The organism is Flavobacterium sp. ZT3R18 (assembly GCF_007097385.1).
In the GTDB taxonomy this organism is placed as follows: Bacteria; Bacteroidota; Bacteroidia; order Flavobacteriales; family Flavobacteriaceae; genus Flavobacterium.
Genome location: NZ_VJZS01000010.1, coordinates 1 through 42,959, shown reverse-complemented (window position 1 = coordinate 42,959; position 42,959 = coordinate 1). Strand labels below are relative to the sequence as shown.

The window sequence follows — 42,959 nt, the reverse complement described above, 5'->3', positions numbered from 1 at the left end:
GTCTTGTGAAGGCAGAAGGATTCGAACCTTCGACCGCCTGCTTAGAAGGCAGGTGCTCTATCCAGCTGAGCTATGCCTCCATTGCTCTTGAATAATATTGTCGGGGTGGCAGGATTCGAACCTGCGGCCTCCTGCTCCCAAAGCAGGCGCGATAACCGAGCTACGCTACACCCCGAAAATTCAATCTTACTTATTCACTTTATGAAAACACCTTTCGGCATTTGAATCTTGCTAGAATTCTTAACATAAAAGAAATATGCGGAGAGACAGGGACTCGAACCCTGGCACCGATCACTCGATGACAGTTTAGCAAACTGCTCCATTACCACTCTGGCACCTCTCCAAAACTCTTAGGAAACGTGTCCTGTTTTGCGGTTGCAAATTTAAGACATCTTTAGAGTTCTCACAAGTATTTTGAAGTTTTTTTTCAATAATTTTTCGTCTTTTCACAAAATCACTTCACTATCAAATATATAGCTAAGAATAAAAATCAAACAAATATCCTAAAACATAATCGTGCATCATAATTTGAAATCATTTAAATAAAGTTTAAATTTGCTACACAAATCAACATATAGTAAACATGAACAAAAGAGTTGTTATCGTTTCTGCAGTTAGAACACCTATCGGCAGTTTTATGGGGGGATTATCTAGCATTACTGCTCCAAGACTAGGAGCAATCGCTATAAAAGGCGCTTTAGATAAAATAAATTTAGATCCAAATTTAGTCGACGAAGTATTTATGGGAAATGTGGTTCAAGCTGGCGTAGGTCAAGCTCCCGCACGCCAAGCTGCAATTTACGCTGGTCTTTCTAATTCTGTTGCCTGCACAACCATCAACAAAGTTTGTGCTTCGGGCATGAAATCAGTGATGTTAGGCGCACAAGCCATACAATGCGGCGACGCCGAAATTGTAATTGCAGGTGGTATGGAAAACATGAGTTTGATTCCACACTACATGCATTTAAGAAACGGGACAAAATTTGGCCCGAGTACTATGGTCGATGGTTTACAAAAAGACGGCCTTACAGATGCCTATGACAATAATGCTATGGGAGTTTGTGCTGACTTATGCGCCACTGAATACAACTTTACCAGAGAAGACCAAGATAACTTCGCAATTCAATCGTATGAGCGTTCTGCCAAAGCTTGGAACACTGGTAAATTTGACAATGAAATAGTTCCTGTACCTGTTCCTCAAAGAAAGGGAGATCCTATTATTATTTCAAAAGACGAAGAATACACAAATGTTTCATTAGACCGAATTCCATCTTTAAATGCTGTTTTCACAAAAGACGGAACTGTAACTGCCGCTAATGCTTCTACCATTAATGATGGAGCCGCAGCGATTGTATTAATGAGCGAAGAAAAAGCAATTTCTTTAGGATTAAAACCTCTAGCTTACATAAAAGGATATGCCGATGCTGCTCAAGAACCAAAATGGTTCACAACAAGCCCTGCAAAAGCAATCCCGAAAGCTTTAGAAAAAGCTGGATTATCAATTGACAATGTTGATTATTTCGAATTCAACGAAGCTTTTTCTGTAGTTGGTTTAGCCAATGCAAAAATTCTTGGATTAGACAATGCCAAAATCAATGTAAATGGAGGTGCTGTATCTTTAGGACACCCATTAGGTTGTTCAGGAGCACGAATCATTGTTACTTTATTAAATGTTTTAGAACAAAATAACGGTAAAATAGGCGCAGCAGCAATTTGCAATGGTGGCGGTGGAGCATCAGCAATTGTTATCGAAAGAATATAATTAAAACAACAAATAAAAGGTCTAAGGTTACTATCCAAATAATTGAAGACCTTTTATTTATAATTTAAAACAATGTAAATGTTTGGAATTTGTAATTTAGCCATAATACCCCTTCGAGCTGAAGCCAGTGATAAAAGTGAAATTGTTTCTCAAATTTTATTTGGAGAACATTTTGAAATTTTAGAGCAATTAAAACAGTGGTCCCGCATTAAAATGCAATATGACGACTATGAAGGTTGGATTGACACTAAACAGTTTCAAGAAATTACGGAATCTAATTTCAAACAACTATCAACAGATGCAATAATTCTAAATGCTGATTTAATAGAATACATTACAGCCCCTTCAAATTTATTAATCCCTATTCCGCTCGGATCATCATTATCGTTTTTGAACTATAGCGAAATAAACACTGCCAATTTTGATTTTGAAGGCACCAAAACAAGCGGTATTAAACCGAAAAATCTTTTATTAAACTCGGCTTTTATGTATTTAAACGCTCCTTATCTTTGGGGAGGAAAAACACCATTTGGCATTGATTGTTCTGGATTTACTCAAATGGTTTACAAACTCAATGGCTATAAATTATTACGAGACGCCTCTCAGCAGGCAACACAAGGGGAATCTTTAAGTTTTATTGAAGAAAGTGAACCCGGCGATTTAGCATTTTTTGACAATGAAGAAGGCAGCATCATTCACGTAGGTATAATTATGGAAAACAATTATATTATTCACGCTAGCGGTAAAGTAAGAATTGACCGATTAGACCATTTAGGTATTTATAATTCTGATTCAAATAAACATACACATAAACTTCGAGTAATAAAAAAAATAATTTAAAAAAGGGGGGCAAAATTAAATTTTACCCCCTTTTTTTTAGAAAAAAACCAGTTAAATTCTAGCTTTTAGCTCATCATACTCTGCCGTCATGTCTAACGCTCTATAAACACCCAAAAGAGATTTAGCTACATCTTGATTTTTAGGTTCTATCAATAGCGCTTTTTTAAGATAAGGAATTGCACTACGAACTATTTCGTCTTTTTTAATCTTCAATTGATCATAAAGCTCCATTTCTTTCGGAGAATTCCCCAGACTATTCATCTGGTCCACTAAATCTTTTTTAGAACCCAGTTTCACATACGCTATGTTAATATAAGCGTCAATACAATTAGGATCTAACTCTAAAACCTTATTATAACGCATTTCAGTTTTTACAGCGTCATTCTTTTCTAAATATATGAATGCCAGATTCTTATTTATCTCTAATTTCTTTGAAGCAGAAACTTCATTTCTTGGCTTTTCATGAGTTCCCACATTAACACTCAAAGCTCTGACACTAGCCGAAACAAAAGACTCTTCAGCTTTCGTATTTTTATTAACGGCATAAAAAACAGTTCCTTTACCTGAATAATTTATCCGAATCAATTCTTCGTAGTATTTTACCGCATTGTCGTAATTTTTAATTGATATTGAAGTCGAAGCCGCATTATATAAGTTTACAGTATCCTTTTTGTCTAGTAAATACACATTGTAGCTTTTCTCTGCACTTTCATTAAACTTACCTGCTTTAAAATCTCCAACAGCAGCATTAGTCAAAGTAGATTTCATTTCTCTAAGAGCTATATTAGCCTGCAAGGTATATTTAAATTTACCGGATTCATTTTCAGCTTTTATTAATTCTTGATACGCAGCAGCTGCCGCAGCCAAATTATTTACAAAATCAATATTTTTAGCAGCCATTGCTTTTAAAACATTCCCTTTCAAAAAATAAAACTCAGATTTATCTTCATCCGTAGAATTAAAAATAAGATATTCCGAAGATTTTAAAATACCATAAGCATCTTGGTATCTACCATTTTGATACTCTATTTGAGCACCTTTAATTTGATCTTTTTGAGCATACACTCCAACATTTATCAATAATACTATTGATAGCATTACAAATTTTCTTTTCATTTGGTTAGGTTTAATGATTAAAATAAGATTTTGGGGTTCGTTTTTAAATACCGCTTAAAAAAACTACGTTTAAACAGCAAGCGCTAAAAATTAATTAGGATTTAAAAATTAGGATATACAAAATCATGTACAATTTCAGAGATCAAAAGATTACCATCTTAATGCTACTGATTTTATTAGATTCAAGAGAATTGCTCTTTAAAACAGCAGAGCCGCTGCAACAATAAAGTACTTTTTTTTCATAAATTGGATATTTGTTGGTTTAAAAATTACATTTCTAAAAAAAAGCAATGAATTCAACAATAGTTACAATTTTAACAACTTTTAAATTACATCGTTTTTTTTATTCAATTAATATTTCATTAATCAAACATTTTTTTGTCTAAAATAGAACTAAATTTTGATTAGACAAATAAAATTCAAAAAAAATTAAAATAAACATAACGTATTTTTTTTAATTAAGAAAAGACTACGTTTTTCAGCATACAAAACTCAGTTATTATTCTCAAAAAGGTAAGCAAAAAAAATCCTGCTCAGAATAATTCCGAGCAGGATTTTTGAAATAATAGTTAAAAACTAACTACATCTTTGCTTTCAAAGCTTTATATTCGGCAGTCATTTCTAATGCGCTATAAACATTCAATAACGTTTTAGAAACATCTACATTTTTAGGATCTAACACTACTGCTTTTTCAAGATAAGGGATAGTACTCTTAAACAAATCTTCTCTTTTCTTCTTTAATGCATTGTAACGCTTCATATCATCAGCAGAAGTGCCTAATTTATTCATTGCATCAATGATAACTTTTTCGTTCTCCAATTTCAATGCAGCCATATTAATATAAGCATTGATGTATTTAGGATCTAATTCTATAACTCTGTTATAAAACTTTTCTGCTTCGGCATTATTCTTAGCTCCCGCATTTACAACACCCAAATTAAAAATTAAATCTACATCATTTGGATTTTTCTCTAATGCTTCAGCAATTAACTTCTTATAGGTTTCCATATCTTTCGCCTCAAGATACAAATTTGCTTCTGTCAAGATCAATGAAGTATCCTCTGGATTTGCTTTTCTTGCATCAGAAACCGCTTTTTTAGCTTCATCTGCTTTTCCTTGCTGCACATAAATTAAAGCTATATTTTTATATATCTCTCCTCTTTTTGAAGGAACAGCTTCATTTCTTGGCTTTTCATGAGTTCCCATTTTTACTAACCGATCTCTATCTGCTGCCGTATTGAAAAAATCTTCTTGATTATTCACTTTATTAACAGCGTAAAAATAATTAGCCTTTCCAGAATAATTTAAAATCTTTAACTCTTCATATAGTTTAAGTGCACTATCATAATCTTTAGCACTTACATAAGTAGATGCCGCGTAATACAGATTAATAGTATCCTTTTTCTCTAACAAATACGCCTCGTACAATTTTTTTGCACCTTCGGCATTTTTATCAACTTTAGTATCAGCAATTGCAGCATTGATCAATTTCCCTTTTATTTCAGTAATTGAAGCTGTTGCTTGAACAGAATACTTATTTTTTTCAGAAACTTTTTCAACCTCCATTAATTCTTGATACGCTTTTGCAGCAAGACTTAAATTCTTATCTGCATCTACATTTTTATTAGCTAAATCTAAATACGCATTTCCTTTAACAAAATAATATTGTGCTTTATCCGCATCAGGAGCGTTAACAACCATATGTTCTACTCCTGTTAAAATGGTTATTGCTTCATCTGACTTTCCTGATTTAATCGCTTTTTCAGCGGCTTTTATTTCGTTTTTTTGAGCAAAACTTGCTACTGATAAAAATAATGCTGACGCTATTATTACATACCTACTTTTCATATTAATCTATTTTTATATTTATTATTCTATTATTTACCCCTCGCTCGGAGGGGTTAAGAGAGGTTTTATGCCTCATCATCAGAATCGTCTTCATCAGACTCCTCTTCTTCTTCGGCTTCGGCTTCGGCTTCGGCTTCTTCGTCCTCATCTTCATCAGCTACAGCTTCATCTTCAAGAACCTCTAAAACAGGTTTTACTCTTTCGATTTCAACCTCAATTTCGTTTCCATCCTCATCAAGTACCACCTCTTTCTCGTCATCTTTCATCACTTTTGTAACAGCAGCAATAGAATCTTTTCCTTTCAGGTTAATCAATTTAACACCTTGAGTAGCACGTCCCATTACACGTAAATCTTCAATAGCCATTCTAATTGTTAATCCAGATTTATTTATAATCATCAAATCATCTGCATCAGTCACGGCATTTATAGAAATTAATTTACCTGTTTTATCGGTAATATTCAAAGTTTTAACACCTTTACCCCCTCGATTTGTAATTCTATAAACATCTTCACCATCTTCGTCAACTAATTTGGTACGTTTACCATATCCATTTTCAGTTACAACTAAAATTTGCGAATCGTTTATATCATTTTTATCAACAGTTACCATTCCAATTACTTCATCAGTATCATCTTTAAGGGTAATTCCGCGAACTCCAGAAGCAGTTCTTCCCATCGGACGTGTTTTTGTTTCTTCAAAACGAACTAATTTACCTGATTTAACAGCTAAAATAATTTGGCTTTCACCATTTGTCAATTTAGCTTCCAATAATTCATCACCTTCCTTAATTGTAATTGCAGCAACACCATTTACTCTAGGCTTAGAATATTTCTCTAAAGAAGTTTTCTTAACCTGCCCTTTTTTGGTCACCATAATTAGATTATGACTATTGATATAATCCTTATCTTTTAAATCTTGAGTACAGATAAAAGCTTTCACTTTATCATCACTTTCAATATTCACTAAATTTTGAATCGCTCTACCTTTGGCGGTTTTGCTTCCTTCTGGTATTTCATAAACACGCATCCAGAAACATTTACCTTTTTGGGTAAAGAACATCATGTATTGATGATTGGTTGCTACAAACATGTGCTCTAAGAAATCTTGATCTCTGGTACCAGCACTTTTTTGCCCAACTCCTCCTCTATTTTGTGTTTTATATTCCGTTAGGTTAGTACGTTTAATGTATCCTGCATGCGAAATAGTAATTACCACATTTTCATCGGCAATCAAATCTTCGATACTTACGTCTCCTCCAGAATATTCAATTTGAGAACGACGTGCATCCCCATATTTATCGCGAATCTCTGCTAATTCTTCTTTTATCAAAGCAATTCTCAAATTAACATCCGCTAATAAAGCTTTTAAATGCTCAATTAACTTCATGATCTCTTCATATTCCGCTCTCAACTTGTCTTGTTCCAGACCTGTTAATTGACGCAAACGCATTTCTACAATGGCACGAGATTGAATATCCGACAAATTGAATCTTTCGATTAATTTTTCTCTAGCTTCTTCCGTGCTTTTTGAAGCTTTGATTAAAGCGATTACTTCGTCAATATTATCAGAAGCGATAATCAAACCTTCTAGAATATGCGCTCTTGCTTCTGCTTTTTTCAATTCAAATTGCGTTCTGCGAGTCACTACATCATGACGGTGTTCCACAAAATAATGAATCAGATCTTTTAGATTCAGCATTTGCGGACGACCTTTTACAATTGCAATATTGTTTACAGAGAAAGAAGATTGCAATTGTGTAAACTTATAAAGCGTATTCAGAACCACGTTTGGCGTAGCATCACGTTTTAATATATAAACGATACGCATCCCGTTTCTATCCGATTCATCTCGGATATTAGCGATACCATCGATTTTCTTTTCATTCACTAAGTCGGCAGTACGTTTGATCATATCTGCCTTATTGACTTGATAAGGGATTTCTGTAACAATGATACACTCACGACCATCCACTTCTTCAAAACCAACTTTGGCACGCATTACTACTCTACCTCTACCGGTTTTGAAAGCTTCACGAACCCCTTCATAACCAAATATTATACCACCAGTAGGAAAATCTGGGGCTTTGATATGCGTCATCAACTCGTCAATTTCAATCTCATTATTATCCATGTAAGCCAACGTACCGTTGATTACTTCGGTTAAATTGTGTGGAGGCATATTAGTTGCCATACCCACTGCAATTCCTGTTGCCCCATTTATTAATAAGGTAGGAACACGAGTTGGCATAACTGTAGGCTCCTCTAAAGTATCATCAAAATTTAATTTAAAATCAACGGTTTCTTTATCTATATCCGCCAAAATTTCTTCCGAAATCTTACGCATTCTTGCCTCCGTATAACGCATCGCTGCAGGACTATCGCCATCTACAGAACCAAAGTTACCCTGACCGTCAATCAATAAATAACGCATACTCCATTCTTGTGCCATACGAACCATGGCATCATAAACAGAGGTATCTCCATGGGGGTGGTACTTTCCAAGAACTTCTCCGACAATTCTTGCGGACTTTTTGTGAGCAGATCTTGAGTTAACTCCCAAATCATGCATTCCATAAAGTACTCTTCGATGTACTGGTTTCAAGCCATCTCTAACATCTGGAAGTGCTCTGGATACAATTACCGACATCGAATAATCGATATAGGCAGTTTTCATTTCATCTTCAATGTTAATAGGAATTAACTTTTCTCCTTCAGACATAATATATTCTTAGATTAAAATTATTTTGTTTTAAAAAATCCCGCTAATATAACCTTTCTCGATAAAATTTAGACCATAATACGATGTAAATTTATTTGATTTATTAACAAATTAATGTTGGCTTTTAGTTAATAAATTTAAGTCTTCTTTAACTTTATTTTCATCCTTTTTTTGTCAATTAGCAAAAACAGTTATTAAAGGTATGGTTTTTGTTTTTCAAAAACTAATTCACTAAATTTACAATACCAATATATAGAAATTATGGATGATAATTTTTCACCAAGAGTAAAAGACGTGATTACCTACAGTAAAGAAGAGGCATTGCGTTTAGGACATGACTTTATAGGTACCGAACATTTGATGCTTGGTATTTTAAGAGACGGGAATGGAAAAGCAATCCATATTCTGAATAACCTTTCTGTAGATCTAGATCATCTGCGGAGAAAGGTCGAAATCCTTAGTCCTGCCAGTCCCAGCCATGAAATAAGTGTAGAAAAGAAAAATCTGCACCTTACTCGTCAAGCAGAACGCGCCTTGAAAACCACTTTTCTTGAAGCTAAAGTATTTCAAAGTTCTTCTATAAGTACAGCACATTTGTTACTGTGTATCTTAAGAAACGAAAACGATCCTACAACCAAGCTATTGAATAAACTTAAAATCGATTACGATATAGCTAAAGAACAATACATCAATATGACTCCAAACGAAGAAGAATTTTTAGAAAACTTGCCAAGAAATGAATCATACAATGATGATTCAGGACAAGATGACAGTCTTAAAGAAGGTAATTTCAACAACCCTGCCAATAAATCAAATAAAAAATCTAAAACTCCAGTTCTTGATAATTTTGGAAGAGATTTAACAGAGATGGCGGAAGAGGGCAAATTAGACCCTGTTGTTGGACGTGAAAAAGAAATTGAACGTGTATCTCAAATTTTGAGTCGTCGTAAAAAGAACAACCCTTTATTAATAGGAGAGCCAGGTGTTGGTAAATCTGCTATTGCCGAAGGACTCGCTTTACGAATCATTCAGAAAAAAGTATCTCGTATTTTATTCAACAAACGAGTAGTTACACTTGATTTAGCTAGCTTAGTTGCTGGCACCAAATACCGCGGTCAGTTTGAAGAACGCATGAAAGCGGTAATGAATGAGCTTGAAAAAAATGATGATATCATTCTTTTTATTGATGAAATTCACACTATAGTTGGTGCTGGTGGAGCTACAGGTTCGCTTGATGCCTCAAATATGTTTAAACCTGCTTTGTCAAGAGGCGAAATTCAATGTATTGGAGCCACAACATTAGACGAATACCGTCAATATATTGAGAAAGACGGAGCACTAGAAAGACGTTTCCAAAAAGTAATTGTTGAACCAACTTCAGTAGAGGAAACGATTACTATTTTGAATAACATAAAAGACAAATACGAAGATCACCATAACGTAACGTACACTCCTGAAGCTATCGAAGCCTGTGTCAAACTAACCAATCGTTATATGTCCGAGCGTTTTTTACCGGACAAAGCGATTGATGCTTTAGACGAAGCGGGTTCTCGCGTGCACATTACCAATATTGATGTTCCTAAACAAATTTTGGACTTGGAACGTCAATTGGAAGAAGTGCGTGAATTGAAAAATTTGGTTGTTAAAAAACAAAAATATGAAGAGGCAGCTAAACTTCGTGATGATGAAAAAAAGATAGAAAAAGATCTTGCAATAGCTCAAGAACAATGGGAAGAAGATTCTAAAAACAACAGAATATTAGTAACCGAAGACAATGTTGCCGATGTAGTTTCTATGATGACTGGAATTCCTGTAAATCGTATTGCACAAACAGAAAGCAACAAACTGGCAAAATTACCAGAACTTATTCAAAATAAAGTAATTGGACAAAATGAGGCTGTTTTAAAAATTGCCCGTTCTATCCAAAGAAATCGAGCAGGATTGAAAGATCCAAACCGACCTATTGGTTCTTTTATTTTCCTTGGACAAACTGGAGTTGGTAAAACGCAATTGGCCAAAGTTCTTGCCAAAGAATTATTTGATTCTGAGGATGCTTTAGTTCGAATTGACATGAGTGAATACATGGAAAAATTTGCGATTTCGAGATTAGTTGGAGCACCTCCAGGATACGTAGGATACGAAGAAGGTGGGCAATTAACTGAAAAAGTACGTAGAAAACCATATTGTGTAGTATTGCTTGATGAAATCGAGAAAGCACATCCTGATGTTTTTAATATGATGCTTCAAGTCCTTGATGATGGCTATTTAACCGATAGTTTAGGACGCAAAATTGATTTCAAGAACACGATTATCATTATGACCTCTAATGTTGGAGCGCGTCAGTTGAAAGATTTCGGACAAGGAGTTGGATTTGGAACTGCTGCCAAAATAGCCCAAGCTGATGACAATTCGAAAAGTATTATTGAAAACGCTTTGAAAAAAACATTTGCACCTGAGTTCTTGAATAGAATTGACGATGTAATTGTCTTTAACACTTTAGAGAAAGAAGACATCAATTTGATTATAGAAATTGAATTGAAAAAATTATACGATCGTATCAAGGAATTAGGCTATCAATTAACCTTGTCTGACAAAGCCAAAGCGTTTATTGCCGACAAAGGATTTGACAAACAATTTGGTGCGAGGCCTCTAAAAAGAGCCATTCAAAAATACGTAGAAGACACTCTTGCTGAAGAGATCATCACTTCAAAAATCACTACTGGCGATGAAATTTTCATGGATATCGAAGAAGGTTCACAAGAACTAACGGTTAATATTCATAAAGCGGGAGAGCCTACAAATCCATAAATTAAAATAATATAACTATTCAGCTAGTTTACAGTCACAGTATTCAGTATTCAGACCAAAAAGGGTATTCATTGTTAAAATAGCTCTTAAACAAACTCCTTTTTTTACAAATATTATTAAGAAAGCGAATTATATTATTTACGGACAACTCTGAAAACTGCGACTAAAAACTGTAACCTGAATAGATACACAATAATTTGTTTTATAACAAACCCGTTACGTTTTAATAACATAACGGGTTTGTACTTTATAGAGAATTTTCTTTGTTTTAAAAAACAAATATTTACATTTGATAATTCAAAAATAGACCAAAATAAAATTAATATATGTTACAAAATAAAGTTATACTGGGTAGCGAAGAATGGTGTTCTTTTCCTGAATTGGGAATCCCAACCATCAAAGCTCGTGTTGATTCTGGCGCCAAAACATCGGCTTTGCACGCCATCAATATTGCTCCATTTATAAAAAACGAAACTAATTGGGTAAAATTTGACATCAACCCTATTCAGAATAATATAAAAACAGTTATTCATTGTGAGGCTCCCTTAGTGGATAAACGTATTGTAAAAAGCTCCAGTGGTTTTAGAGAACATCGCTATGTAATTCAGACCAATCTTGCTATAGGCGATACTAAATGGCCTATCGAAATGACATTGACCAATAGAGATTCAATGGGTTTTAGAATGCTTTTGGGACGAGAAGCCATGAGCGGAAGGATTCTTGTTGATCCAGAACAAAAATATCTTTTAGGACAACCAACTACAGAAAGTCTCGCAGCATTATACGTAAACTCAGAAAAAGCCAGCTCAGGTCTAAGAATAGGGCTTTTGGCCAGTAACCCTGAATTGTACAGCAACAAAAGAATCATGGAAGCCGGAGAAATGCGAGGACATGAAATGCATTTCCTAAACATCAAGGAATGCTATATGAAACTGGATGCAAAAACTCCCGAAATTCACTATCGTGGCGGAAAAATATTAAATCAATTTGACGCCATCATTCCCAGAATCCGTCCGAGTATTACCTTTTACGGATGCGCTTTAACTAGGCAATTTGAAGCTTTAAAAGTATTTTGTTTAAACTCATCGACTGCTATCACGCAATCAAGAGATAAATTATTCTCTTTGCAATTATTACTGAATCACGGTGTTGACATTCCAACAACTGGTTTTGCCAATTCGCCATTGGATACCGATAATTTGATAAAAATGGTTGGTGGATCTCCCCTAATCGTAAAATTACTGGAAGGCACACAGGGAAAAGGAGTTGTTTTAGCCGAAACAAAAAAAGCTGCAGAGAGTGTTATCAATGCTTTTAAGAGCTTAAATGCTAATATACTAGTTCAAGAATTCATCAAAGAAGCCAATGGAAAAGACATTCGTTGTTTTGTAATTGACGGAAAAGTGGTTGCAGCAATTCAAAGAGAAGCGATGCCAGGCGAATTTAGAGCCAACATTCATCTAGGAGGAACAGCATCAATAATAAAAGTTACATCCGAAGAAAAAAAGATCGCTATAAAGGCCGCAAAAGCAATGGATCTAAAAGTAGCTGGTGTAGATATTATTCGCTCCGCAAAAGGGCCTTTATTGCTTGAAGTCAACTCTTCACCTGGTCTTGAAGGAATTGAAGGAGCTACTAATAAAGATATTGCTGGGGAAATGATTAAGGCTATTGAGAAGAACTTTAAAATTAAGTAGATTAAAGTAATCAGTGCTCAGTCGCAGTCGCAGTTTACAGTCTGCTATGTAACTGAAAACTGAGACTGAAAACTGAACACTAAATAAAATGAATCCATACCTAGACATCGTTATCCGAAGTGCAGCTGTATATTTATTTATGGTTATTGCTTTACGTGTATTTGGGAAGAAAGAATTATCCCAACTGAATACTGCCGACGTCATTTTGATTTTGCTAATCAGCAACTCCGTGCAAAATGCCATGGTTGGAAATAACACTACACTTTGGGGAGGTTTAGCAGCTGCAACGGTACTTTTTGCGATTAATTTTATATTGAAAAAATTAATGTTTAAGTATAAAACCTTTGGCGATTTTATGCTCGAAAAACCTGAAATTCTTATCCATAATGGGAATTTAGACTTCAATGCATTGAGTAAATTAAGTATTACCAACGATGAATTAAAAGAAGCCATGCGCGAACATGGAATTGAACATTTTGCAGATGTAAAACTAGCCATGCTTGAAATTGACGGAAATATTAGCATTATCACTGGGGACAAAAATTTAAAACAAACGCATTATAAACGCAGAAAAAACCATAAAAATTTAATTCAAGGGAATTCTTGATTCAATTAAGTTTTGGTTATTATTTCCCCTACTCTATTCAGTCAATTCTAATTTAAAAAGTCTATTTTTCGAAGTATTAAATTGCTTCCAACTTTACCTGAAGGAATGAAGTTAAAATGGCTTTAGCCAAAATCGCATCCTTTTTGGATAAAGCCATTTTAATATCTAATACTTTCCTTTTGACTAAAATTACAGGCAATTCAAAATCATCAATAGGATGAATAGCTACACTTTTTTAATAACTCCTTTTCATTATTAGTTTTTTTTTAAAGTTCATGATAGCACTAAATTTACTTGTTTAGCCCCGATGGAAGCAAGTATCCTTTTGTGCCGGTCCCGATAGCTATCGGGAGGCACAAAAGATACTGTGTACAGCGGGACTGATGTTCTTCATTAAGAAATGCTCTGCTCCAAAAAAAAATCAATTGAATTTACACTCTATTTGTTTTTAAAGCATAAAAAAACCATTCGTTTCCGAATGGTTTTTTTTGTATTTTTTTTAGGTAAAAATTACAAGAACAGACTAAGAATAAGGTAACACAAAGCAGCCAATAAAGCTGAAATTGGAATAGTTAACACCCAAGCCCAAATTAAACTTACCGTTACTCCCCAACGAACCGCAGATACACGCTTCGTTAAACCAACTCCGATAATAGATCCTGTAATAGTATGTGTAGTACTCACGGGCACTTTGAAATGCTCAGTAATATATAATGTCAATGCTCCAGCAGTTTCGGCTGCAACACCTTCAAAAGAGGTAACTTTAGTAATTTTGGAACCCATTGTTTTTACAATTTTCCAACCACCACTTAGTGTACCTACTGCAATTGCAGTATAACAAGCTAGTGGTATCCAACTTGGCATTGCTCCTTTTATACCTTTATCGTCATCAGGAAGAATTACTTGTAACCAATCCGGAAGACTTTCAATTGCTACACCACTGGTATGAATATAAACCGCAACTGCCGCTGCAATAATACCCATTACTTTTTGTGAATCGTTACCACCGTGTCCTAAACTAAAAGCAGCAGAAGAAAGTAATTGCATTTTTTTTAACCAAGCAGTTGCTTGATGAAGATTTAAACTGCTAAAAATCAAGCAAAACAAACTTACTGTAAGTATAATAAAAGCAACTAAAAACCATTTTATGTTATGCGATTCAAAAACTACACTCCAAAAATGAGAACCGAAACGCGGTTTTTCAATATCGGCGTAATACACCATTTGACCTTGTACAAACCAAATAGTCAAAGCCATTAAGACTAAAGTAAAAATCTTAGGATAGATACTCTTTCTAGAAGCATTTAAAAGCCAAATCGAAATCAAGTAGGAAATTAACGCTCCTAATAATGGGGCTAATACGATAAAAGCGATGATAATAAGTACTCCAGAAGGCATTCCACCATCTTTACTTGCTTTGTACCAACTAACAATATTATACCAATGGTGCGTTGCTCCATCTACAGTATAATCTGCAAATCCATGAACTGCAAAGGCATGTGCCAAAGCAGCTCCCGCAAATCCTCCAATTAAAGTATGCGAAGAACTAGAAGGAATTCCTTGCCACCATGTGATTAAATTCCAAATAATTGCTGCAATCACTCCAGCAAGAATAACAACTAAGTTAATCTCACTTGTTTGTGCCGTTTTTGCAACAGTATTTGCTACACCTAAACCAAAAACCCAATAGGCTAAAAAGTTAAAAAAAGCAGCCCAAACAACAGCTTGAAAAGGCGAAAGAACCTTTGTGGCAACAACAGTAGCAATAGCATTGGCTGCATCATGGAAACCATTGATGTAATCAAAAATTAATGCTAGTACTATAATAATTATTAGTAGCGTCATATCTATAACTTCAGAATGAGTAGAATTAAATTAAGAATGTTTTACTGTAATAGATTCCAAAACACTGGCAACACTCTTACATTTATCCGTTGCTGATTCTAAAACTGACAAAACTTCTTTGTATTTAATGATATTTTTGGCATCGGTTTCATTTTCGAAAATTTCAAAAACGGCTTTGTTATAAACCATGTCTGATTTATTTTCCAGCTTGTTGATTTTAGCACAAGCATTGGTGATGGTTTTCATATTTTTCAAGTTTTTCAACTCTTTTACAGCAGCATCAATATGCTGACAGGCCTCTAGATTGATTTCTGTCATCTTACGGATCGATTTTGTAATTTTATCTACTTGATACAAACGCATTCTACTGGCTGCCCCATGAAGGTAATCAGCAACGTTATCTATTGAAGTAATTAAAGAATAAATATCCTCTCTATCAAATGGAGTGATGAAATTTCTACTCAATTCCAAATTGGTTTGACGTGTAATATCTTCTCCTTTTTGTTCTAATTCATCAATTTTCAGAAAAAGAACTTCTCTTTCTTTCAAAGGAAGATTTACAGCTTCGTGCAAATTTGAAGCTAATTCGATTAAATTGCTAGATGCTTCTTCAAAAAGAGGAAAGAATTTTTTGTCTTTTGGGACTAAAAATTGAAAAATACTATTTAATGACATTTGTATATGTTTTAGTGCTGCAAAATTACTTCATTATTTTAAGTCAATGTTAAGCTATTGTTAACAAATCGTCTTCGATTTGAAAACTGTTTAGAAAAGAAACTGTTTTCTCAATGTCGTAATGTAAAATTCTATCTTCTTTAACCAAAGGAACTTCTTCTCTGTAAGATTTTAAAAACATTTCGATAAAATCACTTGACTGTAAAGGTCTTCTGTATTCGATAGCTTGTGAAGCATTCATCAATTCGATTGCCAAAATACGTTCCAGATTGTCCATCACACGCAAACATTTGGTAGCACCGTTGGCTCCCATGCTCACATGATCTTCCTGACCATTGCTTGAAACAATACTATCAATACTCGCAGGAGTAGCCAACTGTTTATTTTGACTTGCAATGCTTGCTGCAGTATATTGCGGAATCATAAATCCTGAATTCAATCCTGGATTATCAACCAAAAAAGCTGGAAGATTACGCAATCCTGAAATCAATTGATAGGTTCTGCGTTCGGATATACTTCCTAATTCTGCCAAAGCAATAGCCATAAAGTCTAATGCCAATGCCAAAGGTTGTCCATGAAAGTTCCCACCAGAAATAATCTGATCGCTTTCTACAAATATATTAGGATTATCGGTTACCGAGTTAATTTCGGTTTTGAATACTTTTTTTACGTAATCAAACGCATCTTTTGAGGCTCCGTGCACTTGTGGAATACAACGGAAAGAATATGGATCTTGAACATGCACTTTAGCTTGCTCAATAATTTCGCTGCCTTCCAGAAAATCTTTCACTCGTTTTGCAGTAGCAATTTGACCGTTATGAGGACGAATATAATGAATCAACTCATTAAAAGGTTCGATTCTACCGTCAAAACCTTCCAAAGAAATTGTTCCTATTAAATCGGCTAAATAAGAAAACTTATTCGCTTTCATCAAAATATGTGCACCATAAGCACTCATAAATTGGGTTCCGTTTAATAAAGCCAATCCTTCTTTTGATTTTAAAACGATAGGTTCCCAACCGAAATGTTTTAAAACTTCACTCGAATGTACTTTCTTGCCTTCAAACCAAACTTCTCCCTCTCCTAACAAAGGCAATGACAAATGCGCTAAAGGAGCTAAATCTCCAGATGCTCCTAGTGATCCTTGCGTATAGATTACAGGTAGAACATCATTATTATAAAAATCAACTAAACGTTCTACCGTTTGCAATTGAATTCCAGAGTGACCGTAACTCAAAGATTGAATTTTAAGTAACAACATTAATTTTACAATGTCGTTTGGTACTTCTTCCCCTGTACCACAAGAGTGTGATTTTACAAGGTTTTCTTGAAGTTTTGATAGGTTTTCATTTGAAATTTTTACATTACAAAGGGAACCAAAACCAGTATTGATACCATAAATAGGTTCTGAATGGGAAGCCATCTTGGCATCCAAGTATTCTCTACATTTTTGAATATTTGTTTTAGCTTCATCAGATAGTGAAATTGATTTATTATGGGATATGATCTCTTGCAATGCTTCAAAAGAAAGCAAATCTGTACTTATATAATGTGTATTCTCCATTTTGTTTGGTTTTAAGAGTTCAAAATTCTACAAATCAATATTAAAAAGCAATGTTTTTTGACGATTATTTAATATTTAAATCAAATAAACAGAACTATAAAACAAAAAATATAGACCAAAACAACAAAAGCAACCCGATTTGGATTGCTTTTGCCTTATTATGTAAACATTTAGAGCCACAATACGCAGCCCACAACATTACTTTTTTTATTAGTAAGTATAAGTAGTTGTACGAGATAGTTTTTCTGGTGCGTTACCTTCTTTACTAAAAGTTTTTTCTGTCAAGACATTTCCGTTTGCATCATAAGTAAACTCACTTCTCTCAGAATAAGTACTTGAAGAAGAGTCAGTAGAGATACTACTAATAATATTATTAACATTTGCTGCCGTTCCAAAAATATTAGATAAACCTAATACATATTTACTTGGATTATTTTTTGTATCAAAAACAAAAGTACTAGTTTCTGTAGAGTTATAATTAGTACTTGTATATGAGTTTACATCTTTAACTAAGTTTCCGTTTAAAAAAGTATAAACACTAGTATTCCCAGAAGGTGTTACTACTCCAGATACAGATGTAATATAGTCAGTACTAGACACTGTACCATCAGTATTATAAACATAAACAGACTTGGAAACATTCCCTTTACTATTTGTATAGGTACTAGAAGTCATTTTGTTTTTATCATTATATGTATATACAGTTGAATTCTTAACAACTCCTGCAACATCTAGAGATTCAGTTTTTGTTATTAAATTCCCTGTATAAGTATAAACTACTTTACGTTTAGACACAGTTGTATTCCCAGAATTAGAACTTGTCAAAGAAGCACTAGCCAATTTAGTAATATTTGCTGAATCATAAGTTGAAACTGACACGCTTTTATATATTGTTGTAGTTGTAACCCCATCAATTGTACTATAACTATAATCTTCAAAAGTTTCAGTTTTAGGAAGATCCAACACCACTTTTCCAGAAGCTAAACCTTTTGGACTCTCCAAACCAGATAAATTTACTGTAATAGTATACGTATAAGATCCTGTAGCTGTTAGAACATCAGTAAATTTAGCTTCCGTAAGTGGAGCCGTATTAATTTTTACTGGGTTATCATTTTTATAAACATTGTATGTAATACCTGTACCTGCAACTGCTGGCCAAGTTACTGCTACAGTAGGTCCATTCAGCACTGCTTGAGCAATAGGAGTCTTAGGTAGTGCGAACACAACTTTTTCAGAAGTTATCCCTTTTTCGCTTTCTATACCCGCTAAATTCACAGTAATGGTATAAGTGTATGAACCAACCGCTTTTAGAACATCTGTATATGTCGCCTCAGTAAGCGGTTCAGCATTAATTTTTACAGGATCATCATTTCTGTAAATATTATAAGTAATACCAGAACCCACAACTGCAGGCCAAGTTACTTTTACAGTAGCTCCATCTAACACGGCTTGAGTAGCAGTCGCTGGTGGTACTTTCACTGATTCGTCTTCACTACTACAAGACACAAGTGTAAAAAAAGAAACACATAAAAGGGTAATAATTTTTTTCATTTTTAATATTTTATAATTATTTCGGCAAAAATACTTAAAAAAAGAAGAGTACAGTCTGAAGTTACATGTTAAATTATACCAAGCACGAAAGAAATTGCTACAATTGAATAATTATAGCAATTCTATTTTCTTGCATCTCCAATTTCTAATACGAAACCCATACATTGAAATATAAATTATTAGCAAATTTTACTTCTATCGCAACATAAACAAAGGAAAACAACAGTAGTGCATCTCTTTGAGAAAGAGAATAAAAAAGAATAATCTCAATAATCAATAGAATAAATTGCGCAATATCGAATTTGAACCGCTATTGAATTTAATTATTGAAGTATTCGCAAAAAGAAACTCTAAAGCTTTGTTTTTTCATAAAAAACTGTACTTTTGAAAAATCAAAATGAAGAAATTTAACAGCACATATCATCCTTCGATAACAACTCAAAATTGGGTTTCGCTTGCTGTTACCACTACATCTATTACCTTTACTACAACTACCCCTTAGGGGTATACATTTTACATATAGACCAGTTTTTGTACTTTTTTCTTAAAGAAAGAAAGTCTTGGGTGCATAGAAAATAGTTGCATTTCAAAATAAAACAAAATCGCTTGATTTAGCAATGAAAAATTAGCGATCCTAATTTACATAATACAAATACAACCTTCACGTGAAATGAGCATAACTCAAATTTGGTCGTAAAAACCAATGATGCTATGTGAATTCCTCCCGATAGCTATCGGGAGACCAATAAAAAACAATAAATATTAGCATATGAAAATATTAAAATTTGGCGGAACTTCGGTAGCCAATGCAGAAAATATAAAATTAGTATTAGATATAGTTCTCCATAAAGCACAGGAAGAAAATCTTGTTGTAGTCGTTTCCGCTTTAAGCAAAGTAACCGATTTATTGCAATTGGCAGCTTCAAAAGCTGCTTCCAATGATGAAAGTTTCAAAGACATTGTTGCCGAAATTGAGAAAAAACACCTGGAAGCACTCAAGCAACTGATTCCGGTAAGCGAACAAAGTGGTTTGTTAAGTCATATCAAAAGAATCATCAATCACTTGGAAACATTACTTGACGGTTGTTTCCTCCTGGGAGAATTATCCCCAAGAACATCAGATACCATTCTAAGTTTTGGAGAATTATTGTCTTCTTATATCATTGCCGAGGCCTTAAAACAAAAATTAAAAAACAGCAGTTACAAAGACAGCCGTGAGTTGATAAAAACCAACAATCATTTTGGAAAAGCAGCCGTTAACTTTGAGGTTTCAAACCAACTGATTGTTGATTTTTTCGCATCGAATACTGCGCAAGTTGTTGTAATGCCTGGATTTATAGCTTCCTCTCTTGACGGAATCAACACTACTTTAGGTCGTGGCGGATCGGATTATACTGCCGCAATTATCGCTGGAGCTTTAAATGCAACCGATTTAGAAATATGGACTGATGTAAGTGGAATGTTTACTGCCAATCCAAAAATTGTAAAACAAGCACAACCAATTGCCACAATATCCTATCAAGAAGCAATGGAGCTGTCGCATTTTGGTGCCAAAGTATTGTATCCGCCAACAATTCAGCCTGTTTTAAGAAAAAACATTCCGATTTTTATCAAGAATACTTTCAAGCCTACAGCAGAGGGAACTTTGATTTCTAACAATCCTGCACCGCATGCTAACCCTGTAAAAGGAATTAGCCATATCGACAATATCACTTTAATTACTCTAGAAGGTTCCGGAATGATTGGAGTTGCAGGTTCGTCTAAGAGATTATTCGAGGTATTATCGAATGAGGGTATCAATGTGATTTTTATTACCCAAGCTTCATCGGAGCATTCTATTTGTATTGGAATTTTAAATTCGGATGCCGAAACTGCCGAGATTGCCATCAATAGAGCGTTTCAATTGGAGATTGCTCAAAACAAAATTGATCCTTGTATTGTAGAACAAAATCTATGCATTATTGCTTTGGTGGGTGAAAACATGAAAAACCATCAAGGTTTAAGCGGTAGAATGTTTAGCACTTTAGGAAAAAACAATGTCAACATTCGTGCGATTGCCCAAGGCGCTTCCGAAAGAAACATCTCGGTGGTTATCAATGAAAGAGACGTCAAAAAAGCGCTGAATACTTTACACGAAAACTTCTTTGAAGAAAACACCAAACAGTTAAACTTGTTTGTAATGGGGGTTGGAAATGTGGGTGTAAAATTCATCGAACAAATTCAGCAACAAAAGAAATTCCTAAAAGAAAATTTAAAAATAAACTTGAGAGTTATTGCCGTTTCGAATTCCCGAAAAATGTATTTTGACGAAGATGGAATTCCACTAAAAGAATGGCAATTACATTTGGAAAATGGTGAAGTGGCCAACAAGGAACAATTTATTGCTAACATAAAAGCACTCAATTTACGCAACAGTATTTTTGTGGATATCACTGCCAATGAAGAAGTATCAAAAACCTACGAGCAGTATTTAAAACAAAATGTTGCCGTAGTAACTTGTAATAAAATTGCCTGTTCATCTGCCTATGATAATTACAAAAATCTAAAAAGTCTATCGCGTCAATTCAATGCGCCTTTCCTTTTTGAAACTAATGTTGGAGCTGGATTACCAATCATTGATACGGTAAAAAACCTAATCGCTTCTGGTGATAAAGTTCATAAAATTCAAGCCGTTTTGTCAGGAAGTTTAAACTTTATCTTTAACAATTTTGATGAAAACAATACTTTTCATGAAGTAGTTAAAGAAGCTGGAATACAAGGATTTACAGAACCAGATCCAAAGATTGATTTAAGTGGAATTGACGTTGCCAGAAAGATCCTTATTTTGATTCGTGAGAGCGGATACAAAATGGAAATTGATGCCATCGGTAATGAATCTTTCATGCCTGCTGAGTGCCTTGCAACAACAACAAACGAAGCGTTCTTTGAATCGTTACAAAAACATGCAGCCCATTTTGAAGCCATTTACAAAGAAGCTTTAAACAGAGATTCCCGCTTGAAATATGTAGCTCAATTTGAAAATGGAAAAGCAAGTGTTGGTTTGCAATTCATTCCAAAAGACCATCCGTTTTACAATCTGGAAGGAAAAGATAATATCGTTTTATTCTATACTGATCGTTATGTAGATCAACCTTTATTGATAAAAGGTGCTGGTGCTGGTGCTGCGGTTACAGCCTCTGGAATTTTTGCAGATGTGATTAGAATAGGAAACATATAATTGTACAGACGCGATTTATCGCGTCTCTTTTTAGAACTGAGACGCGATAAATCGCGTCTGTACAATCAAAAATAAAAATAATGAAAGAAATAAAAATATTTTGCCCCGCCACTATCGCGAATCTTTCGTGCGGATTTGATGTACTCGGGCTTTGCTTAGCCACTGCGGGCGATGAAATGATCGTTCGGAAATCGGATGTGAAAGGAGTTCGAATTACCAAAATAGTCGGTGCAGATTTACCAATGGAAACCGAAAATAACGTTGCTGGCGTTGCTGCTTTGGCAATGTTAGAAGAAGTAGAAACCGAATTCGGGTTTGAGATCGAAATCTACAAACACATCAAGGCCGGAAGCGGTATCGGCAGTAGTGCGGCAAGTTCTGCAGGTGCTGTTTTTGGTATCAACGAATTATTGGGACGACCATTTACCCGAAAAGAGTTGGTCAAATTTGCTATGCAAGGCGAAAAATTAGCCAGTGGCAATGCCCATGCCGATAATGTTGCCCCTGCCCTTTTGGGAGGTTTTACCTTGGTAAGATGTTCGAATCCTTTGGATATCATTAAAATTGAAAGTCCATCCGAATTGTATGCCACGGTGGTACATCCTCAAATTGAGTTGAAAACATCGGATGCGCGTTCGGTATTGAAACAAACTGTATCCTTAAAAAGTGCCATTACCCAATGGGGAAATGTGGGCGGATTAGTAGCGGGATTGTACACTGAGGATTACGAATTGATCGGACGCTCTTTACACGATGAAATCATAGAACCTATTCGTAGCATGCTGATTCCTGGATTTGATTTAATCAAACAAACGGCTTATGAAAACGGAGCTCTTGGTTCAGGAATTTCGGGTTCTGGCCCTTCTATTTTTGCTTTAAGCAAAGGAAAGGAAAACGCCGATAAAATTGCCAAAGCGATGAGTGCCGTTTACGAAGAAATGAATTTGCCTTATGAAATTCACGTTTCCAAAGTGAATGACGAAGGGATGAAAATAATTTAAGAATTTTGATTAACGATTTTAGATTTTAGATGTAACTCATGTTGCGAAAAAAAATCAAAAATCAAAAATCGTTAATCCTCAATCAAAAATCACAATGAAATATTACAGTTTAAACCATAATGCACCCAACGTTTCTTTTCAAGAAGCGGTAATACAAGGATTAGCAACCGATAAAGGATTGTATTTTCCGGAAACCATTACACCATTAGCACCAAGCTTTTTTGATGCTATCGAAAGTTTATCGCATGAAGAAATTGCCTTCGAAGCGATCAAACAATTTGTTGGAGACGAAATCCCTGCCGAAACTTTAAAAGAAATTATTGCAGAAACATTGTGTTTTGATTTCCCTTTGGTAGAAGTAGAAAACGGAATCTATTCCCTTGAATTGTTTCACGGTCCAACCATGGCTTTCAAGGATGTAGGAGCGAGATTTATGTCCCGTTGTCTGGCTTATTTCAATAAAGACAACAAAAATAATAAAAATACAGTTCTTGTAGCCACTTCTGGGGATACGGGAGGTGCCGTTGCCAGTGGTTTCCTTGGCGTAAACGGTGTTGACGTCGTGATTCTTTATCCTTCGGGGAAAGTGAGTGATATTCAGGAAAAACAATTAACGACTTTGGGTCAGAATATAAAAGCCCTTGAAGTAGATGGCGTTTTTGATGATTGCCAAGACATGGTCAAAAAAGCGTTTTTGGATGAAAGTCTGAATCACATGCAGTTAACCTCTGCCAATTCGATTAATATAGCGCGTTGGTTGCCACAAATGTTTTACTTTTTCTTTGCTTACAAAGCATTGAAGAAACAAGGTAAACCTCTCGTATTCTCATGCCCAAGTGGGAACTTCGGGAATATTTGTGCCGGTATCATCGCCAAGAAAATGGGATTACCTATCGAACATTTTGTTGCCTCTACCAATGTAAATGATACAGTGCCGAGATTTTTGGAAAACGGAATTTACGATCCAAAACCATCTATCGCCACGATTTCTAACGCTATGGATGTTGGAAATCCAAGTAACTTTATTCGTATTCAAGAAATGTACCAAAATGATTTAGAGCAATTCAAAAAAGATTTTAGCTCTTATACGTTTACTGATGCAGAAACTTTGGTGGCTCTAAAATCCATTTATAACGAAAGAGGCTATATCGCAGAACCACACGGTGCAGTTGGGTATTTAGGATTAAAAAAAGAATTACAAAACATACCAAATGCCATTGGTGTTTTCTTAGAAACAGCACATCCTATCAAGTTCTTGGATGTGGTAGAACCAGCTTTGGAGGTTACTTTGCCTCTACCAAAACAAATAGAAAGCGTAATGAACAAAGAAAAAGTAAGTGTGAAAATTTCGAGTTATGAGGAATTGAAGGCTTTTTTGAATTCAAAGTAGTTTTTCCGAAAAAAAGGTTTTAAACCATATAAGTCATATAAGACCATTTAAGTTTTGCTAATCTTTAGTGAAACTTAAATGGTTTTTCTTTTAAAATAATCATTGCCAAATCTAAAGAACCGATTTATGACCATTTATTTCACTTAGAAATTGACTATATTTGTATATCCCTTATTCTCAAAGGATTTTCATGTTTTTTTTATTGTGAATTTGGAGTTAAAACAAAATACGAACAATCTTAAAAATACTGTATATGAAAACTGTATTAGTACAAATAAACAACGACAAAGCATATAAGCTCTTGGAAGATTTAGAAGACTTGAACATTCTAAAAGTTTTAAATAAAAACGTACAACCCAAACAGAAGCTCTCTGAAAAATATGCTGGTAAGTTGCCTTCTGACGTTGCCGATGAACTTCAAGATTATGTAACCCAAAGCCGTAACGAATGGAACAACCGCAGTATTTAATCGACACCAATGTTGTAATTGATTATCTCGGTCAAAAGATTCCTCTTTCTGGAATGAAATTTATGAATAACATTATAGATAACATTCCAAATGTATCTGTGATTACAAAAATTGAAGTACTAGGTTTTAATGCACCCGCAGAACATTATCAATTGCTTACTGATTTTATGAATGACGCAACGGTAATCGAATTAACCAATAAAGTGGTTGATGCAAGTATTGAAATTCGAAAGAACTATAAAACTAAATTACCCGATGCTGTTATCGCCGCAACCGCTTTAGTTTACGATTTGACTATCATTTCCCGTAATGTGTCCGATTTTAAAAACATACAAAACTTAAAAGTTATCAATCCACATAGTTTGTAACGCTGTTGGGTATTTGGGATTGAAAAAAGAATTGCAAAACATACCAAACGCTATTGGTGTTTTCTAGAAACCGCACATCCTATCAAGTTTTTGGATGTGGTAGAACCAGCTTTGGGAGTTACTTTACCGCTACCAACACAAATAGAAAGCGTGATGAACAAAGAAAAAGTAAGCGTGAAAATTTCTAGTTATGAGGAATTGAAAGCTTTTTTAGGACAACCCCTAACACTATCTACAAAAACACAAAACGACTGAGATTGACTTTTCAGTCGTTTTTTTATGAAAAAATACTAGATTTCTTTTTAATAATAAATTAGTTTTCTGTAAGTAAAAACACTACGTTTGATAGGAAATGAATAAGATGTATTTATAGTCCAAATCCAGTCAAATTATATATCCAACTTTATAGTATCAATACAAGAAAGTAAACATTTAAAAAATAAAAACATTACAGAGTAATCTTACTTAAATATTTTAAAATTTAATTACAACTGGTTAAAAGAGTTGAAAGGAAGATATTATTTTTTATTTAAAATTATTATTATTATTGGAAGAATTAAAATATTTCACATGAAATTATCCATTTTAGAAGCAGGAAAAGGAGATTGTTTTATCTTATCATGGGGAGAAAAAAATGATTTTCATATTGTTATAGACTCTGGTGTCTATGGAACTTATAGATTTATTAAAGAGAAATTAAGATCCATACCATCATTGGTTGGGATTATAGTAACACACGTTGATTACGATCATATTGGAGGTTTTTTTAAATTAATTCAAGATACCGAAGCACCAATAAAAATTAATTTTCCTGTTTTTATAAATACCCCTGAACTTATTTTATTTCCCGAAGACAATAATTTAGTTAATTACAATCATGGGGAAGAATTTAGTAAGATTCTTGAGGCTAATAATTTAGAAAAAAAAGGACTTTATATTGGAATGAACGATACAAATAAAATAAATATTGAAGGTTTAGAACTAACAATTATTTCCCCTTATAAAAAAGTCCTCGATGAATTATGCGTAAAATGGACTGCAAGCCTTATTCGAGATAATTATATTTCTGAATCAGCCAATTCTGACAAAGTAAGTACTGAAAATAAAGAATTAAAATCATCAGAAGAAATATTGAATGAGAAAGAAATTATTCATAAATGGGACGATGATCTTATAAATTCATCATCAATTGCTTTTATAGCTAATTATAATGGAAAAAAAATATTATTCCTTGCGGATGCAAACCCTGATTTAGTATGTGAAGAATTAGAAAAGATGGGACATACAGAAGCTTCTCCTTTAAAGGTTGAATCTGTAAAACTTGGACATCATGGAAGTAAATTTAATACCACGATAGATTTACTTAAAAGAATAAAAACTAACTCATTTATTATTTCAACTAATGGAACTGGGCCATATTATCATCCTAATCGCGAAACAATTGTCCGAATTGCTAAATATGGAAGAAAACTAAATGAAGCGATAAATATGGATATTTATACCAATTACGAGTTAAAGAAAGAAGATTTCATTACACCAGAAGAAGAAGTTTTATGGAAAATTAATATTACTTTTAAAAAAGAACTTGATATATAAAATGATGATATTTTCAGAAGAAATAAAAAAAACGACTGCATTGCTGAATCTTGATAGTAAATTTATCGGTTCGGGTGTTATTTTTTTAAATAAAGATAAATTATATTTTATAACTGCTGGTCATAATGTATATGGAAAAGAGTTTGATAAAACTTGGAAAAAGGAACAATTTAGTATTGTTATTAATGGAAGTATTCCTATTCCTATTAAAGAAATTTGTGGTGATGTTGAATTTGCAAAAAAAAATGACATTGTAATCTTAGAGCTAAAAAAAACACCATCGCATGATCTAAAACAATTTATTTCAATAAAGTTTGCAACAATCCCAAAAAATCCAGTTCACAATCTAATACTCCGAGGTAAATATAGCAACGTTAAAGATATAGTTAATAAAAGTAAAATTTATTATGACCAACTAAATGATCAAAACAACAATCAGTTTTTAGTAAATATACCTAAAGATCAATTAATTAACAGCTCATTTAGTTCAGGTTCAGAATGGTTGGGTGGGATGTCTGGATCAGGGCTGTTTTACGATAATTATTCAAAAATTATTTGCGCAGGAATTTTAATCGAAATTAAAGATAAAGGTGATAATGGCAAATTATTAATTGCAGGAATTTCATGTCTGAAAGAATTAGTTGACGACATTGATATAATAGATTCACATGATTTAGATTTAGATACGAAGTTTAGCTCTAGAATGTTATTGAAAATTATTGAAGATGTAGATGTTGAAGTAATTAGAGAATGGGAAGAAAAAGTTGAGAATAATCCTCAACTATATTTTATAAATAAAAAATTAGAGCAAATTTATCCTCCAAGTGAATTATTAAAAAATAAAATACGAGTGATTAAGACACTTATTTCTGGTATTAATTTTTTAGAGCTTGAGCTTAAAAACAACGAACAATTGTATAACAATTACTACTCTGCATATTCAGTTTACGATGTTAGCGAAGATAAAACTTCTTATGTAAACTCGAAGAAAGAAGCTAAGGAGTTCCTAGATAAAATGACTGATAAATATGAAAAATATTTAGAAGTACAATTGTCAGACAAAATTGACGTAAGCATAATAAAATTACTAACTAGTTACGGAATATCTAATTGGATTTCTAATTGTAGCCTTGATTTTTTGAAAGATGAATGAAAAAATAAAAATAACTTTCAACAAGAAAAAAATGCTAGATAGCATTGAAATAAATGAACAAGCAAATATTATAATATTATTGCTCATTTTGAAACATTCAATAATCGGTAATACTAAATCTGTCTCTTTAAGTAAATTAGCTTTTATTTATGATGCAATAAATAAGACTAAAACAATAAAAAAGAATAACGTATTACTGTCAAGTCCTTGGCATATCTCGAAAAACTTGCGAAAGCTCATTGTTATTGCTAACGAACAAAAATTAATAAAAATCAATGTGATTAGTTCTTCCGTAAAATTTTGTCTAAATGAAAAAGGTGAGACTATATTAACTACAATTGAAACTCAAGATTTGTTTGTTGATTTAGTTAATCAAATCAATGACATAACAACACAAGTAAAAGAATCTGATTTAGATAATCAACAATTAATTTGGTAGACAATGATAATTATTAATAAAATACAAGCTATAATTTTTGATAAAGAACAACACAAATATGGCTTTAGTTTTAAATTTGAAAAAGGCTTAAATATTATATCAGGTGAAAACTCGAGTGGTAAATCTACTACTCTTTCTTGCATATACTATTGCTTAGGAATGGAACAACTTCTTGGAAGTCTAAATGAAGAAGCTTTAGCTGATTGCTTAAAAGTTGAATTTAAATTTTCTAATAAAACATATCAAGTTTTTGAGTCATACGCCGAATTAGAAATTGAAAACAATTTGGGAGAAAAGGCACTAATTAAAAGGGTAATTAAATCAGCATATGGAGAAAAGACAAACAACATTGAAGTAAATATAAATGAAAAAGGTCCCGAAATAAAATTTATTCATTCAACTGGTGATTCGGACCAAGAGGAAGGTTTCTATAAATGGTTAGCAGATTTTGCATCAATTCAAATACCTGTATACTTGACTGAAGACAACAAGGAGAGAAAAATTTTATATCTACAACATATTTTTTCAAGTGCTTTTGTTGAACAAACTAAGGGCTGGTCAGATTTTTTTGCACAATTACCCTATTTTACAACCAAAAAACCAAAGCAAAAGATTGTAGAATATATTTTAGGATTAAAAGGCTTAGTTGAAGAATTTCATTTGGATGTACTAAAAGAAAAAGAAACCTACGAGAAAAGAAAATGGGTTGATTATGTTGACTCTTTTAAAATTGTTGCTTCTCATTATAATCTTGATGTCCCAAATTTATCAGATCAGTTTGATACTAAATTAAGTCCACCGAAAATTGATAGTTTACCTTTACAAACAAAAGATACTAAAAATAAAACCATCACGATTATTGATTCAATCAGCCAATTGAAAAAATCAATTGCTATTCTTGAAAGAAAGAATTTAATAGAGTTTATTATAGATAAAAACTCTGACTTAGTAATCAAACATTCTGCAATTAAAGAAAAGATTAATAATCTAAAAGAGCAATTTGTGAATATTGAATCCGAAAAGTTGAATGAAACAACCAAACAAGATAAATACTTGCAAATAATATCTCAGCTAAACAAAGAAATAAACACTTTAGAAAGTTTAAAAAAAATTAACAGTTTGGCTCTACTTAGTATAAAAGACGTTGATAATTGCCCCGTTTGCAATTCTTCATTATTATTAGAGAATTCAAACGAGTTGAAAAATTTAGACAAAATTGATAGTACCCACTCTATTATTTTTTATAAATCGGAAAAAGCTTTATATCAAAGCTATTTAGATAATTCAAAAAAGCTTTGTGAGCGATATAATAAAATTATATTGTATTATCGAGACCAAATAGAAGACAATCTAAAACTATTGAATGAGGTCGATAAAGAATTAGTCAGTGACTCAAGAATTCCCTCTAGGGCAAGTATTACTGAAGAAATATCCCTAAAATTTGAAGTTGAAAAATTATTAAAAATTGACAACTCATTTTTACTTCTTAAAGAGAATTTGAAAACAATATCAGAAACCTTAGCAGTTATAAGATTTGATAAAAAAGGGATTAATGATAATAAAGAAGCAGATGAAAAATTAATATCTGACTTGAAGACAAAATTCATTGAATTATTAAAAGATTTTGATTATCCAAAAGAAATTATAACTAAAATTCAAATAAAAAATGAGGACCCATCTAGGCTTCTTCCTGTAATTTACAACAATGCTGAGAGGATTGCTCAACCAATTAGGTTAAAGTCATCAGCAAGTGATTTTATACGAGTATTATGGGCTTTCTATTTATCATTATTAATAAAATCGCAAAAACATGTAGGAATACTTATTCTTGATGAACCAGGTCAACATGCAATGAAATTGAATAGCATGAAAGCATTAATCAAAGTAACAAAAGGCATTAAAGACAAGCAAGTTATATTAGCGATATCTAAAGATAAATCAAAAGATAAATTATCGACTCCACTAAATAAAGGAGATGAGGTATATGCTTTAAATGATATTCTTGCAGATTTTACGGAGGGTAAAGATTACCATATCAATGTCATTCAAGATAATGGTGAAGATGATAAATTGATTCAGTATTTAAAGTAAATATAAATAATACGAGGTAGCACATATTATAAAAACAATTACAAAATAAAAAAGTTTTAAACTAAATATTTTCGGTCAAATATCCCGATCGCTCAGATATACCCAGCTCCACGAAGTGGTCGTCGCTATGCGCTTAGCGATCCTGAAAGCTTTCGGGACCCGACTTCGCCACACATACTGAGCGCTCAAAACAAATCCACAATCAAAAACTACAAAATAACAGGTTGTTATTTTGTAGTTTTTTCAATATTTGGTTTTGAGCACACTTTTCCGAAGGAAAGAGCTAAAAACAGATTGAAAAAAACCTTTTTAAATCTAAAAAACCAGTATAAGGCATTCACGTTTTTATCCACTAAATTTCTCCATCAACGTGTAGCTCGCGTAAGGGATTGCGGCGATATCCTTTATTTTTTTTCTTTAAAAAAATAAAGATAAAGCCAAAAGCCCGACCCCAAAGCAGCAGAGAGCTGAATCAAAAACGAGATTTTCTGCTTTGGGGTTACGCCCAGATTGTTATTAAAAAATGGTTGTGGGTTTTAAATTTAGTCCAAGATTGATAAACTTACTTCAATAATATCCTTCAATATCTTAGGGTCATTATTAAATTTAATCGATATGCGAAGACCAAAAAAAGTATTTATAAAATATCTAGTCAAGGCTATTGGATCATGCCTTGAAGAAAACTGCCCTTTTTCCTGACCTCTTTTTATGGCCGTTTGAAGCGCTTTTTCAATGTCTGCTCTATTACCATTGACGATATTGGCAATCTCTGGATCGGTTCCGGACAATTCAACTGCGGTATTGACCATAAAACATCCTTTCGGATTGATAGCGGTACGATCCTGTTCAACAATCATTTGCAAAATCTCGGCAATCGTAGCTTTTACATCCTCGGTTTGTTCAATCATTTCAATCAATTTACCACCTAGTTCTTGTTTGTAGCGCTTTAACGCCTTCACAAATAGTGCATGTTTGTCTCCATAGGTATCATATAAACTCGATCTGCTAAGACCCAAAGTATCTACAAGATCATTGGCCGAGGTGCAATTGTAGCCTTTAGACCAAAAAAGTTCTACCGCCTTGTCTAATACTTGTGTTTCATCGAATGCTTTGTTGCGTGCCATGGGATTGATTAAAAAAAAATTGTCACCGCAAAGATACGGTGACAAAATTAATAAAGGAACGATTGTTCCGAATAAAAATCAAAAAAAAATTAATTCAATACTGAATTAACGCCTAAACCACCATCGATTGGGTAATCTGAACCCGTTGTGTAAGCGGCATCATCACTGGATAAGAACGCAACAATTTTGGCTACTTGTTCTACTGTTCCAAAACGTTTCAATGGTATCGCATTTTGCATAGCCTGTGCCAGTCCGTTTACGCTTTCTTCATCTAATCCCAATTTACCAAAAATAGGCGTGTTTATAGGCCCTGGACTTACTGAATTTACTCTAATTTGGCGATTAGCTAATTCTATAGAAGCTGCTCTTACCAAAGAATTCAAAGCGGCTTTACTAGCTGCATATACTGAACTGTTTGCCATTCCAGTTGTAGCATTAAGTGAAGACAAGAAGGTAACAGAAGCACCTTCCTTTAAGATTGGAATGAATTTTTGGAGTGTAAAGAAAGCCCCTTTAAAATTGATGTTTAAAATAGAATCAAAATGTTCTTCGGTAACATTTTCAATAGGATGAAAAGCGGCAATTCCTGCATTTACGAACAGAATATCAATTGACCCAAACTCTTTTTTAATTTGAGCAACTAATGTATCAATGGCTTTTAGATTACTTTGATCCGATACAATACCGATTGCATTCAGCTCGGATGCCGCAGTGGTAAGTGTTTCTTTATTTCTACCTGTGATGACCACTTTTGCTCCTTGTGCAACTAATTCTTTGGCTGTTGCATAACCGATACCGCTGTTACCACCAGTAACAACAGCAATTTTTCCTTCTAATTGTTTTGACATTTTATTTGTTTTAAAGATTTAAATGCAAATATAATTATATTTTGGAACAATCGTTCCGTAATTAAAATAAAAAAAAGAAAATTTGATACTCAAGGATGAACGACAAAGTTTCCCGCTTTGGAATTGACTTAGATTACACAACATATTTTGAATAGAATTTGAGAGCAATATGAGCGGGACATGCTGCACTCTGGAACAACAATAGCCAATAAAAAAACGGATAACCCGGTTAATCGGTAAAACAAAGCCTATTTTTGCAGTGTGAAGAAATCAGTTTCAATTATAGGAGGAGGACCTGCAGCACTTTTACTCGCAGTATTTTTGGATGTCCAGAAATTTAAGGTTACCATCTACGAGAAAAACAAAGCCTTGGGAAGGAAATTTATGGTGGCTGGAAAAGGAGGATTTAACCTGACCCATTCGGAACCCATCGCCGAACTCATCGCGCGGTACACTCCATCCCATTTATTGCAAGAGGCACTACTTAATTTTGACAACCAAGATTTTCGAAACTGGATTGATACCATCGGGATTCCAACCTACATCGGTAGTAGCAAGCGCGTATATCCGGAAAGCGGAATTAAACCCATTGCGGTGCTGAACGCAATCCTCGCTGTTCTCGATAAACAGGAAACCGACATACAATATAAACACACCTGGACGGGTTGGAATAGCAACCATGATCTTATTTTCAATACTGACGTGGAAGTTAAATCTGACTATACCATTTTTGCCTTGGGAGGAAGCAGCTGGAAGGTAACCGGCTCTGATGGCACATGGCTTGATTTATTCAAAACAGAAGGAATCGACACCACTCCGTTTCTGGCTTCTAATTGTGCCTACCGTATTCACTGGCCAGAAGATTTCATCAAGGAACATGAAGGCAGTCCGCTAAAAAACATAGCGATTAGTTGTTTGAATAAAAGACAAAAAGGCGAAGCGGTAATCACGCGTTTCGGTTTGGAAGGCAATGCTATTTATGCGCTTAGTCCACAAATCAGGGAGGAGCTTGAAAGCCACCAAAAAGCCACTATTTTCCTAGACCTGAAGCCTACATTAAGTTTTGAAGATTTGCTTCAAAAGATTAAAGAATCAACCTTAAAGAAAACGAGCGAAAAATTAGGAAAAGAGCTTAAACTGAGTGCAGCGCAAATTGGGCTTTTGAAAAAATATCTTTCAAAAGAAACCTACCTAAATCCGGAACTGTTGGCACAAAACATAAAAAAACTCAGAATAGAAATCACTGGTTCTGCCCCTTTAAACGATGCCATATCCACAACAGGAGGTATTCAATTGAATGCCGTGGATAAAAACTTCCAATTAAAAAAGCTGAAAAATCAATATTGTATAGGAGAAATGCTGGACTGGGATGCTCCCACGGGCGGCTATCTTCTTCAAGCTTGCTTTAGCATGGGCGTGCATCTTGCGCGTCACCTAAATAGTATTCCTTGATTTTAAACCTTTCTAAACTCCTAAACTTTCTAAACTCCTAAACTTTCTAAACCCTTAACCTTTTCAAACCCCTCAACCTCCCAAACTCAAATACGCCTTCCCAATATTTTCAATAATAGATGAAGCGATAAAAGACTGATAACCTGTTTCGGGCAGAGCGATATCGGCGGTCAATCCGTGGAGATACACCCCCAATATTGCCGCATCAATAGGTTTATAGGATTGCGCCAGAAGGCTCGTAATCATTCCCGTCAGGACATCCCCACTTCCGGCAGTAGCCAACGCCGCATTTCCTGTAGTATTTACATAAATAGTGTCTCCATCAATAATATAAGTTGGAGCCCCTTTCATCACAATAACGACCTGATTGACTAGCGAAAAAATAACCGATTTACTAAACATCTCTTCTTCCGTCTGCCATTTCCCTATTAATCGTTCCAGTTCTTTGGGATGCGGAGTCAAAACAGTTCTGGGAGAAATCAACGCCACCCAAGACGGATTATGGGACAAAATATTCAACGCATCGGCATCGATAACCAGCGGAAGACTAGTATTCGACAAAAAATCATGAAGTGCCTTTTGGGTTGCCATTTTCTGTCCCATTCCTGGGCCAATTCCTATCGCATTGGGCTCCAAATGAAAAGTAATCTCCGAAAGGTATTTATCATGATCATCCGTTACCACCATCACTTCTGGAATGGAGATTTGCATAATTTCGTATCCACATTGCGGCACAAAAGCAGTTACCAATCCACAGCCTGTTTTCAGCGCCGCTTTACTAGCCAAGCACATCGCCCCTATCTTGCCATAGCTCCCGCCTATCAGCAATGCATGTCCCTGCATGCCTTTGTGTGTATGCTGGTCAATAGGTTTGTATCGTTTCAGGATTTCATTTCGATCAATCGCTATAGGTCTATTCATGAGCGTGTATTTTCGACTAAAAGTACGAAAGCAAAAGCAAATTCCAAAAGATAAAACCCCAAAAGATAAAACTCCAAATTCCAAAATTCTTCTTTTGGGCGTAACCCCATTAGAGAAAGTGGCTTACTTTTAGCAGCGAGTATTCAGCCCCTTTCTCTAATGCTGTCAGGCTATCCGTGCTACTTCGGTAGCTTACTCCTATCCTTTACGCACTCACAACGCCTTTAGAATCAAAGCCAAACCAATCAAACACCCTCAACACCATAACAGCGCATACAATCCTAGAAAAACTAATTCAAACCAAAAAAGCTGCATAAATGAAAAATGCATAGGCACGATTGTAAATCTCCTAATCAGCAATGAATTTTTCAATGTTAAGTAAATGTTTCGTTGATTAATATTAACTTATCGTTAGGTTAACATTACGAATCGGGAATTAAAATATTTTTGTGACAAATTAATAAAACAAATATTTTAAATGAAAAATCTGTTTCCATTCGTAGCTGCACTGCTTTTTGCTTTCAACGCAAATAGCCAAACCAAGGACTACGCAACTCTTAAAGTAAAAATCACCAACCTTGAAGTCGATTCTTTAGTGATCATATCGTACAAAAAACCTAATTTCAAAAAAGTAATTAAAGTAAACAAGGACGGCATACTTAAAGATACCTTGAATATAAAAGCGGATAAATATTATGTAAGTAATTGTTCCAGTTTATTTCCGAATGGAATATACCTAAGCAATGGTTATGACTTAAAGATTACTGTTGATGCCAAAGATCCTGGAAAAACTTTAGCGTTTACTGGAAAAGGTGGTATCGAGAACGAATTTGCTACTAATTTTGCCAAAAACGAAGAGAATTTTGATTACGAATCGCTATTGCAATTAGACGAAATCCAATTCAACAAAGAAATTGATCAAATACGATTGAATTTATTTGCTACTCTGGATAAGAAAAAATATGCCTCTGATTTTGTTGTGTATCAAATAGCCTATTTGGATTATTTTATCGAAATGAAAACCCAAACCTACAAGGCAATCGTAGAGGGAAGAAAATAAGTTTTTCTAATCTCTCTTTTCGTAAATACTCGTACAAAACGTAAAAGCGATAAAAGTCAATTCGATTTTTATCGCTTTTGCTGTTTTATATAGAAATCCTTTTTCCGTAAAACAGTAGCTGAGTTTACAAAAAAAAATGACTACTCCCTTCTTAAAGAAAGGATCTCCACAAGTAGCCCGACAATCAATAAAAGTAAAGTCTTACTATTTGATTACATACCCCGAGTAAGAAATACAAATCTTCAAGTGAAAAAAATAAAAATAAATCGAATTAATAAAAGACTTCAAGTGAAAAATCAGGAGACTTTTATTACTTTTATCTTTTTCAATAACATTCAAAAAATGCAAAAGGCATACTACTATCTGGAGCGGCAATAATTTAACAAAGACAATTAATATAACAAAGTATGAAGGACACTTGGACTGAAAGGTGGAATGATAGATATAGCAATGAAGAGTTTGCTTATGGCGAACAACCTAATAACTATTTAAAAGAGCAATTAGAAAAATTAACTGTTGGGACAATCCTTTTCCCTGCGGAAGGTGAAGGTCGCAATGCCATTTTTGCTGCAAAACTAGGATGGACAGTTTCAGCGTTTGACATAAGCATTGAAGGAAAAAACAAAGCATTTCAACTTGCTGAGACTAATCATGTAACAATTGATTATCAAGTTGGCGAATTGCATACATTGGATTATAGAACCGAACAATTTGATGCAATTGCACTAATTTATGCACACTTTCCAGCAGACATAAAATTTCATTACCACAAGACCCTTGACAAATACTTGCAAAAAAACGGGATAGTAATCTTTGAAGCATTTAGTAAAAAACACATCGATTATATTTCTAAAAACGAAAAAGTAGGCGGACCAAAAGATACAGAATCGTTATTCTCAATTGATGAAATAAAGTCGGACTTTTCGAATTATGAAATTATAGAATTAACAGAAAAAGAAATTGAATTGAACGAAGGTCTGTTTCATAACGGAAAAGGTTCTGTAATACGATTTGTAGGGAGAAAAAAATAAACCAGGGAATTCACAATTTCACGACAATCCTTTGTGAACAAACAGAAATAAATTAACCATTACAAATGAATCACTATTTCAAAATTACTTACTACATTACTTTTTTATTCTTATTGACAAGTTGCCACTCTTTTAGTCAAAAAAAAGAGGATGACTATACCGCGAAAATTGACAGTTTAATCAAAACAACTAATGTTAGACAATTCAACGGAACAATTCTGATTGCACAAAACGGAAAATCAAAATACTCAAAAGCATACGGATATTCCAATTTTGAGAATAAGTTGACGTTGAAAATCGATGACCAATTTGAGATCATGTCAAACAGCAAACAAGTAACTGCTGTCTTGATTCTAAAAGAAGTGGAGAAAGGGAAAATTGATTTACAGTCACCTATAAAAAAATACTTACCCAACTTAACCCAAACTTGGGCAGATACCGTTACAGTACATCAATTGTTGAATTTCACTGCGGGAATTCCAGAGGATTTGGATAAAACATTACTTTTCAAACCAGGTACCGATTTCAAATACGGAAACACTGCATTTACATTACTGGGAAAGATAGTTGAATTTTCTACTAAAAGAGCGTATTCTGAAGTAGCAAATGAATTGTTTAAAGAACTCAAAATGAAAAATACATTTTGTTTTGAAAAAGACAATAATCAAAATCTTGTATCAGGATATTTAAACAGCAACAATACGTTTAAAGTGCTTGAAAACAAGTTAATCAATTCCGAAAATTTATCTGCTGATGGTATAATTTCTACTGTAAACGATTTGACTATTTGGGACAATAACCTACACAAAGGGAAAATTCTAAAACCGGAAAGCTATAAACTGATGACCCGTTATTCCATTACGGCACAACATGATGTCTTTGGCAAAGAAAAAGTGGGTTATGGATATGGAATCAGAATTATTGATAACGAACCTATAAAATACCTTGGTCATACTGGAATGGGAAATGGTTTCCTTTCTACAAACTTATACTTTACCGGTAAAGATGTTACCATCGTAGTATTGGAAAACCAAATGAATGAAAAGATGGAATTGGGTTACTATTTTGAAATAGAAATCAAAAAAATAGTAATGAATAGTGAGCTTATGCAATAAATAAGCAAAGAAACCATAATTAAAAATGAGAAAAACAATAATCCTTTTTAGTCTGACATTATTTTCAAATCTAAATGTGCAAGGCCAGATAAAAAACAAAAAAACGTGCGAAACCTTAAAACCCGAATTTGGAACTATTTTAGATAGCCTGAAAGTTAAAGGAGCGATTTTAATTTACGATCTAAAAGACAAAACCTATTATTCGAATGATTTTGCTTGGGCAAAAATGGGAATCATTCCAGCATCCACTTTTAAAATTCCAAATTCAATTATCGCCTTAGAAACGGGAGTAATCCGAAACGATTCGGTCATTTTTAAATGGAACGGAGAAAAACGAAAGTTCAAAAAGTGGGAACAGGATCTGACTTTCAAAAAAGCGTTCCAAGTTTCCTGTGTTCCTTGTTATCAAGAAGTGGCGCGAAAAATTGGAGTTAAACGAATGAAAAACTATATAAAGAAATTGAATTATCCCGGAATGGTTTTCGATACTTTAACGATTGATAATTTTTGGTTACAAGGAAAATCAAAAATTTCTCAAATGCAACAAATTGACTTTCTCGAAAGATTGTATTTCTCCAAATTACCCATTTCTAAACGAACCGAAAACATTATGAAAGACATTATGTTAATCGAGAAAATCGAAAGCTATACTTTAAGCGGGAAAACGGGTTGGGGAATGCGAAATGAAATGGATAATGGTTGGTTAGTGGGCTATTTGGAAACGAAGAATTCGGTTTACTTTTTTGCGACAAATGTAGCGATGAAAAATGCTACGATGGATCAATTCCCTGCGATTCGAATGAATGCAACCAAAGAAGCGTTTAGGAAATTGAAGTTGATTGAATAAAAAACTACTACTAAACAGTAAAATATAAAGCCCCTAATTTAAAATATTCGGGGCTTTTATAGACATAAACAATAATCGGAAATGTAATTTTAAAAAAACTCTAAATAAAAACCAAACGATTTTTAACATGTTTATCTTCCTTTTCTCTTAGTACTTTATCCGTCTGTAACTCATGTTCTTTTTCTTTTTCGAGAACTTTATACCAACTAATTGCAGGAATAGCATTGTTGGAATGCAATTCTAAACGAACAAAAGTTTTTCTATTCGGTGTCCTGCCTTTGTTTAAAATAGAACTTAATTCTGTTTCTGCTAGTTGAATATCTTTAGCAAAATCCTTATTGATTTTATAACTCAATCGGATATATTTTCTCAAAAAAAATGCAAAGGAAAAATCTTTATTATAACTGTTTGATCTAATATAATCCTCCATTTGAAAACGCAACTGCAATACCTTCGCATATACTATTTGATTGTCATTTAGTTGGTTTTTAGTCTTTTTACGTGCCAAAATTAACTCGTCAGAAGCTTCAACTTTTTCTTCTTCAGAAAGTTCATTTCTAAAAACAAATGCTTCAGCTTGTTCTTCTTTAGTATACTTTTTATCTAAATTATCCATTTTCATATTTCATTCCTTTTTAATAATTTGTACAATGCAATTCCTTCTAAAAAAACCTGTTTACCCGCATCAATCATACCATATTTTTTAATGTAATGAATCTTTAATTCGGTTTTTGGAATCAAAGACACACAAGCATTCTCTGCGTATAACCTTACTGCTTCCCGACAAGCAAAAACTATTAAATTCTCTGTTATTCCATCATATATTTTTTTAGCTCCTCGGTTTTCTTTAGATACAGCCAGTAAATTTATTTGTATTCGATCTTCACTTTCAAAATTTTCAAGCGAGATTAAACCTAAAATTTCTTCACTATCATTTAATCTCAATTTATAGACCCAGTTCCCTTTCTCTGTTTTCCAATCAAAAAAATATTTTGTCTTCGTTATTATTTTATAATCTTCAGCAGTAACTAGCTCAATGAGAATATCTTTTTTTAATAAAGTTTGTGAATGAGTAATTTTCTGCATAGTGCAAGTTACATCAAAATTCACAAAAAAAGCAAATAATTTACATAATTTGTAAATTATTTACAAACTAAAAACTAACTGAGTACCTATAAGTAAATTCAATACGTTTAAGTCAATCCAATCACAATGACATTGTCTCTTTTTCCTTTGTCATAAAATCCATCTTTTTCACATTCAACTCAAAAAAAATCTTTCTGGGTTTTGAAATATCAGATTATTTATAAGAACTTTGCGTGCTTTTTGTGAAAAACACAATTAAACCTCCTTTTAGAAATTATAAAATGATCCTCTACAGATGAAGAAGAAAGTAGAAATATTAGCGCCCGCAAAAGATTTAATTCACGGTATAGCAGCCATTAACAGTGGTGCCGATGCCGTTTATGTTGGTGCTCCCCAATTTGGTGCACGCTCCAATGCCACCAACTCTATTGAGGATGTTGCTGCCTTGGTACAATACGCCCATTTATACAATGTTCCAGTTTTTGTGGTTCTCAATACCATTCTTTACGACAATGAATTGGAAACCTGCCGTCAGCTGATTTGGAAATTATATGACATAGGTGTGGATGCGCTGATCATTCAAGATATGGCTATTATGGAAATGGACTTACCTCCTATCATTTTACACGCCAGTACACAAGCCAACAACAGAGATGCCGACAAAATGAAGTTTTTGGCTGATGCCGGAATCAAACGTGTGGTATTGGCTCGTGAATTGAACTTACACCAAATCAAAGAAATCAGTACCGCAACCGATGTGGAACTGGAATTCTTTGTAACCGGTGCGTTATGCGTTTCTTTCAGCGGAAATTGTTATATGAGTGTTGCCAATGGAGAGCGTTCTGCCAATCGTGGTTCTTGTGCCCAAAACTGCCGTTTACCATACAACCTGATTGATGGTCATGGCGAAACATTGATCAAAAACAGTCACTTACTTTCTATCAAAGATTTTGATGTTTCAAACCAAATTCCAAATTTAGTGGAAGCAGGTGTTTGTTCCTTCAAAATCGAAGGTCGTTTGAAAGATATAGTCTATGTAAAAAACAATGTTTCATTCCTTAGACAAAAATTGGATGCCTTTCTAGCAGAAAATGACAACTATACCAAAGCTTCCTCTGGGAAATGTACCTATACTTTCGATTCGGCTTTGAATCGTACGTTTAACCGTGGGTATACCGATTATTTTGTAAATGAACGTCACAACACTATTGGTTCTTGGGAAAGTCCAAAATCAAAAGGCCAATACATTGGTAAATTAATCCGAACCGTTGGAAACGCATACGAAATCGAAAACGGACATGTATTAAACAATGGTGACGGTCTGTGCTATATCAATGAGAATAACGAAGCCGATGGTATTTACGTCAATAAAGTAGAGAATGGTTTAGCCTATCCAAATGTACTGAAAGAACTTGCAGCGGGTACTTTTATATACCGTAACAATGACGCTGCTTTTATCAAAATCGTAGAACGTGAAGATAGCGCTGTTCGAAAAATAAGCACTTCTTTATTATTGTTTGAAAACGAAACTGGTTTTGAATTGCTTGCTACTGATGAAGATGGTAATGTGAGTACCGTTCATTTGGTTCACCCAAAAGAACAAACCAAAAACAATCAATCTATCGAGGAGAACATCAAAGTTCAATTAGGCAAAACAGGTTTCACTCCTTACCTAGCCGATGAAATAACGGTTCAGTTTTCGGATAATTGGTTTTTACCTATTTCTAAAATCAATGAAATGCGCAGAACCATTTACGATCAACTATCCGAAACTCGTTTGAAAAATTACAAACGTGAAGAACGTAAAATTGAAAAAACAAGCCATCCCTATCCTGTTGAAAAATTGGATTTCATGTACAATGTTTCCAATAAATTGGCCCGTAAGTTTTATGAGCGACATGGTGTGACTGAAATTGAGAAAGCATTTGAATTGCAATGGGATCCAGGGAAATCACGAGTAATGACCACCAAATATTGCATCAAATACGAGTTGGCCAAATGTCCAAAATACCATAAAGACAGCATGGAAACCAAACTGAAAGAACCTTTGGTATTGAAACAGGGAGAATTGGAATACAAACTAAAATTCAATTGCAAACCCTGCGAAATGGAAATCTGGGAAAAAGACGCCGAATTTGAAATTGAAGAGGATTAAAATAATTCAAACACGAATTTGCTTCGCCAGTTCGCTATCGCTCAATGTCATTAAGTTAAGGAAAAAGTACTGATTTTACTAGGGTTGTCGAGCTACTTGCGGAGATTCCTCCTTCGTCGGAATGACAAACTTGCGTAATATTGCATATATAGACTATTCTGTTTTGTCATTCCGACAAAGGAGGAATCACATAATATGAGAACGCTAGTAGCTCTTAAGTACTGAAAACACTCATAAAAAAGCTTAACTTAATGATATTGCGCTATCGCTCGGGTCACGAATTCACACGAATAAAAAATCTTTTTTATAATCAAAAACCACAAAGTGAAGTACTCTTTATTTTGCGGTTTTTTTATTATTTACGGATTGTAGGATTGGGAAAACTGGACAAACGCATGAGCGAATACAATTATACGTTTTAACACATATTTTTAAAATTAAAAAAAGTCAGCCGCGAATTCCACTAATTAGCACGAATTAATTCTACTGCTTATCCCCTTTACACATGTAGCTCTGTTTTTTCTTTGGTTAGCTCATTAATTGGGGTAGGATTCGTTGAAAC

General features: G+C 33.9%; 32 protein-coding genes, 3 tRNA genes and 1 pseudogene. 21 read left to right on the top strand and 15 right to left on the bottom strand.

The features are described 5' to 3' along the window. Positions 1 to 6: 6 nt before the first annotated feature. The 3 genes from FNW52_RS11895 to FNW52_RS11885 form a co-directional block, all read right to left on the bottom strand. Positions 7 to 80 (bottom strand) — tRNA-Arg (locus FNW52_RS11895). Between the two features lie 20 nt (positions 81 to 100). Further along, a tRNA-Pro gene (locus FNW52_RS11890) sits at positions 101 to 175 on the bottom strand. 84 nt (positions 176 to 259) lie between these two features. Then, positions 260 to 343: transfer RNA gene (locus tag FNW52_RS11885), tRNA-Ser, on the bottom strand. Positions 344 to 583: 240 nt separating this feature from the next. Here FNW52_RS11885 and FNW52_RS11880 point away from each other — a divergent pair. Continuing rightward, positions 584 to 1,762, top strand: a complete 1,179-nt coding sequence (locus FNW52_RS11880) for an acetyl-CoA C-acyltransferase (RefSeq protein ID WP_143377695.1) — start codon at positions 584 to 586, stop codon at positions 1,760 to 1,762. A 78-nt stretch (positions 1,763 to 1,840) separates the two neighbouring features. Continuing rightward, complete coding sequence (locus FNW52_RS11875) at positions 1,841 to 2,602, top strand: C40 family peptidase (RefSeq protein WP_143377694.1); 762 nt, start codon at positions 1,841 to 1,843, stop codon at positions 2,600 to 2,602. A gap of 51 nt (positions 2,603 to 2,653) precedes the next feature. Here the strand turns inward: FNW52_RS11875 and FNW52_RS11870 are convergent, their stop codons facing one another. The 3 genes from FNW52_RS11870 to gyrA all read right to left on the bottom strand — a co-directional run bounded on the left by FNW52_RS11870 (position 2,654) and on the right by gyrA (position 8,287). Further along, positions 2,654 to 3,718 (bottom strand): tetratricopeptide repeat protein, encoded by a 1,065-nt coding sequence (locus tag FNW52_RS11870; protein ID WP_143377693.1) that lies wholly within the window; start codon positions 3,716 to 3,718, stop codon positions 2,654 to 2,656. Positions 3,719 to 4,298: 580 nt separating this feature from the next. Continuing rightward, entirely contained in the window at positions 4,299 to 5,567 is a 1,269-nt protein-coding gene (locus FNW52_RS11865) for a tetratricopeptide repeat protein (RefSeq protein ID WP_143377692.1), read from the bottom strand. A gap of 65 nt (positions 5,568 to 5,632) precedes the next feature. Then, positions 5,633 to 8,287: a DNA gyrase subunit A gene (gyrA, locus tag FNW52_RS11860; RefSeq protein WP_143377691.1), complete on the bottom strand. Its 2,655-nt coding sequence runs from the start codon at positions 8,285 to 8,287 to the stop codon at positions 5,633 to 5,635. A gap of 261 nt (positions 8,288 to 8,548) precedes the next feature. Between gyrA and FNW52_RS11855 the strand changes: the two genes are divergently transcribed. From FNW52_RS11855 to FNW52_RS11845, 3 genes are all read left to right on the top strand, one after another. After that, entirely contained in the window at positions 8,549 to 11,095 is a 2,547-nt protein-coding gene (locus FNW52_RS11855; RefSeq protein ID WP_143377690.1) for an ATP-dependent Clp protease ATP-binding subunit, read from the top strand. A 326-nt stretch (positions 11,096 to 11,421) separates the two neighbouring features. Further along, entirely contained in the window at positions 11,422 to 12,792 is a 1,371-nt protein-coding gene (rimK, locus tag FNW52_RS11850) for a 30S ribosomal protein S6--L-glutamate ligase (protein WP_143377689.1), read from the top strand. 88 nt (positions 12,793 to 12,880) lie between these two features. Further along, entirely contained in the window at positions 12,881 to 13,399 is a 519-nt protein-coding gene (locus FNW52_RS11845; RefSeq protein ID WP_143377688.1) for a DUF421 domain-containing protein, read from the top strand. Between the two features lie 510 nt (positions 13,400 to 13,909). Here FNW52_RS11845 and FNW52_RS11840 read toward each other — a convergent pair. From FNW52_RS11840 to FNW52_RS11825, 4 genes are all read right to left on the bottom strand, one after another. Further along, a complete protein-coding gene (locus tag FNW52_RS11840; protein ID WP_143377687.1) occupies positions 13,910 to 15,244 on the bottom strand; it encodes an inorganic phosphate transporter in 1,335 nt (444 codons plus the stop codon). Positions 15,245 to 15,274: 30 nt separating this feature from the next. Then, entirely contained in the window at positions 15,275 to 15,919 is a 645-nt protein-coding gene (locus tag FNW52_RS11835) for a DUF47 domain-containing protein (protein ID WP_143377686.1), read from the bottom strand. 49 nt (positions 15,920 to 15,968) lie between these two features. Then, positions 15,969 to 17,483, bottom strand: coding sequence for a histidine ammonia-lyase (gene hutH, locus FNW52_RS11830; protein WP_143377685.1), 1,515 nt, complete (start codon positions 17,481 to 17,483; stop codon positions 15,969 to 15,971). A gap of 210 nt (positions 17,484 to 17,693) precedes the next feature. Continuing rightward, a complete protein-coding gene (locus tag FNW52_RS11825; protein WP_143377684.1) occupies positions 17,694 to 19,034 on the bottom strand; it encodes a hypothetical protein in 1,341 nt (446 codons plus the stop codon). 769 nt (positions 19,035 to 19,803) lie between these two features. Between FNW52_RS11825 and thrA the strand changes: the two genes are divergently transcribed. The 10 genes and pseudogenes from thrA (at position 19,804) to FNW52_RS11775 (ending at position 30,758) form a co-directional block, all read left to right on the top strand. Then, positions 19,804 to 22,251: a bifunctional aspartate kinase/homoserine dehydrogenase I gene (gene thrA, locus FNW52_RS11820; protein ID WP_143377683.1), complete on the top strand. Its 2,448-nt coding sequence runs from the start codon at positions 19,804 to 19,806 to the stop codon at positions 22,249 to 22,251. An 80-nt stretch (positions 22,252 to 22,331) separates the two neighbouring features. Next, complete coding sequence (locus FNW52_RS11815) at positions 22,332 to 23,252, top strand: homoserine kinase (RefSeq protein ID WP_143377682.1); 921 nt, start codon at positions 22,332 to 22,334, stop codon at positions 23,250 to 23,252. Between the two features lie 94 nt (positions 23,253 to 23,346). Further along, positions 23,347 to 24,642 carry a threonine synthase gene (gene thrC, locus FNW52_RS11810; protein ID WP_143377681.1) on the top strand — a complete coding sequence of 432 codons (1,296 nt, stop codon included), beginning with the start codon at positions 23,347 to 23,349 and terminating at the stop codon, positions 24,640 to 24,642. A gap of 253 nt (positions 24,643 to 24,895) precedes the next feature. Then, positions 24,896 to 25,111 (top strand): hypothetical protein, encoded by a 216-nt coding sequence (locus tag FNW52_RS11805; protein WP_143377680.1) that lies wholly within the window; start codon positions 24,896 to 24,898, stop codon positions 25,109 to 25,111. Next, positions 25,090 to 25,479 (top strand): type II toxin-antitoxin system VapC family toxin, encoded by a 390-nt coding sequence (locus FNW52_RS11800; RefSeq protein WP_143377679.1) that lies wholly within the window; start codon positions 25,090 to 25,092, stop codon positions 25,477 to 25,479. Before FNW52_RS11805 ends, FNW52_RS11800 begins: the two co-directional genes overlap by 22 nt. Before the next feature lies 1 nt (position 25,480). Beyond that, a pseudogene (locus FNW52_RS11795) lies at positions 25,481 to 25,734 on the top strand (hypothetical protein); the annotation flags it as partial. Positions 25,735 to 26,049: 315 nt separating this feature from the next. Next, a complete protein-coding gene (locus FNW52_RS11790; RefSeq protein ID WP_143377678.1) occupies positions 26,050 to 27,075 on the top strand; it encodes a ComEC/Rec2 family competence protein in 1,026 nt (341 codons plus the stop codon). Position 27,076: 1 nt separating this feature from the next. Beyond that, on the top strand, positions 27,077 to 28,228 hold the full coding sequence (locus tag FNW52_RS11785) for a hypothetical protein (RefSeq protein WP_143377677.1): 1,152 nt from the start codon (positions 27,077 to 27,079) through the stop codon (positions 28,226 to 28,228). After that, positions 28,221 to 28,667 carry a hypothetical protein gene (locus tag FNW52_RS11780; RefSeq protein WP_143377676.1) on the top strand — a complete coding sequence of 149 codons (447 nt, stop codon included), beginning with the start codon at positions 28,221 to 28,223 and terminating at the stop codon, positions 28,665 to 28,667. Before FNW52_RS11785 ends, FNW52_RS11780 begins: the two co-directional genes overlap by 8 nt. A gap of 3 nt (positions 28,668 to 28,670) precedes the next feature. Further along, the gene (locus FNW52_RS11775) at positions 28,671 to 30,758 is read left to right on the top strand and encodes an ATP-binding protein (protein WP_143377675.1); all 2,088 of its coding nucleotides are present in this window, start codon (positions 28,671 to 28,673) and stop codon (positions 30,756 to 30,758) included. A gap of 542 nt (positions 30,759 to 31,300) precedes the next feature. On the opposite strand, the gene FNW52_RS11770 is transcribed toward FNW52_RS11775, so the two are convergent. Both FNW52_RS11770 and FNW52_RS11765 read right to left on the bottom strand, forming a co-directional pair. Next, complete coding sequence (locus FNW52_RS11770) at positions 31,301 to 31,882, bottom strand: TetR/AcrR family transcriptional regulator (protein ID WP_143377674.1); 582 nt, start codon at positions 31,880 to 31,882, stop codon at positions 31,301 to 31,303. Between the two features lie 89 nt (positions 31,883 to 31,971). After that, entirely contained in the window at positions 31,972 to 32,730 is a 759-nt protein-coding gene (locus FNW52_RS11765) for an SDR family oxidoreductase (RefSeq protein WP_143377673.1), read from the bottom strand. A 261-nt stretch (positions 32,731 to 32,991) separates the two neighbouring features. Here FNW52_RS11765 and FNW52_RS11760 point away from each other — a divergent pair, with 261 nt between their 5' ends. Then, on the top strand, positions 32,992 to 34,182 hold the full coding sequence (locus tag FNW52_RS11760) for an NAD(P)-dependent oxidoreductase (RefSeq protein ID WP_143377672.1): 1,191 nt from the start codon (positions 32,992 to 32,994) through the stop codon (positions 34,180 to 34,182). A gap of 72 nt (positions 34,183 to 34,254) precedes the next feature. On the opposite strand, the gene FNW52_RS11755 is transcribed toward FNW52_RS11760, so the two are convergent. Continuing rightward, the gene (locus tag FNW52_RS11755) at positions 34,255 to 35,103 is read right to left on the bottom strand and encodes an NAD(P)H-hydrate dehydratase (RefSeq protein ID WP_143377671.1); all 849 of its coding nucleotides are present in this window, start codon (positions 35,101 to 35,103) and stop codon (positions 34,255 to 34,257) included. A gap of 478 nt (positions 35,104 to 35,581) precedes the next feature. Between FNW52_RS11755 and FNW52_RS11750 the strand changes: the two genes are divergently transcribed. The 4 genes from FNW52_RS11750 (at position 35,582) to blaOXA (ending at position 39,156) form a co-directional block, all read left to right on the top strand. Then, positions 35,582 to 36,163, top strand: coding sequence for a hypothetical protein (locus FNW52_RS11750; RefSeq protein WP_143377670.1), 582 nt, complete (start codon positions 35,582 to 35,584; stop codon positions 36,161 to 36,163). Between the two features lie 407 nt (positions 36,164 to 36,570). After that, a complete protein-coding gene (locus FNW52_RS11745) occupies positions 36,571 to 37,194 on the top strand; it encodes a bifunctional 2-polyprenyl-6-hydroxyphenol methylase/3-demethylubiquinol 3-O-methyltransferase UbiG (RefSeq protein ID WP_143377669.1) in 624 nt (207 codons plus the stop codon). A gap of 65 nt (positions 37,195 to 37,259) precedes the next feature. After that, positions 37,260 to 38,309 (top strand): serine hydrolase, encoded by a 1,050-nt coding sequence (locus FNW52_RS11740; RefSeq protein WP_143377668.1) that lies wholly within the window; start codon positions 37,260 to 37,262, stop codon positions 38,307 to 38,309. A 25-nt stretch (positions 38,310 to 38,334) separates the two neighbouring features. Continuing rightward, positions 38,335 to 39,156, top strand: coding sequence for a class D beta-lactamase (blaOXA, locus tag FNW52_RS11735; RefSeq protein WP_143377667.1), 822 nt, complete (start codon positions 38,335 to 38,337; stop codon positions 39,154 to 39,156). Between the two features lie 100 nt (positions 39,157 to 39,256). Here the strand turns inward: blaOXA and FNW52_RS11730 are convergent, their stop codons facing one another. Further along, positions 39,257 to 39,778, bottom strand: a complete 522-nt coding sequence (locus tag FNW52_RS11730; RefSeq protein WP_143377666.1) for a hypothetical protein — start codon at positions 39,776 to 39,778, stop codon at positions 39,257 to 39,259. After that, on the bottom strand, positions 39,775 to 40,242 hold the full coding sequence (locus FNW52_RS11725; RefSeq protein ID WP_143377665.1) for an N-acetyltransferase: 468 nt from the start codon (positions 40,240 to 40,242) through the stop codon (positions 39,775 to 39,777). Before FNW52_RS11725 ends, FNW52_RS11730 begins: the two co-directional genes overlap by 4 nt. 295 nt (positions 40,243 to 40,537) lie before the next feature. Here FNW52_RS11725 and FNW52_RS11720 point away from each other — a divergent pair, with 295 nt between their 5' ends. Next, positions 40,538 to 42,397 (top strand): U32 family peptidase, encoded by a 1,860-nt coding sequence (locus tag FNW52_RS11720; RefSeq protein ID WP_143377664.1) that lies wholly within the window; start codon positions 40,538 to 40,540, stop codon positions 42,395 to 42,397. The last annotated feature ends 562 nt before the right edge of the window (positions 42,398 to 42,959 follow it).

Bases quoted from the DNA above. Each gene is read 5' to 3' on its own strand.
- FNW52_RS11880 (WP_143377695.1), top strand. From the start codon at position 584: ATGAACAAAAGAGTTGTTATCGTTTCTGCAGTTAGAACACCTATCGGC.
- FNW52_RS11875 (WP_143377694.1), top strand. From the start codon at position 1,841: ATGTTTGGAATTTGTAATTTAGCCATAATACCCCTTCGAGCTGAAGCC.
- FNW52_RS11870 (WP_143377693.1), bottom strand. From the start codon at position 3,718: ATGAAAAGAAAATTTGTAATGCTATCAATAGTATTATTGATAAATGTT.
- FNW52_RS11865 (WP_143377692.1), bottom strand. From the start codon at position 5,567: ATGAAAAGTAGGTATGTAATAATAGCGTCAGCATTATTTTTATCAGTA.
- gyrA (WP_143377691.1), bottom strand. From the start codon at position 8,287: ATGTCTGAAGGAGAAAAGTTAATTCCTATTAACATTGAAGATGAAATG.
- FNW52_RS11855 (WP_143377690.1), top strand. From the start codon at position 8,549: ATGGATGATAATTTTTCACCAAGAGTAAAAGACGTGATTACCTACAGT.
- rimK (WP_143377689.1), top strand. From the start codon at position 11,422: ATGTTACAAAATAAAGTTATACTGGGTAGCGAAGAATGGTGTTCTTTT.
- FNW52_RS11845 (WP_143377688.1), top strand. From the start codon at position 12,881: ATGAATCCATACCTAGACATCGTTATCCGAAGTGCAGCTGTATATTTA.
- FNW52_RS11840 (WP_143377687.1), bottom strand. From the start codon at position 15,244: ATGACGCTACTAATAATTATTATAGTACTAGCATTAATTTTTGATTAC.
- FNW52_RS11835 (WP_143377686.1), bottom strand. From the start codon at position 15,919: ATGTCATTAAATAGTATTTTTCAATTTTTAGTCCCAAAAGACAAAAAA.
- hutH (WP_143377685.1), bottom strand. From the start codon at position 17,483: ATGGAGAATACACATTATATAAGTACAGATTTGCTTTCTTTTGAAGCA.
- FNW52_RS11825 (WP_143377684.1), bottom strand. From the start codon at position 19,034: ATGAAAAAAATTATTACCCTTTTATGTGTTTCTTTTTTTACACTTGTG.
- thrA (WP_143377683.1), top strand. From the start codon at position 19,804: ATGAAAATATTAAAATTTGGCGGAACTTCGGTAGCCAATGCAGAAAAT.
- FNW52_RS11815 (WP_143377682.1), top strand. From the start codon at position 22,332: ATGAAAGAAATAAAAATATTTTGCCCCGCCACTATCGCGAATCTTTCG.
- thrC (WP_143377681.1), top strand. From the start codon at position 23,347: ATGAAATATTACAGTTTAAACCATAATGCACCCAACGTTTCTTTTCAA.
- FNW52_RS11805 (WP_143377680.1), top strand. From the start codon at position 24,896: ATGAAAACTGTATTAGTACAAATAAACAACGACAAAGCATATAAGCTC.
- FNW52_RS11800 (WP_143377679.1), top strand. From the start codon at position 25,090: ATGGAACAACCGCAGTATTTAATCGACACCAATGTTGTAATTGATTAT.
- FNW52_RS11790 (WP_143377678.1), top strand. From the start codon at position 26,050: ATGAAATTATCCATTTTAGAAGCAGGAAAAGGAGATTGTTTTATCTTA.
- FNW52_RS11785 (WP_143377677.1), top strand. From the start codon at position 27,077: ATGATGATATTTTCAGAAGAAATAAAAAAAACGACTGCATTGCTGAAT.
- FNW52_RS11780 (WP_143377676.1), top strand. From the start codon at position 28,221: ATGAATGAAAAAATAAAAATAACTTTCAACAAGAAAAAAATGCTAGAT.
- FNW52_RS11775 (WP_143377675.1), top strand. From the start codon at position 28,671: ATGATAATTATTAATAAAATACAAGCTATAATTTTTGATAAAGAACAA.
- FNW52_RS11770 (WP_143377674.1), bottom strand. From the start codon at position 31,882: ATGGCACGCAACAAAGCATTCGATGAAACACAAGTATTAGACAAGGCG.
- FNW52_RS11765 (WP_143377673.1), bottom strand. From the start codon at position 32,730: ATGTCAAAACAATTAGAAGGAAAAATTGCTGTTGTTACTGGTGGTAAC.
- FNW52_RS11755 (WP_143377671.1), bottom strand. From the start codon at position 35,103: ATGAATAGACCTATAGCGATTGATCGAAATGAAATCCTGAAACGATAC.
- FNW52_RS11750 (WP_143377670.1), top strand. From the start codon at position 35,582: ATGAAAAATCTGTTTCCATTCGTAGCTGCACTGCTTTTTGCTTTCAAC.
- FNW52_RS11745 (WP_143377669.1), top strand. From the start codon at position 36,571: ATGAAGGACACTTGGACTGAAAGGTGGAATGATAGATATAGCAATGAA.
- FNW52_RS11740 (WP_143377668.1), top strand. From the start codon at position 37,260: ATGAATCACTATTTCAAAATTACTTACTACATTACTTTTTTATTCTTA.
- blaOXA (WP_143377667.1), top strand. From the start codon at position 38,335: ATGAGAAAAACAATAATCCTTTTTAGTCTGACATTATTTTCAAATCTA.
- FNW52_RS11730 (WP_143377666.1), bottom strand. From the start codon at position 39,778: ATGAAAATGGATAATTTAGATAAAAAGTATACTAAAGAAGAACAAGCT.
- FNW52_RS11725 (WP_143377665.1), bottom strand. From the start codon at position 40,242: ATGCAGAAAATTACTCATTCACAAACTTTATTAAAAAAAGATATTCTC.
- FNW52_RS11720 (WP_143377664.1), top strand. From the start codon at position 40,538: ATGAAGAAGAAAGTAGAAATATTAGCGCCCGCAAAAGATTTAATTCAC.